Annotated in this window: 55 protein-coding genes, 2 other RNA genes and 1 pseudogene (1 of these 58 running past the window's edge); 18 read left to right on the top strand and 40 right to left on the bottom strand. The window is 33.7% G+C overall.

Annotated features, from left to right (window positions below):
- The 4 genes from NQ499_RS00285 to NQ499_RS00270 all read right to left on the bottom strand — a co-directional run.
- Positions 1-1,282, bottom strand: partial view of a 6-phospho-alpha-glucosidase gene (locus NQ499_RS00285; protein ID WP_006504854.1) — the 5' portion only. 50 nt of this gene lie to the left of the window's left edge; 1,282 of the gene's 1,332 nt are visible here — the first part of the coding sequence; the start codon lies at positions 1,280-1,282; its stop codon lies off the left edge, out of view.
- A gap of 20 nt (positions 1,283-1,302) precedes the next feature.
- Positions 1,303-1,770, bottom strand: coding sequence for a hypothetical protein (locus NQ499_RS00280; RefSeq protein WP_006504855.1), 468 nt, complete (start codon positions 1,768-1,770; stop codon positions 1,303-1,305).
- Between the two features lie 24 nt (positions 1,771-1,794).
- Positions 1,795-3,363, bottom strand: coding sequence for an alpha-glucoside-specific PTS transporter subunit IIBC (locus NQ499_RS00275; RefSeq protein ID WP_006504856.1), 1,569 nt, complete (start codon positions 3,361-3,363; stop codon positions 1,795-1,797).
- A gap of 236 nt (positions 3,364-3,599) precedes the next feature.
- A complete protein-coding gene (locus tag NQ499_RS00270; protein WP_006504857.1) occupies positions 3,600-4,691 on the bottom strand; it encodes a DUF871 domain-containing protein in 1,092 nt (363 codons plus the stop codon).
- Positions 4,692-4,879: 188 nt separating this feature from the next.
- On the opposite strand from NQ499_RS00270, the gene NQ499_RS00265 reads away from it, so the two are divergent.
- The 6 genes from NQ499_RS00265 (at position 4,880) to NQ499_RS00240 (ending at position 11,231) form a co-directional block, all read left to right on the top strand.
- Positions 4,880-6,589, top strand: a complete 1,710-nt coding sequence (locus NQ499_RS00265; RefSeq protein WP_040389656.1) for an MraY family glycosyltransferase — start codon at positions 4,880-4,882, stop codon at positions 6,587-6,589.
- Positions 6,590-6,670: 81 nt separating this feature from the next.
- The gene (secG, locus tag NQ499_RS00260) at positions 6,671-6,892 is read left to right on the top strand and encodes a preprotein translocase subunit SecG (RefSeq protein WP_006504859.1); all 222 of its coding nucleotides are present in this window, start codon (positions 6,671-6,673) and stop codon (positions 6,890-6,892) included.
- A 51-nt stretch (positions 6,893-6,943) separates the two neighbouring features.
- Entirely contained in the window at positions 6,944-9,073 is a 2,130-nt protein-coding gene (gene rnr, locus NQ499_RS00255; RefSeq protein ID WP_006504860.1) for a ribonuclease R, read from the top strand.
- A 5-nt stretch (positions 9,074-9,078) separates the two neighbouring features.
- Positions 9,079-9,525 carry an SsrA-binding protein SmpB gene (smpB, locus tag NQ499_RS00250; RefSeq protein ID WP_006504861.1) on the top strand — a complete coding sequence of 149 codons (447 nt, stop codon included), beginning with the start codon at positions 9,079-9,081 and terminating at the stop codon, positions 9,523-9,525.
- Position 9,526: 1 nt separating this feature from the next.
- Positions 9,527-9,879: a transfer-messenger RNA gene (ssrA, locus tag NQ499_RS00245) on the top strand.
- Positions 9,880-10,106: 227 nt separating this feature from the next.
- The gene (locus tag NQ499_RS00240; RefSeq protein WP_040389657.1) at positions 10,107-11,231 is read left to right on the top strand and encodes a HipA domain-containing protein; all 1,125 of its coding nucleotides are present in this window, start codon (positions 10,107-10,109) and stop codon (positions 11,229-11,231) included.
- A 75-nt stretch (positions 11,232-11,306) separates the two neighbouring features.
- Here NQ499_RS00240 and NQ499_RS13630 read toward each other — a convergent pair whose 3' ends face one another.
- Positions 11,307-11,462, bottom strand: coding sequence for a Mu transposase domain-containing protein (locus NQ499_RS13630; RefSeq protein ID WP_456301142.1), 156 nt, complete (start codon positions 11,460-11,462; stop codon positions 11,307-11,309).
- Between the two features lie 463 nt (positions 11,463-11,925).
- Here NQ499_RS13630 and NQ499_RS00235 point away from each other — a divergent pair, with 463 nt between their 5' ends.
- Positions 11,926-12,300 (top strand): hypothetical protein, encoded by a 375-nt coding sequence (locus tag NQ499_RS00235; protein ID WP_040389658.1) that lies wholly within the window; start codon positions 11,926-11,928, stop codon positions 12,298-12,300.
- 4 nt (positions 12,301-12,304) lie between these two features.
- Here the strand turns inward: NQ499_RS00235 and NQ499_RS00230 are convergent, their stop codons facing one another.
- Both NQ499_RS00230 and NQ499_RS00225 read right to left on the bottom strand, forming a co-directional pair.
- Positions 12,305-13,471: a hypothetical protein gene (locus tag NQ499_RS00230; RefSeq protein WP_006504865.1), complete on the bottom strand. Its 1,167-nt coding sequence runs from the start codon at positions 13,469-13,471 to the stop codon at positions 12,305-12,307.
- Positions 13,468-13,788, bottom strand: coding sequence for a PadR family transcriptional regulator (locus tag NQ499_RS00225; RefSeq protein WP_006504866.1), 321 nt, complete (start codon positions 13,786-13,788; stop codon positions 13,468-13,470). Before NQ499_RS00225 ends, NQ499_RS00230 begins: the two co-directional genes overlap by 4 nt.
- Positions 13,789-13,957: 169 nt before the next feature.
- Between NQ499_RS00225 and NQ499_RS00220 the strand changes: the two genes are divergently transcribed.
- The 8 genes from NQ499_RS00220 to NQ499_RS00185 all read left to right on the top strand — a co-directional run bounded on the left by NQ499_RS00220 (position 13,958) and on the right by NQ499_RS00185 (position 22,050).
- Positions 13,958-15,370: a polysaccharide deacetylase family protein gene (locus NQ499_RS00220; protein ID WP_006504867.1), complete on the top strand. Its 1,413-nt coding sequence runs from the start codon at positions 13,958-13,960 to the stop codon at positions 15,368-15,370.
- 98 nt (positions 15,371-15,468) lie between these two features.
- Entirely contained in the window at positions 15,469-16,179 is a 711-nt protein-coding gene (locus NQ499_RS00215) for a metallophosphoesterase family protein (RefSeq protein ID WP_040389659.1), read from the top strand.
- A gap of 5 nt (positions 16,180-16,184) precedes the next feature.
- Positions 16,185-16,829, top strand: a complete 645-nt coding sequence (locus tag NQ499_RS00210) for a hypothetical protein (RefSeq protein WP_006504869.1) — start codon at positions 16,185-16,187, stop codon at positions 16,827-16,829.
- A 117-nt stretch (positions 16,830-16,946) separates the two neighbouring features.
- Positions 16,947-17,939, top strand: a complete 993-nt coding sequence (locus NQ499_RS00205; protein ID WP_006504870.1) for an ABC transporter substrate-binding protein — start codon at positions 16,947-16,949, stop codon at positions 17,937-17,939.
- 15 nt (positions 17,940-17,954) lie between these two features.
- Positions 17,955-18,728 (top strand): FAD binding domain-containing protein, encoded by a 774-nt coding sequence (locus NQ499_RS00200; RefSeq protein ID WP_006504871.1) that lies wholly within the window; start codon positions 17,955-17,957, stop codon positions 18,726-18,728.
- 1 nt (position 18,729) lies between these two features.
- Positions 18,730-19,206 (top strand): (2Fe-2S)-binding protein, encoded by a 477-nt coding sequence (locus NQ499_RS00195; RefSeq protein ID WP_006504872.1) that lies wholly within the window; start codon positions 18,730-18,732, stop codon positions 19,204-19,206.
- The gene (locus NQ499_RS00190; protein ID WP_006504873.1) at positions 19,203-21,491 is read left to right on the top strand and encodes a xanthine dehydrogenase family protein molybdopterin-binding subunit; all 2,289 of its coding nucleotides are present in this window, start codon (positions 19,203-19,205) and stop codon (positions 21,489-21,491) included. The genes NQ499_RS00195 and NQ499_RS00190 overlap by 4 nt, the downstream gene beginning before the upstream one ends.
- Positions 21,484-22,050 (top strand): nucleotidyltransferase family protein, encoded by a 567-nt coding sequence (locus tag NQ499_RS00185; protein ID WP_006504874.1) that lies wholly within the window; start codon positions 21,484-21,486, stop codon positions 22,048-22,050. The genes NQ499_RS00190 and NQ499_RS00185 overlap by 8 nt, the downstream gene beginning before the upstream one ends.
- Before the next feature lie 49 nt (positions 22,051-22,099).
- Here NQ499_RS00185 and galE read toward each other — a convergent pair whose 3' ends face one another.
- From galE to NQ499_RS00155, 6 genes are read right to left on the bottom strand one after another with little or no spacing between them, the layout of a single operon-like run.
- On the bottom strand, positions 22,100-23,098 hold the full coding sequence (gene galE, locus NQ499_RS00180) for a UDP-glucose 4-epimerase GalE (protein WP_259848561.1): 999 nt from the start codon (positions 23,096-23,098) through the stop codon (positions 22,100-22,102).
- 2 nt (positions 23,099-23,100) lie between these two features.
- Positions 23,101-24,384: a galactokinase gene (locus tag NQ499_RS00175; protein ID WP_006504443.1), complete on the bottom strand. Its 1,284-nt coding sequence runs from the start codon at positions 24,382-24,384 to the stop codon at positions 23,101-23,103.
- 46 nt (positions 24,385-24,430) lie between these two features.
- The gene (locus NQ499_RS00170) at positions 24,431-25,084 is read right to left on the bottom strand and encodes an HAD family hydrolase (RefSeq protein WP_006504442.1); all 654 of its coding nucleotides are present in this window, start codon (positions 25,082-25,084) and stop codon (positions 24,431-24,433) included.
- 2 nt (positions 25,085-25,086) lie between these two features.
- Positions 25,087-26,487, bottom strand: a complete 1,401-nt coding sequence (gene lacG / locus NQ499_RS00165; protein WP_006504441.1) for a 6-phospho-beta-galactosidase — start codon at positions 26,485-26,487, stop codon at positions 25,087-25,089.
- 4 nt (positions 26,488-26,491) lie between these two features.
- Positions 26,492-28,153, bottom strand: coding sequence for a PTS transporter subunit EIIC (locus NQ499_RS00160; protein ID WP_006504440.1), 1,662 nt, complete (start codon positions 28,151-28,153; stop codon positions 26,492-26,494).
- Complete coding sequence (locus tag NQ499_RS00155) at positions 28,153-28,473, bottom strand: PTS lactose/cellobiose transporter subunit IIA (protein WP_006504439.1); 321 nt, start codon at positions 28,471-28,473, stop codon at positions 28,153-28,155. The genes NQ499_RS00160 and NQ499_RS00155 overlap by 1 nt, the downstream gene beginning before the upstream one ends.
- Before the next feature lie 230 nt (positions 28,474-28,703).
- On the opposite strand from NQ499_RS00155, the gene NQ499_RS00150 reads away from it, so the two are divergent.
- Positions 28,704-29,459 carry a DeoR/GlpR family DNA-binding transcription regulator gene (locus NQ499_RS00150; protein ID WP_006504438.1) on the top strand — a complete coding sequence of 252 codons (756 nt, stop codon included), beginning with the start codon at positions 28,704-28,706 and terminating at the stop codon, positions 29,457-29,459.
- Between the two features lie 190 nt (positions 29,460-29,649).
- On the opposite strand, the gene NQ499_RS00145 is transcribed toward NQ499_RS00150, so the two are convergent.
- The 7 genes from NQ499_RS00145 to NQ499_RS00115 form a co-directional block, all read right to left on the bottom strand.
- Positions 29,650-31,275, bottom strand: coding sequence for an IS1182 family transposase (locus NQ499_RS00145; protein WP_259848560.1), 1,626 nt, complete (start codon positions 31,273-31,275; stop codon positions 29,650-29,652).
- A 138-nt stretch (positions 31,276-31,413) separates the two neighbouring features.
- Positions 31,414-32,319 carry an SPFH domain-containing protein gene (locus tag NQ499_RS00140; protein WP_006504996.1) on the bottom strand — a complete coding sequence of 302 codons (906 nt, stop codon included), beginning with the start codon at positions 32,317-32,319 and terminating at the stop codon, positions 31,414-31,416.
- Between the two features lies 1 nt (position 32,320).
- Positions 32,321-32,752: an NfeD family protein gene (locus NQ499_RS00135; protein WP_006504997.1), complete on the bottom strand. Its 432-nt coding sequence runs from the start codon at positions 32,750-32,752 to the stop codon at positions 32,321-32,323.
- Positions 32,745-33,131 (bottom strand): hypothetical protein, encoded by a 387-nt coding sequence (locus NQ499_RS00130; RefSeq protein WP_040389697.1) that lies wholly within the window; start codon positions 33,129-33,131, stop codon positions 32,745-32,747. Before NQ499_RS00130 ends, NQ499_RS00135 begins: the two co-directional genes overlap by 8 nt.
- 533 nt (positions 33,132-33,664) lie before the next feature.
- Positions 33,665-34,438 carry an HAD family hydrolase gene (locus tag NQ499_RS00125; RefSeq protein ID WP_006505000.1) on the bottom strand — a complete coding sequence of 258 codons (774 nt, stop codon included), beginning with the start codon at positions 34,436-34,438 and terminating at the stop codon, positions 33,665-33,667.
- Positions 34,439-34,477: 39 nt separating this feature from the next.
- Positions 34,478-35,467, bottom strand: a complete 990-nt coding sequence (mreB, locus tag NQ499_RS00120) for a rod shape-determining protein (protein ID WP_006505001.1) — start codon at positions 35,465-35,467, stop codon at positions 34,478-34,480.
- 85 nt (positions 35,468-35,552) lie between these two features.
- Positions 35,553-35,756, bottom strand: coding sequence for a DUF1146 domain-containing protein (locus tag NQ499_RS00115; protein ID WP_040389699.1), 204 nt, complete (start codon positions 35,754-35,756; stop codon positions 35,553-35,555).
- A 100-nt stretch (positions 35,757-35,856) separates the two neighbouring features.
- Between NQ499_RS00115 and NQ499_RS00110 the strand changes: the two genes are divergently transcribed.
- Positions 35,857-36,363, top strand: coding sequence for a GNAT family N-acetyltransferase (locus NQ499_RS00110; RefSeq protein WP_006505003.1), 507 nt, complete (start codon positions 35,857-35,859; stop codon positions 36,361-36,363).
- 488 nt (positions 36,364-36,851) lie between these two features.
- Here the strand turns inward: NQ499_RS00110 and rsmI are convergent, their stop codons facing one another.
- The 14 genes from rsmI to NQ499_RS00040 form a co-directional block, all read right to left on the bottom strand.
- The gene (gene rsmI / locus NQ499_RS00105; RefSeq protein ID WP_006505004.1) at positions 36,852-37,703 is read right to left on the bottom strand and encodes a 16S rRNA (cytidine(1402)-2'-O)-methyltransferase; all 852 of its coding nucleotides are present in this window, start codon (positions 37,701-37,703) and stop codon (positions 36,852-36,854) included.
- Positions 37,693-38,526 carry a tRNA1(Val) (adenine(37)-N6)-methyltransferase gene (locus NQ499_RS00100; protein WP_155812598.1) on the bottom strand — a complete coding sequence of 278 codons (834 nt, stop codon included), beginning with the start codon at positions 38,524-38,526 and terminating at the stop codon, positions 37,693-37,695. Before NQ499_RS00100 ends, rsmI begins: the two co-directional genes overlap by 11 nt.
- Positions 38,408-39,376, bottom strand: coding sequence for a PSP1 domain-containing protein (locus tag NQ499_RS00095; RefSeq protein WP_006505006.1), 969 nt, complete (start codon positions 39,374-39,376; stop codon positions 38,408-38,410). The genes NQ499_RS00100 and NQ499_RS00095 overlap by 119 nt, the downstream gene beginning before the upstream one ends.
- A gap of 4 nt (positions 39,377-39,380) precedes the next feature.
- On the bottom strand, positions 39,381-40,340 hold the full coding sequence (locus tag NQ499_RS00090) for a hypothetical protein (protein ID WP_006505007.1): 960 nt from the start codon (positions 40,338-40,340) through the stop codon (positions 39,381-39,383).
- Entirely contained in the window at positions 40,337-40,951 is a 615-nt protein-coding gene (gene tmk, locus NQ499_RS00085) for a dTMP kinase (protein WP_040389700.1), read from the bottom strand. Before tmk ends, NQ499_RS00090 begins: the two co-directional genes overlap by 4 nt.
- A 72-nt stretch (positions 40,952-41,023) precedes the next feature.
- Positions 41,024-41,617 carry a recombination mediator RecR gene (gene recR / locus NQ499_RS00080; protein WP_006505009.1) on the bottom strand — a complete coding sequence of 198 codons (594 nt, stop codon included), beginning with the start codon at positions 41,615-41,617 and terminating at the stop codon, positions 41,024-41,026.
- 1 nt (position 41,618) lies between these two features.
- Positions 41,619-41,921, bottom strand: a complete 303-nt coding sequence (locus NQ499_RS00075; RefSeq protein WP_006505010.1) for a YbaB/EbfC family nucleoid-associated protein — start codon at positions 41,919-41,921, stop codon at positions 41,619-41,621.
- 2 nt (positions 41,922-41,923) lie between these two features.
- Positions 41,924-43,720 (bottom strand): DNA polymerase III subunit gamma/tau, encoded by a 1,797-nt coding sequence (gene dnaX / locus NQ499_RS00070; protein WP_040389701.1) that lies wholly within the window; start codon positions 43,718-43,720, stop codon positions 41,924-41,926.
- A gap of 50 nt (positions 43,721-43,770) precedes the next feature.
- On the bottom strand, positions 43,771-44,448 hold the full coding sequence (locus NQ499_RS00065; RefSeq protein WP_006505012.1) for a Bax inhibitor-1 family protein: 678 nt from the start codon (positions 44,446-44,448) through the stop codon (positions 43,771-43,773).
- Positions 44,449-44,450: 2 nt separating this feature from the next.
- The gene (locus tag NQ499_RS00060; protein WP_006505013.1) at positions 44,451-44,894 is read right to left on the bottom strand and encodes a nucleoside deaminase; all 444 of its coding nucleotides are present in this window, start codon (positions 44,892-44,894) and stop codon (positions 44,451-44,453) included.
- A 22-nt stretch (positions 44,895-44,916) separates the two neighbouring features.
- Positions 44,917-45,006: signal recognition particle sRNA small type (ffs, locus tag NQ499_RS00055), an RNA gene on the bottom strand.
- Positions 45,007-45,067: 61 nt separating this feature from the next.
- Positions 45,068-46,354, bottom strand: coding sequence for a serine--tRNA ligase (gene serS / locus NQ499_RS00050; RefSeq protein WP_006505014.1), 1,287 nt, complete (start codon positions 46,352-46,354; stop codon positions 45,068-45,070).
- Between the two features lie 52 nt (positions 46,355-46,406).
- Positions 46,407-47,312: an AEC family transporter gene (locus NQ499_RS00045; RefSeq protein WP_006505015.1), complete on the bottom strand. Its 906-nt coding sequence runs from the start codon at positions 47,310-47,312 to the stop codon at positions 46,407-46,409.
- A gap of 179 nt (positions 47,313-47,491) precedes the next feature.
- On the bottom strand, positions 47,492-48,631 hold the full coding sequence (locus tag NQ499_RS00040; RefSeq protein WP_259848559.1) for a transposase: 1,140 nt from the start codon (positions 48,629-48,631) through the stop codon (positions 47,492-47,494).
- Between the two features lie 78 nt (positions 48,632-48,709).
- Here NQ499_RS00040 and tnpA point away from each other — a divergent pair.
- Positions 48,710-49,028: pseudogene (gene tnpA, locus NQ499_RS00035) on the top strand (IS200/IS605 family transposase).
- A gap of 166 nt (positions 49,029-49,194) precedes the next feature.
- On the opposite strand, the gene gyrA reads toward tnpA, so the two are convergent.
- From gyrA to dnaA, 6 genes are all read right to left on the bottom strand, one after another.
- The gene (gene gyrA, locus NQ499_RS00030) at positions 49,195-51,642 is read right to left on the bottom strand and encodes a DNA gyrase subunit A (RefSeq protein WP_006504678.1); all 2,448 of its coding nucleotides are present in this window, start codon (positions 51,640-51,642) and stop codon (positions 49,195-49,197) included.
- A gap of 14 nt (positions 51,643-51,656) precedes the next feature.
- Positions 51,657-53,582, bottom strand: a complete 1,926-nt coding sequence (gyrB, locus tag NQ499_RS00025) for a DNA topoisomerase (ATP-hydrolyzing) subunit B (protein WP_006504677.1) — start codon at positions 53,580-53,582, stop codon at positions 51,657-51,659.
- A complete protein-coding gene (gene recF / locus NQ499_RS00020) occupies positions 53,583-54,677 on the bottom strand; it encodes a DNA replication/repair protein RecF (RefSeq protein ID WP_006504676.1) in 1,095 nt (364 codons plus the stop codon).
- Positions 54,658-54,879: an RNA-binding S4 domain-containing protein gene (locus tag NQ499_RS00015; protein ID WP_022424781.1), complete on the bottom strand. Its 222-nt coding sequence runs from the start codon at positions 54,877-54,879 to the stop codon at positions 54,658-54,660. Before NQ499_RS00015 ends, recF begins: the two co-directional genes overlap by 20 nt.
- Positions 54,880-55,049: 170 nt before the next feature.
- On the bottom strand, positions 55,050-56,153 hold the full coding sequence (gene dnaN, locus NQ499_RS00010) for a DNA polymerase III subunit beta (protein ID WP_006504674.1): 1,104 nt from the start codon (positions 56,151-56,153) through the stop codon (positions 55,050-55,052).
- Positions 56,154-56,291: 138 nt separating this feature from the next.
- Entirely contained in the window at positions 56,292-57,644 is a 1,353-nt protein-coding gene (gene dnaA / locus NQ499_RS00005) for a chromosomal replication initiator protein DnaA (RefSeq protein ID WP_040389612.1), read from the bottom strand.
- Positions 57,645-57,671: the final 27 nt, after the last annotated feature.

The raw sequence follows: 57,671 nt of genomic DNA, 5'->3' as shown, positions 1-57,671 counted from the left end.
GAATTAATTTAGCAACTCTAGCACTTGGTACTGTCTTAGATAGAGTGATTGCCTGCCATAATTTCTGATAGCTTCCTGTAATCCATGCATCAACAACAAGTTTTTCTACTGATACCTGCTGTTCCATTAAGCCCTTCTGGAATTGTGGGATAGAACCCTGACAGATCTTTTCGTAACCATTCTTACCTACGATACAAGGAATTTCTACCATTGCAGTACTGTCGAAGTTTTCAATTGCACCTCCGTTAGGAACAATTAATAACATCTTTTCTTTAGTATTCTTAGCAATAGCGCAAGCTAAGTCAACGATGTATTCTGCATGTGCATCTGGTTCAAATCCACCATTAACTGCTGTACCCTTTTCAATAATATTTCTACAAGCTGTGAAGACATGTTTTTCACGATGTTCCATAACTTCGTTTGCACGAGTATGGTTAGGGTCTGTATGTTCTACTACATAGTCTGGGAATAAGTAGTATTTTAAATAAGTATTTGGAATAGTGTCTGGATCTAGTGCATATACATCTTTCGCTTTTGCGAATGTTTCAATCCAGCTCTGTTCTACATGCTGATTTGTGTTAGATAAAGCATCTGCGAAACCATTTGCAGCCATATGCTTCTTGATTTCAGGCATTAAATCATTACCTTCTTTATCTTCAATCTTATGCCACCAGCCAAAGTGGTTTAATCCATAGTATCCAACATTCATTTCTTTACGAGATTTTAATCCTACCATGTTAGCCATCTTTTCTTCAAGGTCAACTGGCATATCACAGATATTTAGGATTTTAGAGTTAGGACGTAATCTTCTAGTTGCTTCAGCAACGATAGCAGCTGGATTTGAATAGTTTAACATCCAAGCATTTGGTGAATATTTTTCCATATAGTCAAGAATTTCGATAACACCACCAATTGAACGCATACCATAAGCAATACCACCAGGGCCACAAGTTTCCTGACCAACAACATTGTATTTCATTGGGATCTTTTCATCTTTTTCACGCATTGCATATAAACCTACACGAATATGACACATTACGAAATCAACATCTGTGAAAGCTTCTTCTGGATCTGTTGTATATGAGAATTCGATTTCTGGAGCATTCTCTTTTACATAGATTTCACAAGCCTTTGCGACTGTTTCCTGACGTTCTGCAAAGTTATCATAGAATTTGATCTTTCTGATTGGGAAACGATCCATATGATCTAATAACAATAAACAAATACCTGGTGTGAAAGTACTACCTCCACCTGCAATAACTACTGAATATTTCTTTTCCATTTTCTTTTTCTCCTTTTATTTTACATTAATCTAATCGTTACAAATAAGCATAGAGCTGAGAAGGCAATCACGATCAAGCTTCCACCACCACTATAGAAAAAGTGTTTTACAGTGAATTCCTTGAGTGTTTGAATGACCTTGATATTGTATGTTTTCACAGTCACATAGAACAGGTAACCAACAATCATGAAATAAAGACTATTTAAGGTAAGTGCCTGTGCCAACATCAATAACACAAAGTTCATACACACATATGCCATATCCCCTTCTTTTAGTTTCTTCTGGGCAATGTTTAATAGATATGCAATATATGGATTAACCATTGCGATTAAGAAGATTAGTGCAGCCTTAGGTTCCCTGCTTAATAGTTCCGGTAAAGCAAGCGACCCCATTCCTGCAGAAAGTGATAGATACAAATATGCAATAAATGGTGTGATCATTAAGAATACTTTGACAATCATGTAATATCTATCTAATTTTCTTGTCATTGTATTCAACCTCCTCTCTCTTGTTTATAGTAATGACTCAAATTCTTCTCTTACACTTGGTACTGATAATCCAACAATAACCTGGATATTCTTTTTAGTTGCCTTTAAGCCATGAGCACCAACAGACTTAAAGTATGCATCAGATTGAACTAAAGTTTCATCTTTAACATTTACTCTTAAACGTGTAGCACAGTTAGTCACATCAATGACATTATCCTTGCCACCTAATCCTTCTAATATTGCAGCAGCTAAACTTGGCTTTTCTGCACTATTAGTAGTCTGTCCACCAGACTGTTTTTCTCTAAACTCTTTCTTGCTGTGGAATGTGATTTCTTCATCATCTTCACGGCCTGGAGTTTTAAAGTCAAATTTTAATATTAAGAATCTAAATACAACGAAGTAAATACCTGTAAATGCAAGACCAACGATTAATAATGTTAAGTATGTTGGCCAATGTGCAGCCATTAATGGAATATAGTTAAGTGCTGACATTTCAATTAAGCCACCAGATAATACCCCAACTACACCTAATGCATAAGCTGTAGTAGCGAGTGTTGCAGCAAGTACTGCATGTACAACAAATAGTACTGGTGCAACGAATAAGAATGTAAATTCAATTGGTTCTGTAATACCACAGAAGATTGCAGTTAAAGTAATTGGAATTAATAAACCGGCAATCTTTGTTTTCTTTTCTTTCTTCGCTGTTGCATAGAATGCAAGAGCGATACCTGGACAACCAAAGATCTTAGATAAACCTGTAAGAGTTGGCCATGCCCAAGGTGCCATTGATTTTAATGAAGCAGTTGATGCTGCCATGTGAGGCAATAGCTTTGCCCATGCTGAGAGAACACCACCATTGACGATTGCTGAATCATAGAAGAATGGGAAGTATAGTAAGTGATGTAATCCAAATGGAATAAGCACACGTTCCATAAAGATGAAGATCCATACCCCAATTGATCCTGCGCTAATAACGAATACCTGGAATGCACGCATACCATTCTGAATCATTGGCCATAACCAAGCAGATAGGAATGCAACTGGTAATAAAGCAAAGAACCCAACAATAACAACAAATGATGAACCACTGAATGTTCCTAACCATTCAGGTAGTTTAGTATCGAAGAACTTATTGTGTAAATAAACAACGATACATGAGATTAACAACGCTCCAATCATCCCCATATCTAAAGTCTTGATACTAGCGATTGTTGTAAGACCACTTGTACCACCAATCTTGGCAGCGAAGTTTACACCAAACGCTGGTCCCCACTGACTTAAGATAGTATTTAGGAAGTACTGGAATGTTAAGTAAAGTACTAGAGCTTCCATACAGCATCTAGCCTGCTGTTTTTTGGCAAGTCCGATTGGTAAGCCAACTACAAAGAGTAATGGTAACTGATTGAATACTGTCCATCCTCCCTGAAGAATAACGTTCCAAATCTGATACCACAATGAACTTGGATCAGCCAGACCTCCCATGATGGCTTCAGTAGTAAACAATGTACCGATTCCAATTGTTACCCCCGCAAAGGCAAATAACATAACTGGTGTGAACATTGCACCACCGAAACGCTGGATTTTTTGTAACATATCTTTTCCTCCGTTTCTTTTGTTACCTACATACTACTCGTGAGAAAGCGATTTCACAATACTTTGGCTTCTGTTAGGGACGGGGCTCCATAGGTTATGATTTATAACCTTGCCCGTGAATTTTCACACACGCATTTTATACCGATATATTCAACATAATTTTAATCCAAGAAGATAATTATGAATTATTTTCACGCAAAAAAAGGCTATATGCATCATGCATATAGCCTTAACTATTATTTAATAATCTTGAAATAGTGACCTGGTTCAATCATGTCTAAGAACATCATTTCTTCTTCTTTTACATGACCACAAAGGTTTCTTTCACCATCATTTGGAATATCTCTTAATGCGATTTCTAATTCACCACGATAATGAGCTAAATTATCATTAACGATTAATACATCACCACGATGGAACATCTTCTGTTCTGTTTCACGATGTGGGATACTTTCATTCTTATACTTTACTCTGCTTCCAGATGAACGTAAGAAGAATGAAGAATGATCATAACGGTCCCAATGTGGATAGTAATCATAAATGATTTCCTTTTCTACATCTGATAAACCTTCTACTTCATCAATCTTGAAGCAGATGTTCTGGTAATCAACTTCTGATAAAGCTTTTAACTCTTCTTCTGAAGCATAAGCATTACCAATAATAATATCATCAACGTCTCCAGTTGCAAGCATTAAACGAGCCTGTAAGTCAATTGGAAGACCTCTTAAGATTTCTACTGTTGGTAATCCACAGAATACATTCCAAGGACCATGTGTATGTGGCTGGTTACTTGATACGAATGCAGCTGTATGAAGATTTAATGATTTCCAATAAGCATTGAAGTTAACGAAATAGTTCCAGTCTAAACCAGAATATCTTTCTGGGAAGAAGTTATGACAGATAATAACCTGATCCTTGTTTCCACCCTGTTCTAATAATAATTCAACACCCTGGTCCATAGAACCGTTGAATTCAATCTGAATATTATAAGGGTTTCTAGTAACCTGGATATCTCCTGTAGTACCAAATGAACCATCTAAACGGATGATATCTACACCCATATCATGGAATGGTTTTAAATCACTATAAGTAGCTCCTAAATGTTTAAATACTTCTGGGTTAGTGTCTACTGCAACTACATAACCTAAAGAATGTGCCTTATCCATGAATTCTCCAAAGTCCTTCATGATCTTTTCTTTCGGATCATTCACTGATAATAAACAAGTAAAGATTCTTGAGAAGCCATACTTAGCAGCAAGTTCTAAGTAATCATAAACTTCTTTCTGAGTTGATTTTTCAGGATAAACTGAAATTCCTAAGCGATGCATAATAAATCCTCCTATTTTTATTTTCCGATAGTATTATATCATTTATACCAATAAAAACAATATGTATTTTATGCAGTATAAATATGTTCTCTCTATATTATACAGTAATTGATTTGAATTGCGTTAGATTTCATTATTTTGCACATACTTTCTATTTGATATATAATGAACATAATATGGAGGTACCTATGACACTCAATAATATATTAGCATTCTGTGTGACATTCATTATATCGGTCATCCTAACCCCTTTTATCGGTAAAATCACAAAAGAAATGGGTATAATAGCCCATACTAATAATAGAACTGTACATCACGGTATTATTCCTCGTACAGGTGGATATGCCATCTATGTGGCATTCCTTATAGGGGCAATGGTATTCCTTAAAACAGATAATCAGATCAACTCTATATTAATAGGTGGTTTGATTGTTTTCTTGTTTGGCTTATATGATGATATTCATGACCTTCCTCCAAAGATGAAGGTTCTTGGACAGGTCGCTGCAGCACTTATAGTCATATTTTATGGTGGTATATCTTTAAAAGGATTTACTATTCCTTATATTCCTACTATTCTTTCTTATTCTATTGCCTTAATAGTCACTCTAGGATGGATTGTAGGTATTACCAATGCAGTAAACCTTATTGATGGATTAGATGGTTTATGTGGTGGTATATCCATGATTGTGTTGATCACTACAGGACTCATCTCTATCCATTATGGACGTACAGATATCACTTCATTAACACTCTTACTTGCAGGATCCATTGGAGGCTTTTTAGTATTTAATTTCCATCCCGCAAAAATATTTATGGGTGACTGTGGGGCTTTATTTATTGGCTTCATGTTATCTGTGATTTCTTTATTAGGATTTGGATTTAAGACCTCTACATTCTTTACTTTAGGGGCACCTATTGTCGTACTCGCAGTACCTATTATGGATACGCTCATTGCGATTATTAGACGTAAAGTACATCATCAGCGCTTTGATGAAGCAGATAAAGGACATTTACATCATAAATTGATGTTCTCTCTAGAACTAGGTCAAACTAAGAGTGTTCTTATTCTATATATTGCGACCGCATTATTCTCTATCTGTTCATTTATCCATATATATAGTGTGACTGCATCTATTTTATTATTCGCATTATTACTCTTTGTATTTGAAATATTCGTGGAATATACCAATATGATTTCACGTAAATATAAACCAATTCTTACAATTCTCAATATATTCTTAAAAAGAGATGATTTACCAAAGATCAAAGAATCTAAGACATATTTAATGATAGCAGAAAGACATCATGTGAAATATATTCTTATTGGATTCTTATGTGCTGTGATTGCAGTAAGTGGCGTCCTTGTTTATCATAGTCATAATGATAAGAAGCCAATTGTGAATACTCCAGTCATTACTTATGATATGCCAAGTCATCCTACTTCTTTAATGAAATCAGTGCATGAAGATATTAATGCATCTCATACTAAGAGAAATACATGTCAGAATGTCGCTGCATTATTTGCGATTGATTTCTTTACTATCTCTAATAAGAAGAAAAATGAAATTGGTGGTGCGCAGTATTTCTATAGTGATCGTTTAAATAACTTTGAAGAGTTTGCGAAGTCTAGCTATTATGCAAATGTGAATGATATGATTGCGAATAAAACAAATCTTGATGAAGTCACAACATATGAAGTGAACTATACAAGAGCATCCGATGTTACATTAAGTGGTTTAGAAGATTATGAATATACGGATGTTGGATTAGAAATTACATTTAATAAAAAGAATTTCTATTACAACTATCAAACTATTAACGTAAAAGTAACACTTATAGAAAAGAATAATCGTTTTAGTATTGTATCCCTTGACTTCAACAATGGTGTGAGCGAATAAAGGTGTTGTAATCAATATATTTTTATGATATTATTTATTCGCTAATGTAGAAAAAGTCTAAAAGAGAAGGAGGCAGGAAAAATGTTAGAAGTACTTTTGATCATTGTTTCTATAGCCCTAATTATTGTGTGTCTTTTACAAACGGGAAAAACTGATGGTATTGTTAATGCATTAACTGGTCAGAGCTCTAATCTTTTTGCACAGCAAAAAGAAAGAGGTGTGGATTTAGTTCTTACACGTATTACTGTGGGACTAGGTATTGCATTCTTTGTTATCGCAATTCTTATTAAAATGGCAGGATAATAATAAAGGGGCACTTATGAGTGCCTCTTTTCTTTTGTTGGAGGTGAATATATGAAAGAAGATGTTTTAGAATTATTAAAGAATAAAGACTTAAAGGATAGAAAAATAGATGCTCTTGCAAGTGCACTACATTATGATTCTACTGAAGAATATATCGCATTTGTAAAGCTTATGAATAGATTAGAAGAAGATGGTGAAGTGATTAGAGATAATCAGAATAACTATCATTTGATTGATGATTTCCATTATTTAAAAGGTGTTTTGAGTTTAAATAAAAAGGGATTTGGTTTTGTAAAAGTTGATGAAGAGACTGAATACTATATTAATAGCAAGAACCTCAATGGTGCTTTTGATCAGGATGAGGTTATGATTGAAACAACTGTCTATAGAGGAAAACCTGAAGGACGTGTTGTAAAGATCATTAAGCGTGGTATGACTCGACTTGTTGGATTAGTCAGAAAAGGTAGAAGAGAACTCATCATCATGCCTGATGATCCTAAGTTTACTGATTGGATTTATGTAGATGAAGCTCATGCACATGGGGCTATGCCTGGACATAAGGTTGTTGTAGAGATTAAGAAGTACGAGCCTTATTTAAAGGGTGATATTGTTAAGATTATTGGTCATAAGAATGATCCTGGTGTAGATATCTTATCTGTTGTGAATAAGTATGATGTAGATATTGATTTTCCACAGGCAGTCTATGATGAGATTGAGTCTATTCCTCAGTCTATTGATCCAAGTGATATTCCTAATCGTTTAGATATTAGAGATTGGCAGATTGTGACTATTGATGGTGATGATGCCAAGGACTTGGATGATGCGATTTCTTTAAAGAAATTAGATAATGGGAATTATCAGTTAGGTGTTCATATTGCGGATGTTTCGTTCTATGTGAATGAAGGAACTGAATTAAATAAGGAAGCGATTCGAAGAGGGACTTCTATTTATCTTGTAGATAGAGTGATTCCTATGCTGCCTCATAAGTTATCTAACGGGATCTGTTCACTTAATGAAGGTGTGGACCGTTATGCAATTAGCTGCATTATGGAAATCAATGATAAGGGGCAGGTTGTAGATCATAATATCTACCCTACTGTTATTAGAAGTTCTCATCGTATGACATACAATAATGTGAATGCGATTCTTGCAGGTCATAAAGGACTAAAGAAGAAATACAGTGATGCTGTTGAATTATTCTTTAATATGAAAGAATTAGCTGCTATCTTAAGAAAGAAGAGAGATCGTCGTGGTGCGATTGACTTTGATGTAGATGAAGCAAAGGTTCTTGTAGATGATAAAGGACGTGCTGTAGATGTTGTCTTAAGAAATCGTGGTGAGAGTGATCATATTATTGAAGAATTCATGTTATGTGCTAATGAAACAGTGGCTGAACACTTTAAATGGATGGATGTACCTTTCATCTATCGTATACATGAGTATCCTAAGAAAGAGAAGTTACAACAATTTGTTTCCATTGCGAAGCCTTTGGGTTATACTATTCATGGGTCTCTTGAAAAGGTCAACCCTCATGAATTAGCACGTATGATTGAAGAATCTAAGGGAACACCTGAGCATGATATTATTTCTACATTATTATTAAGATCAATGCAGAAAGCACGTTATGATGCACAATGTCTTGGACACTTCGGTCTTGCGGATGAATTCTATACACACTTCACATCACCTATTAGACGTTATCCAGACTTATTGGTACATCGTTTGATTAGAACTTACTTATTTAAGAATGATTATTCTAGAATGAATGAGTTTGAAGAAATGATTCCAGTACTTGCTGAACAGTCTTCTAATCGTGAAAGAATTGCGATTGATATTGAACGTGAAGTCGAAGATATGAAGAAAGCTGAATTTATGTCTCATCATGTTGGTGAGGTATTTGATGGTTATATTTCTTCTATTACAAGTTTTGGATTCTTTGTATCACTTCCTAATACCATCGAAGGTCTTGTTCATATGACTTCCTTAACAGATGATTATTATGCTTATGATGAAAAGAATCTTATTCTTATCGGTGAACATACAGGACGTATGTTCAAGATGAGTGATCCAGTAAAGGTCAGAGTAACTGAAGCAAATAAGCTAGAAAAGACAATTGACTTCGAGCTTGTAAAAGCTGGAAGTCATAGAAAGAAGAAAAGAAAATTCCGTACAAGAAGGTAATATATATGAAAATCATCTCAAATAACAAAAAAGCATATCATGATTATTTTATCCTAGAAACTTTTGAAGCAGGTATTGAATTAAAAGGTACTGAAATCAAGTCTATTCGCAAAGGCAGTGCTAACCTTAAGGACTGTTTTGTAAGAATTAAAGACCATGAAGCTTTTATTGAGAATATGTATATTGCCCCTTATGAAAATGGAAATATCTTTAATCATGAACCTAGACGTATTAGAAAACTATTGCTTCATAAGAAAGAAATTAGTAAACTAGAGAAGAAGGTTCGTGAGGATGGTTTAACAATCGTTCCTACAAAGCTTTACTTCAATACCTCAAAAGCAAAGCTAGAAATTGCTCTTGCAAAAGGTAAGAAGCTTTATGACAAGCGTAATGATTTAAAAGAAAAAGATGCTAAGCGCGATATTGAGAAAGCTCTCAAACGCGCTTATTAATGGGGGCGTCTTGGATTCGACAGGGGTCAGTTTGAATCAGGCAGCAGTCGTTGGCAAACGTTACATGCACAAACAAATATCTGGAAACAGAACAAATTACGCTTTCGCTTAATAGTCGACATAGACTTGCGAATGCAGACCTATCTGCGCTTACACCTTTAGAGTCTGTAACATAACCTGTAAGATAAGGGATATAGGATGTTCTGACTATATTCATGAAAATCAATCAGAAATCGGTATGCGAAAGATTGCTTATTGATCGTAACATACTTAAATTGATTCAATAAGATAAACTGTAGACACCTGATATGGAACGGCTTTTGGACGGGGGTTCGATTCCCCCCGCCTCCACCAAATTTAAGAGTTAAAATGGATGTCATCAAAAAAACTGATGAAATCAACATTTTTTAAGATATTTTAAAAAATCAAGAAATAGCGATTTATGTGGGTGTCACTACCTAGAAATCGCTATTTTTTACTTTAAAGATAAGGTAAAATGGATGTAATAAAAGTAAAGATTGCAGATTACTTATGTTTGATGGAAATTATTAGATAATTATTTTTGAAAGGATGTGTTTTTCGTGAATTATATTTTAAAACAGTATGATAATGATTTATTGTATTTTTCTATGAAAAATACAAATGATGGATTAGAAGTTTTGATTAATACTATTAATCAAAATTTACAATATCTTTTACCATTAGACTTAGAATTGAGCAATGAAGGATTAAAAAAATGGCTTCAAAAAAGGACGATTCCTAGAAATAGAGCCTATGTTTCTAATTTTTTATCTCGATTAGGATTAAATGAAAAAGATACAAAAGGTATTATTGATATATGTCAAGGCTTATCATTGAATGATAGTTATTGGGTTGTGCAAGAAAATTGTAAAGACTTATTTAAAGATAAAAATCTTTATCATAATTCTTTTAATACAAATATTGCTTCCATTGCTTTTACAGGATATGGAAGTTATACAAGAACTTCATTTAGATCATCGCCTGAATTTACAACAAATGGGATGCTAGCAAAATCATGGAGAAGAATAAAAAATAATATTCTTCTTTATAAATCAGGAACAGAAGGATTTGCGAATAGTGGCTTAGAACCTTATAGTGAATATTATGCTTCACAAATTGCCAAAACAATGGATTTACATTATGTAGATTATGGACTTTCTAAATGGAAAGGGAAGCTTTGTTCAACATGTTTACTTTTCACAAATGAAAATGTATCTTATATTCCAGTTGGAAGAATTATTAAAACAGGTGGAATAGAGTCAGTTATTGATTATTATAAAAAGCTAGGTGAAAGCTATTATCAAGAATTATTAGATATGCTTGTTTTTGATGCAGTGATTTTAAATGAAGATCGTCATTTTGGTAACTTTGGTTTTTTAATTGATAATAAATCAAATAAAATTGTGGGATGTGCGCCTATTTTTGATAATGGATTATCACTTCTTTGTTATGCCATGGATGATGATTTTAAAAATATTAATCAATACATCCAAACAAGACTACCTGCAACATATCAAGATTTTATTGCTTTTGTAAAACCACGTATGACAAAAAGACAAAAGGAAAAACTAAGAAAATTAATAGGTTTCAAGTTTGAAAGTCATTATAAATATCGATTACCTAGAAAAAGACTCAAATATTTGGAAGAAATTATTCAAATAAGAGTTTTAGAATTATTAGAATAGTAGAGTATATCTACTATTTTCTTTATGCGCTCATCATCCTATTCTGTTACTTTGACAGACTCTGGCATATCATGATTATTTGTGGAATTTATTTATAACGTAATTTGGAAACACCTTATATACATTAATACGCTTATTCTGATAACAGGTAGTCAATGTGGTCTCAGTCACCTTAATATCTACCATCTTGCCTATATATTCATATGGAACTGAATACCAGTTCTTTCTCATAGGTTTTTTATTTCTTCTAATACTTAATAACTTCCTACAGTTATATGCTTGTATGATATAATTTTTATGTGGAACAACCGTATACGGTAAGTGGTTATCCTTGGTCGTAAAGACGAAGGTACGCAAACCTTCGAAATTCACATTCCTAGAAGTTTTGGGAAAATCTAAAAAACGGAGGTGATGCGCAATGACAGCATATGAAACAGTCATGGTAGTGTTAACATCGTTAGCATTTATTGTGTCTATTATAGGAATCATTGTAAAGTTACTTCTTATCATTATAGATAAAAGTGCAAAAAAATAACTACCTCAGCCTCGGGAAAAGTTTGAGATAGTTATTTCAATCATATAAAATCCAAGGACAACCGCTTACTGGTTGTTCCTTCTTCGTCTTTATTATAGTTTATGCTCAAATTAAAGTCAACATATGCGAATTATGGCTTATAGAAAGAAGGTTTGGATTGTGAAAAAGATATGCTTGATTATTATTTCTCTTATTCTTTGTACCTGTTACACTACACCACAATTAGAAGGTACATGGAGATGTGAGAAATCTCCATTAGAAAACAAAGATATCTATACTGCATATCTCACATTAGAAATAGATAAAGATTTATCTTTTAATATGTATGATGCAGAAGCCGGTAATCCTGTAATAAGAGGAAAAATGATCAAGAAAGATGATACACTTACTCTCCAATGTGATCATCTTGATGATTTTGATCCACCTGCTTCATGGGAATCTATGAAGGCAACTGAAACAATTCACTATTACTTTAAGAATAATAAACTGTATCTAAAGTATAATAACTCTACATTAGTGTTCTACAAGAAATAGAAGATTATATCTTCTGTTTTTTTATGCTTTTAACTAAAGCTCCAAACAATACAATAAGTATAATGGCTGAAAGCCAGAACTCTACTTTCATTTCTACAAGTATAAAACCAACTGAAAAGAGACTGATTAATTGATCAAAGTATTCAGAGATGTTATTAAAGACAGAAATCATCATCATAGCACCTGTTTCTATCATGATGATCATTAAGCATAATACAGTAATTACTATATGATTGATATGACATACCTGAATAAAGAAATAAAGGTTAATCACTGCAATAATATTTAATATATGAATCAACTGCCCTTTTGGATTCACAAGATAAGAGAGATATCTTGTACTGAATATAATATAAACAGGAAGATAATAAGACAACATTGTCATACTTTCTTTATAGTCCCCTATTCTATAGGCAAGATAGAAGATGAGTATTCCTACAATGATATCAATGATTAATCCAATCTTACGATTTCTTCTTTTCTTATACAGTTTCATCTCTTCTAGAGTAAGAGGTGGAAGATGATGTTTTTCTCTTTTACGATTGAATTCTTCATTCTGCTTCTTAAGTATATCATTCACATAATCATTCGATTGTGATTGTGCTTCTTCACTATAGTAGCTGATTGTATTTTGATGTGTATATGTATAATACACTTGATAGAGAGTACCGATAATAAGAAGAACTATACTAATAATAAGAGGAATCATATAAGGAACTGAAATAGACGGTAATATGAATACAAGAGCCAATACAATATAATCTAGTAGAATATTATATCGCTTGTTTTTCATAATAAGATCAATAAGAATAATCAGGATCATTGCTTCTACAACCTTTCCGCCTGCATGAGATGTTGGGTTAAGAATCAAATAGAATACATAGTTCCACAAGAAGATGGTGTATCTAAAGAAACTGTTGATCCATGTGGTTTTCTTTCCTTGATCATGAAAATAATTCTTAATAAATGTATCATGATTTTCCTTAATAAGTGTATCTAATTCTTTATGGTTCATCTGTGCTGTGATTAATAGATCTAACAAGCTCATAAGTATATCATTCGCATAGAATCCTGGGTAATGTCTCTCTTGTGCATATTGATATGCCTTGTCATAGAATGCCTGATAATCTCCTGTCAATTGATTTCTTAATGTGTTATATTGTGCAATCATTCTTTATCCTCCAAAACCTTTTCTACAATACCTGTTATCTTATAATATGCATGCTTAAATTCTTCCAAATAGACTAATCCTTCATCTGTAATCTTATAGTATTTTCTATAGGGTCCAGCTTCTGATTTCACCTGTCTGCATGACAAATATCCCTTCTTAGACAAACGTGTTAATATCGGATAGAAGGTTCCTTCTCCTACATTCTCAAAGCCATACTTCTCTAGTTCTACTAATAGTTCATAACCGTATGTTTCCTTATGACTAATAAGAGTAAGAATACATCCTTCCAACATTCCTTTCATCAATTGTGTATCCATTATGTCACCTACTTTGCAATGCAAAGTATACACTACTTTGTTATGCAAAGTAAAGAAATAATATGTAATTAAAAAAAGTTCTTAAGTGTTTCTTAATTTCCACACAAATTACACATATTAGATATATAATACAAAATTGTTGAAGATATAAAGTTGAGGGAGAAAAGAAATGAAAAAACGTCATTTAAGAAAGAGGGCATATGTCCTATTAGGCTGTATTGTCGTTTTAGTGCTTGGTCTAGGCATTTATTTCATGACACGTCCAGCTGTTAGCTTTAATGAAAGTACACAGGATATTGAAATCAATAGTACTTACAATCCTATGTCTTTTATTAAAAAAGTAAGAGGTAATAAGAGTGATGTGACTGTAGATAATTCTAAAGTTAACGTCAAAAAACTTGGAAAGTATAAGATTACTTATACACTAAACAAGAAGAACTATGTATTAAATGTAGAAGTTGTAGATACTAAGAAGCCTACATTTAAAGTAGTGAATAAAGCAGTAGAAGTAGGTACTAAAGTTAAAGCAAGTGAATTTGTGACTGATATTAAAGATGAAACAAAGACTAAGACTTACTTTAAGAAAGATGTGTCTTTTGATAAAGAAGGTACACAAAAGGTTACTGTTGTTGTAGAAGATCAGGGTGGTAATAAGACTGAAAAAGAAGTCAATGTGAAAGCAGTAAAGGATACTAAAGCACCATTACTTGCAGGTCTTCAGAATTATGATACGACTGTAGGTTCTAATATTGATTTCATGAAAGGTATTACTGTAGAAGATGATTTTGATAAGAATCCTAAGGTATCTGTAGATAGCAGCAAAGTAGATTTTGGAAAAGCAGGTACTTATAAAGTCATCTATACAACTAAAGATAAGTCTGGTAATAAAAGAAAGTATACACAGACTGTTATTGTGAATAATCCACGTCCTGCCAATGCAATTGCACCAAGTGGTGAAAAGGTTGTTTATCTTACATTTGATGATGGACCTTCTCAGAATACTCAGCGTGTATTAGATATTCTTGATAGATATCATGCGAAAGCGACATTCTTTGTGACTGGTAATGGTCAGAAATATAATTACTTAATTCAGGAAGCACATAAGAGAGGTAATACTATAGCACTTCATACTTATTGTCATGATTATCGTACTGTTTATGCTTCTACTGATGCTTACTTTAATGATTTAAATAAAGTAGGTAATATGGTTAAGGGTCTTATTGGATTTACTCCTCGTTATATTAGATTCCCTGGAGGAAGTTCTAATACAGTTTCTAGACATTATTCTGCAGGTATTATGAGTCGTCTTACTAGAATGGTACAGGAAAAAGGTTATCAGTATTATGACTGGAATGTCAGCAGTGGAGATGCATCAGGTAATAATGTGCCTACTGCAAGACTTATTGCGAATGCGACAGCTTCTCGTAATAATCAGATTATGATCTTATTCCATGATACAGCTGCAAAGAATACAACTGTAGAAGCATTACCTAAAGTTATTGAACATTATCAGAGCCTTGGTTATACATTCAAGGGTATTGATGATACAACATTTACACCTCATCAAAGAGTATTAAACTAAAGCCTCATTCGAGGCTTTTTTCTTTACTTAAATTTTACATAGACTTAAGAAGAACTTTTTATTGGTATGATAGACTAAAGACAAAAGAGAGGATGTCTATGATTTATATTACCGGTGATACACATTGTCCTTTTGATATCTCTAAATTAAAGCCTCATCATTTTCCTGAGGGACAGATACTTACAAAAGAAGATTATGTCATTATATGTGGTGATTTTGGAGCTGTATGGGATGATATGTTACCAGATTTATTCTGGCGTGACTGGTTGGATTCACAGCCATGGACTACATTATTTGTGGATGGCAATCATGAGAACTTTGAATTATTGGATGATTATCCTGTATCTCGCTGGCATGGTGGAAAGGTGCATTTTATTAAGGAATCTGTGATTCATTTGATGAGAGGACAGATTTATACAATTGATGGAAAGACATTCTTTACTTTTGGTGGTGGCTATTCATGTGATATAGAAACACGTGTAGAACATCGTTCATGGTGGCAGCAGGAATTACCTACAACACAAGAATGGAATGAAGCATTGAATAACTTACTTCAATATAACTTTCATGTTGACTATATTATTACGCATGATTGTCCATTCCATATTAAAGAACTTTTACATACACGTACTATTCCTTGTAACCTTAACGACTATACTCTTCCTCATCTTAGAAACATAGATGAAGTCATGGATGACATAGAACAACAAGTTACATATAAGTTATGGTTTTCTGGACATCTCCATATTGATCAAACCATTTATAAACATGTTATTCTCTTTAATACGATTTATTGCTTAGAAAGGTGATATATATGAATCAACGTAAAACTGATTTTCTTAATTACTTAAAACATTTAAGTGTAACTACCCTTGTACATCAACAGAATTTTATCAACAAATGGTATGATCTTTTTAGTATGTTGGATGAAAATCAATATAATTCTATTTCTATAGATCATTTAACTGATGCTGAATATTATGTGATGAACTATTCTATTCCTCATGTAGGAAGCTATAAGGTTTATTTTAATATTGATCATGTGATTCAATCAGATGCTTATCAGACATCTTCTATTCAATCTATGACTGAAGATGAACTAGATAGAAATAGAATCAACCATCCTATTCCTTTTGATATGAACATCTACTTGTTAAATCAATTCCAATGTTCACAAAAGAATATAAAAAGCATTAAATATTATCCCGTTATTACTGATTCCTATATGAGTAATGGACTCTATACTGTCATTGATGGAAACCATCAACTAGAGATGTCATTAAGAGAACAAGACTTAGTTGAATTAAAGTACACTCCTTTCTATAAGTTAAAGAAGGAATGTTATGACAATACGTTCAGCTATTTATTACATCATTTCATGAATGAAATGCATATAATTAGCTCTGATTCACAATACTTACTCAACCAATATCCATTACAAGAAACAATTCGTATTTAAAGCCTACTCAATGTAGGCTTTTTCTTTTGGTATCCTATATTTTTTGTTTATTATTCACATTTTCATGATATAATTTTTTCGGAAAATATACTGAATAATATCGTAAGGAGATTTGTTTTGAAGAAAAGAATTATTTCAATTGTTTGTCTATTTTTACTCATCTCATTATTACCTGGATGTTCTTCAGATAAAGAAGAAGAATCTGATGCGATTATTGTGAATGATCAGATAGGACGTCAGATTACAATTAAAGACCAAGTAAAACGTGTAGTAAGCACTTCATATATAACAACTTCTACATGCCTCGCATTAGGAGTAAATGATCAGTTAGTTGGTATAGAAAAGAATGCTTCATCTAGAAGCATTTATCAAAAGACTGATCCTGATTTATTAGAACTACCTCAGGTAGGATGTAATGTCAGTCTTATCGCAAAGACAGCACCTGATGTAGTATTTATGATGAAAGAGAATAAGGATCTTATTGAGGATTTTGAAGAAAGACATATAAAAGTTATTGTGGTTGATCCTTCTAGTGAAAAGAAGTATGAGGCCATGGTTTCACTTATTGCGAAAGTTTGTGGTAAACAAAACAATGCGAAGAAGTTAAAGAACTATTATAGTACTAAAAAGAGTAAGATGAATAGTTTAGGTACTTCTAATAAGCATGTTTATATTGCTTCAAAAGAGTCTATTTATAGACCTGTCACACCTTCTATGTTTCAAAGTACTATACTAACTACAGCACATGTGAAAAATGCTGCAGCGAGTATTAAAGGTGTAGACTACCCTACTATTGCGTTAGAAACATTATTAACTTTAAACCCAGATATGGTGATCATGCCTCGTAATGCTTCTTATTCAAAAGATTCTATTTATAACTATGAATTCTTCTCATCACTTGATATAGTGAAGAACAAGAAGATTTATATTATGCCTGATGTGGTTGAATCATGGATGGATCCTGTTCCTTCTCATATTCTTGCATCACTCTGGCTATCATATGTACTTCATCCTCATGATTATACATATGAGAATTATAAAAAGGATGTTATAGATTTTTATAAAGAGTTTTATGGTTTTAGTCTTGATGAAACACTTATCACAAAATAGAAAGGATAGAAAAAGATGTTAAATATTCAGGAATATGTAAGACCTCAGTCGCTTGAGGAAGCTTATGAACTCGTTCAGAACAGAAAAAACATTATTGTAGGTGGTATGTTATGGTTGAAGATGATGAATAGATCAGTTGAAAAGGCAATTGATTTATGTGATCTTCATTTAGATACTATCGAAGAAGATGATGAACAGTTTACTATTGGCGCAATGGTGACATTACGTCAGTTAGAAACTCATGCAGGATTAAATGCTTATACACATGATGCAATGAAGCATAGTGTAGAACATATTATTGGTGTGCAGTTTAGAAACTGTGCAACTGTAGGAGGTTCTATTTTTGGTCGTTATGGTTTCTCTGATGTATTATCTATGTTTATGGGATTAGATGCTTATGTAGAATTATATAACGGTGGTATTGTACCTATAAGAGAGTTTGCTTGGATGCGTCCTTCTCTTGATATTCTTGTACGTGTTATTGTAAAGAAGACACCTATTAAGGTTTGTTATAAGTCACAGAGAAATGTAAGTACTGATTTCCCTGTTCTTACTTGTTGTGCAAGTTATATGAATGATACTTATTCTGTAGTAATTGGTGGTCGTCCTTTAAAGGCAATTGCTTATGAGAAACAGATGGAATTAAATGATGCGTCTATTGAAGCGTTTATTGAAGAAGTATCTTCTGAAATCAAACTTGGAAGCAATAACTTAGGTAGTGCAGAATATCGTCAGAAGCTTGTAAAGGTTCTTATGAGACGTTCATTAAAGGAATTGGAGGCACAGTAAGATGGAAATTACAATTACATTAAATGGAAAAACAATGACTCGTAGTATTTCACCAGATACTCTTCTTATTGATTTTGTAAGAAGTGAACATTGTCTTAGTGTTAAACGAGGCTGTGATACAAGTAACTGTGGATTATGTACAGTATTATTAGACAACAAACCAGTTCTTTCTTGTAGTGTTCTTGCAGCAAGAGCTGCAGGTCATGAAGTGACAACTCTAGAAGGTTTACAGGAAAAAGCAAGACCTCTTGCTGAATTTATTGCTGATCAGGGGGCTGAACAGTGTGGTTTCTGTAATCCTGGATTTATGATGAATACAATCGCATTACTAGAAGAAAATAAAGATCCAAGTGATGATGAAATCAGAGCATTCTTATCTGGTAACCTTTGTCGTTGTTCCGGTTATGAAGGACAATTAAGAGGTATTAGAAACTATATTAATTACTGCAAGGAAAATGGAAAGGAAGTGTTAGGATGAGTCAGGAATTAAAACAGGTCAATAAACCTATAAGAAAAAAAGATGCAATGAACCTATTATTAGGTAAACCTGTCTATGTGGATGATGTAACACCTCATGACTGTTTAATTGTAAAGCTTGTTCATTCTCCTCATGCTAATGCATTAATTGAGAGTATTGATACAGAAGCAGCTAAGGCAGTAGATACAATTGAAGCTGTTTATACTTATAAAGATGTGCCTCAGAAACGTTTTACTATGGCTGGTCAGACTTATCCAGAACCTAGTCCTTATGATCGTTTGATCTTAGATCAGAGAGTAAGATTTGTAGGTGACCCAGTTGCGATTGTTGCTGGTTATGATGAAAAGAAAGTAGATGAAGCATTGAAGCTAATTAAAGTAAAATATCAGGTAGAAGAAGCGGTATTAGACTTTAGAACAGCTAAGGATAATCCTATTCTTGTACATCCTGAAGATAACTGGAAAGCATTATGTCCTGTAGGTGCAGATAATAAGCGTAACTTAGTAGCATCTGCGGATGAAACACATGGTGATCTAGAAGAAGTATTTAAATCATGTGATCATGTGATTGAACGTACTTATCATGTTCCTGCAGTCAATCAGGCGATGATGGAAACATTCAGAACTTATTGTGAAATTGATACTTATGGTCGTTTACATGTCATTAGTTCTACACAGATTGTCTTCCATGCACGTCGTATTCTTGCGAATGCTTTAGATATTCCTAAATCTCAGATTCGTGTTGAAAAGCCTCGTATTGGTGGTGGCTTTGGTGCAAAGCAGTCACTTGTGACTGAAATTTATCCTGCATTTGTTACATGGATGACTAAGAAACCATCTAAGCTTATTTATACTCGTACTGAATCTCAGATTGCGGGTAGTCCACGTCATGAAATGGAAGTCACTACTAAAGTTGGTGCTATGAATGATGGTACTATTCGTGCCATCGATATATATACATTATCTAACTCTGGGGCCTTTGGTGAACATGGTCCTACAACTGTAGGTTTATCAGGTCATAAGTCTATTCCTCTTTATACAAATAATCTAGAAGCGTTCCGCTTCCATTATGATGTTGTTTATACAAATAGATTATCTTCTGGTGCATATCGTGGATATGGTGCGACTCAGGGTATTTATGCATTAGAAACATGTGTCAATGAATTAGCTGATATTTTACATATGGATCCAGTAGAAATCAGAGAAAAGAACATGGTACGTCAGGGTCAGAAGATGGATGCCTACTATGGTGAAATTGCGGATAGCTGTGCATTAGATAAATGTATGGAACGTGCTAAGAAAGAATTTGACTGGGAAAACCGTAAGACTCCTACTGTAATGCCTGATGGTCGTATTAAGGCAGCGGGTGTTGCAATGGCAATGCAGGGATCAGGTATCTCTGGTGTCGATGTTGGGTCTGCTACATTAAAGTTAAATGATGATGGTTCTTATATGTTAAGCATTGGTGCTGCAGATATGGGTACTGGATGTGATACTATTCTTGCCCAGATGGCTGCAGAAGAATTAGAATGTGATGTAGACAATATTGTTGTCTTTGGTGCAGACACTGATGCTTCTCCATATGATTCTGGTTCTTATGCTTCTAGTACAACTTATGTTACTGGTATGGCTGTAAGAAAAGCAAGTGAAGAGCTCAAAGAGAACATGATGAAGATTGCTGCCAATAAGTGGGAATGTGATCCTGAATCATTAGTATTTACTGGCAATACAATTGATAATCCAGCTACAAATGAATCATTTACACATATGGATATTGCAACATTCTCTCAGTGTGGAAATACTGTCCCTATCCAGGTAACATGCACTCATTCATCTAAAATTTCTCCACCACCATATATGGTAGGTATGGCAGAAATTGCGTTAGATAAAGAAACTGGTTCTGTAGAAATATTAGATTATGTGGCCGTTGTAGACTGTGGTACTGTCGTAAATACAAATTTAGCCACTGTACAGACTGAAGGTGGTCTTGTTCAGGGTATTGGTATGGCATTATCTGAAAGTATTACTTATTCACCTAAAGGTGCCTTAACAGAAAATAACTTCATGACATATAAGATTCCTACAAGACTTGATATGGGTCATTTACGTGTTTATTTTGAAAGCAGTTATGAAAAGACAGGTCCATTTGGTGCAAAGTCTATTGGTGAATGTGTCATCAATACACCAGCCCCAGCCTTATGTGCTGCCATCCACAGTGCATGTGGTGCATGGATCAGAGACCTTCCAATGACACCTGAAAAGATTGTCATGGCTATCGATGAATAAAACATATATTATATATCTTGCATCAGGAAACAGCAGACGTTTTAAAGGGAACAAACTGCTGTTTCCTTTTCAAAATAAACCACTCTATCAACATGCATTAGATCTCATATTAAAGGAACATGATCATGTGATTGTCGTATCACAATATGATGAGATTCTACAATATGCGGCTCAAAGAGGCGCTCTCAGCATTTTATGTTTAGAGAGTATTCATGGTCTCTCTTATTCTATTAAGGCGGCTGTGAACTATTTAAATACGTTAGAGAAGCCATTTAGAATGATCTTCATGGTTGCTGATCAGCCTTATATTTCTATGAATACTATAGATAAACTGATGCATACAAAGCATAAACTTGCCAGTTGTGCTTATAAAGAAAAAGCAGGTAACCCTACTCTATTTGATAGTTCTTATATTCCTGAGTTACTTCTATTAAAAGAAGACCAAGGTGGAAGAAAGGTATTAAATAAGCATCCTGATGAAGTAGAATATATACAAGTAGAGAATGTAAAAGAACTCTATGATATAGATTATCAAGAAGACCTGAAGCAACTACAATAGTTGCTTTTTTATTGCATCAAAAAAGCCCCTCTTTCGAGAGACTTAAGTGTTACATATGTTTCTTTGCAAAGTTCCAAGTATCTCTGCACATATCATCAAGTGTTTTTTCAGCTACCCATCCTAACTGTTCTTTTGCACGAGTAGGATCTGCATAACATGTTGCGATATCACCGGCACGTCTTGGCTTGATTTCATAAGGTACTTTTACACCATTTACCTTTTCAAAAGCCTTAACGATTTCTAATACGCTATATCCTTTACCTGTTCCTAGGTTACAGATATGAACACCTGGTGTTGCATATTTTTCAATTGCAAGAACATGACCCTTAGCTAAGTCTACAACATGGATGTAGTCACGTACACCTGTTCCATCTGGTGTATCATAATCATCACCAAATACACCTAAGCAAGGAAGTTCACCTGCTGCCACCTTCATGATATAAGGCATAAGGTTGTTTGGAATTCCCTTTGGATCTTCTCCTAATAATCCTGATTCATGGGCACCAATTGGGTTGAAGTAACGAAGAAGTGTAACAGACATTTCTGGTACAGCATGCTGTACATCTGTTAGGATTCTTTCCATCATAGCCTTTGTAGAACCATATGGGTTTGTAGTCTGTCCTAATTCACAGTCTTCAGTTAATGGGACAACCTTTGGATCACCATATACTGTAGCACTTGAAGAGAATACAATTGAAGGGACATGATACTTCTTCATAAGCTTAGCAACAATAAGAGTTGTCATTAAGTTATTTGTATAATATTCAATAGGCTTTACTACTGATTCACCTACTGCCTTGAAGGCTGCACAGTGAATGACTGCATCCAATTTATTTTCCTTGAATACTGCTTCTGTCTTATCTTCATCTAAAACGTTAAATTCATAGAACTTTACTTTCTTACCAGTAATTTCATGAATGGCATCTAAGGCTTCTGGTTTTGAATTTGAGAAGTCATCGATGACTACAACATCATGTCCGCTCTGTAGTAATTCTACACAGACATGACTGCCAATATAACCTGCACCACCTGTAACTAATACGTTCATATTTATTCCTCCATAACTTTGCAGCCACCTAATTTTCTTACCTTAAGTACATGGCAGCTGCCTTCGCCAAATAATTTCTCTATCTGACTCTTATATTCTACAACGAAATCATTCTCAACGAAAGCCTGAATTGTACCTGCGAAGCCTCCACCGTGCACTCTAGCAACCCCATGGTCGCCTAATATGATTTCACTTAATGCTAGACCTGCAGAAACTGCCTGATGCTTATAATCAAAGTCTGCATAAACATTCTGTAAGAACTTATAGCTTGAGTTACCAGATTCCTTGATTAGCTTCTTGAATAAGTCAAAGTCATCATTGTTTAATGCTTCAACAATTTGAGGTACTCTAGCATTTTCCTTGAAGAAATGAATAGCTCTTAGAATTTCTCTATCATTCTTAACGGCCGCTCTGACATCAGCAAGATGATCAAAGAATTCCTTTTCATCTACTTCTCTTAAGAATTCCTTACCAAAGTAATGAGCGACATCCTTCATTTCAGTTGGGATAGCACCATAAGCATCTGTTAAGTCTGCATGGCTTCCCTTTGTATCAACGATACATAAGCTATGATCATATTTAGAGAAGTCTACATCTACATGATTTACAACAGGATGTTCTGTATCCTTGAAATCGATAGAGATCAATCCACCAACAGCACATGCACACTGGTCCATTAATCCACAAGGCTTACCAAAATAAACATTTTCAGCATACTGACCTACTTTTGCGATAGTGACCATATCGATGCTCATATCATTATATAAACCATCAATGATTGTACCAATGATTGTTTCAAAAGCAGCTGAGCTAGATAAACCAGCCCCTACTAATACATCACTTGTAATGAATGCTTTGAAACCACCGATATTGTAGCCAAGTTCTTTAAGTTTAGAGACAACACCTCTGATTAACGCTTCACTTGTACCTTCTTCTTCATCCTTCTTATCTAAATCATTTAAATAGATTGGCTTAATATTAAAGCTGTCAGATACAACATTGATTACATCATCCTGTCTAGCCACTACACCAATCGCATCTAAGTTAATAGAACCAGCTAATACACAGCCATGCTGATGGTCTGTATGGTTACCTGAGATTTCACTTCTACCTGCAGCACTATAGATGCTGACATTTTCATCACCATAAAGTTCAACGAACTTATCTAATGCATTGGCATATCTATCTTTCTGATAATTGACTAAGCTACTATCTTCATATAAGTCTTCTAATAATTGATTATGTTTATTTGATTTAAATTCTTCTCTTACTACACTTGCCTTCATGTTTTATCCTCCATAATAAAAGCCATCCCTGGTGGATGGCTCTTTCTTAAATCTCTTTAAAAGTATCAATCACTTTTGTTACGCCAGGTAACTTCTGATATTCATCTTTTTTATTTGCAGAATCGATTACGATTATATTTCTACATCCTGCTTTATAGGCATTTTCAATACCACTTAGGGAGTCTTCGATGATTAAGCAATCACTTACCTCTAATCCTAAAATATGTGCTGCTTTCTTGAACATCATGATCTTATTCTCATAAGTTCCATCATCATATACAATATCATCAGGATTGATCCAATGATCAAGATGAAATGATTCTACAAAGAAATCAATATTTGGTTTAATGGATGCACTTGCGATAGTAAATGGAATGTTGTTGTTTTTAAGTTTATCAAAGAATTCTGTTGCTCCAGCAACTAAATGGAATGTTTCTTTATCTTCCTTACAAAATTCACGATAATACTGTTCCTTAAGTAAAGAGTATTTCTGTTTCTGTTCATCTGTACACTGTCCTTCAAATAAGTATTCAATGATCTTATTATTAGGAACACCATTGAAATGTTCATGTAGTTCTTCTTCGCTGATTCCATGATGTCTTATTTCCTCGGAAATCTTTCCCCAGGCTAATACATGCTTTGGGTTGTCAAAGAACAATGTTCCATTAAAATCAAATATAACTCCTTTATAAGAATTCATAATTATACCTCTTTCGTTTCTGATACGCTCTTATACCAATAAGCACTTGCTTTTGGATAACGTTTCTGTGTTTCATAGTCTACATAGAATAAACCATAACGTTTATTATAACCATTAGTCCATGAGAACATATCCATGAGAGACCATACAAAATAGCCTTTTACATTTACACCTGCTTCAACTGCTTTAAGTGCATACTGTAGATGTTTCTTGATGTAATCAATTCTTGGAGCATCATCAATGACACCATCTACAAATTCGTCTTTATAACCCATACCATTTTCTGTAATATAGATACACTTGTAGTTTGGATACTGCTGACGAATACGCACTAACATATCAAACATACTTTCTGGATGAATTAACCAGTCCCAGTCAGTTCTAGGAATACCTTCTTTTTCCATTCTACGTCCTACATTCTTTAAACAGAAACGTGAAGTACCCTTTTCACCAGTTCCATTATGATGGATATCATTCTCACCATCATAGTACTGAATGAAACGTGACTGGTAATAGTTCATACCCATATAGTCAATTAAGATTGCTGCTTTCTTCATGACTTCAAAGTCTTCATCTCTTAAATCTAGTTGACCATTATTGATTGCCACTAAACGATCTACAATTTCCATTGTTTCAGTAGAGTAATATCCTTTGAATGTTGCATCTAATAAGAACTGGTTCTGTAATACATCTTCGTTCTTTGCAGCCTGGATATCATCTAAACTATTTTCATCATAAGGATACTTATATTCTAATGACTGTACGCAGCCAATCTGTCCTTTATATCCTGCTTCTTTATAAGCAACAACAGCTTTCGCATGAGCAAGCATCATATTATGCATGATCTGGAATGCTTTTGTCATATTATATTTTTCACCATTAGGGAATGTTCCTTCAATATAAGTGTTTGTAGCTACTGCCCAGATTTCATTGAAAGTAAACCAATATTTAACTTCATCCTTATATTCTTCAAAACAGAATTTTGCATAGTCTACAAATGCATCCACTGTTTCTCTATTTAAGAAATCACCCTTCTGATATAAAGTATCCGGTGTATCAAAGTGATGTAAAGTGATAAATGGTTCTACATTATTCTTATGACATTCCTGGAATACTCTATGATAGAAATCAATACCTTCCTGATTGATTTTTCTTATACCATCAGGGAAGATACGTGCCCATGAAATAGAGATACGAATTCCATTAATACCAAACATTTTACATAGCTTTAAATCTTGTCCATACTGGTGGTAGAAATCACTGGCAGGATCTGCCTTGAAGCGACCCTGCTTTGCAAGAAAGTCGTCCCAAGACACTTTACCTTTACCATATTCTAATGTACTACCTTCACACTGATAAGCAGCTGTAGCGCCACCAAAGATAAAATCATCAGAGAATTTCATGTACTTAACCTTCCTTTTCCTGTTCAACGATAAATTCAACAGCACCCTTAGGATCACGAGTTAACTGAATATATTGAGCACCCTTAGTTGCAATGACTTTAGTACCTTCTTTCGCATCCTGTTTTACTTCTTCTAAATGAGCCTGTACCTGTGGAGATAAGACAACAACATCATAGTTCTTTAAGATATCATAGTGATTACCATAAGCACTTGCAGTGGCATCTACTGGTAAACCAGTTTCTTTAGCCCCTTCTTTAACAGCATTCGCAAACATAGCACTTGTACCAGCACCTACACATAATACTAATACATTGATTTTCTTATCTAATTGAAGAGGTTCATTTGTTTCAGTTTCTTCTTCTTTAACCTGTTCTTCTAATGCTTCTAAAGCTTCTTTCTGTTTTTCTTCTTCTAATAATGAAGCATCATATGCTTTAACGAATGGTAAGTAAATAATACCATCTACTACGATTAATAATACAGCAAGTAATACAGCTAAGAAACTAATACCTGTACCTAAAATCAAACCAATTGGAGCAGGAGTAGCCCAAGGTAATACATAAATGAATGAGTTCATCTTTAATACATCAACGAAGAACTTGAATAATGATACGTTCACCATTGGTGCAAGTAAGAATGGAACAAAGAAATATGGGTTTAATACGATTGGAGTCGCAAATAATAATGGTTCATTAACTGCGAAACATACTGGAATGAAAGTTGTTTTACCAACAGCTTTTAACTGTTTAGATCTAGCAAATAACATAAATAAGAATGGAACAACTAGAGTAGCACCTGTACCACCCATTGTACCTACGAAGTTACCTAAACCTACTGTTAATACATTTGCAGCCTGATGTCCTGCTTTAAATAATACTAAGTTTGCATCTACGTTTGCGTAGATGATTGCAGCGATAGCTGGTTCAACAATACTTGGACCATGTACACCAACGAACCAGAACATTGCCATTGCACCCCAGATAATACAGATTCCTAAATAACCATCTGCAGCTGTGAATAATGGCTGTAATAATGTGATGATTGCTTCTGCAAAAGTATAACCAAATAAATTACGAACAATTAAATCAATAATAACACATACCAATACTGAGAAAGAGAATGGGAACACATCTCTGAACATCTGAGAGATTGTACCTGGCACTTCTTTTGGCATATGAATAGTGACATCTTTTTCAACACAGAACTTATACATCTTAACTGTGATGAATGCAGCGATGAATGAAGCAAGTAAACCTTTAGTACCTAAATAAGTAGTAGAGATACCAAGCTTTACATCACTGACTGCTAACATAAAGAAACCACAAATACTTGCAAGCATAACTGAAGTTGTGTTGATTACTTTACCTTCTGGTAAACGACGATTCATGCTTTCAGCTAAGCACTTTGCAGTTGTTGCTGATACTAGTAAACCAACAATACCCATTGAATAGTTATAGACTTTCCATAACCATGTTGAGACATCTGCTGGTAACTTAATTCCAAAGATTTCTGGAATTGAAGCAGCTAAGATAAATACACTTGAGAATAAGATGGCTGGCATTGCTGTTAAGAAGCCATCACGTACAGCACCTAAATAAATATTTTGAGCAATTTTATCGAAAAATGGTTTACCCTTTTCGATTTTCTTAATGACAGCGTCTAACATTATTTTGTTCCTCTCTCTCTATATAAAGTAATAAAGTCCTCAATAACATCTCTTAATAATATTGTTGTCATTAAATGATCCTGACCATGAATGAAGATAAATCCCATTTCCATATCCTCACCACGTGCTTCCTGTTGAAGAATAGTTGTCTGAGACTGATGTGCTAAATTAATGTTTGCATCTGCATCCTTTAACTTTTCTTCTACATTATCAAAATTACCTGCACGCATTTCTTTTAATAATTCTAATAAAGTACTTCTTGCATCTCCTGAGTAAGCTACGATTTCAAAGCCTACCATACTTAATTCATCTTTAGTCATTTTGTTTTCTCTCCTCTTCTTGTTTCCTTTTGTTTTCTACACCTACAGTGTAATCGCTCACACATCAATTGTCAACAAAAATAAACATTATAAAACATTTAATTAAACAATTACAAACAATCATGTTAAAATATATACGTAATTAATTTATAAATGTTCGTTTTTGTTTGATTTGTGTTGATTAGGAAAATCTTGAATGATATACTGACACTGACAAGGAGAGTGAAAACATGTTAAAGAAGGAACGTCTTGTAAGAATTACACAGATGGTCAATCAAAAAGGAATCATATCAATCAATGAAATCATGGAACAATTAGAAGTCTCTGATATGACTGCAAGAAGAGATTTAGATGAATTAGAGAAATCTGGTAAGTTATTAAGAGTACATGGTGGAGCACAGAGTTTATCTTTTAGTATGGATCATGAACGTTCTCATTTAGAAAAGTCTTCTGTACAGATAGAAGAAAAAACAAGAATTGCGCATAAAGCAGCAAGTCTTATTCAAGAAGGAGAAACTATATTCTTAGGTCCTGGTACTACTATTCAGTTATTAGCTGAGCAGTTATGTGGTCGTAATATTAGAGTAGTTACGAATTCTCTTGCCGTATTTAATATCTTGAGTGGTCATACTCCTACTGATGTAATGTTAACAGGTGGAGAATATCGTAGTAATACAAATACCTTTGTAGGGCCTATCACTAATATGGTATTAAGTAAACTAAGATATACAAAAGCCTTTATTGGGTGTAATGGTATCTTTAATAGTGGTATTACAACTTATTCATTAGAAGAAGGAGAATCACAGGGAATACCTTTAGATAATGCGAAGAATAGATATTTACTTGTAGATTCTACTAAGTTTAATCGTTCTGACTTTTATATCTTCTATGATCTATTTAACTTTGATGCAGTCATTACTGATAATGAAATTGATCCTGATGTATTAAAACATTATAAAGAATATACAACTATTGTAACGGTATAAAACAAAAGATTTTTTAAATGATTATAATAGAGGCTGTAACGAATAGATAGTATTTACTACTACCTTGAGCGTTACAGCTCTTTTTCGTATATTCAAACCCAAAAAGGTTATTCACTATTGCATGGTGAATAACCTTTTCATATTTCAGACGTACTTAAAAAGAACCTGCCCATTTCCTAAAAAAATTTTATCAGCAGATAAACAATCTGAGCATCTCCTTGACCTGTTTCATCTGGTTTTCTTCTGTTTCCTTGATTCTTTTCTTCAGTTTCTGATATTTCCTGATATTATGCCCCATTGAAACAAGGTAGATCTCCATCTGAACATTGTCATGTCCTCTTCTGTAGAGTCTGTCATAACCCATATTCTCCTTAAGATCACCAAAAGTTCCTTCTGCTTCATTATCTCTCTTGAACATGAGTTTCTTTCCTTCTTCACTTGTGACATTTTTTCTTACTTCCTTATGAAATTCATCAAGTTCCTTGCAGTAGTTTATGCTTCTTCCAATTCTGGATTTAGTGCATCTTGATCTGAATGGACAACCATCACAGTAATGATTTATTAGTTTTATATTATTACGTGCATATACGCCCCTTGTATCAGTAGTTACCTTATCCACCTCAAACTCATGACCAGCAGGGCATATATACCCGCCATCTTCTGTTCTCTCAAAATGAGAGGCTCTGAATCTATTCTTATCATTTGTCTTCTTCGATTCTTCATAATATCCTGGATACTTCATAAACAGCTCAATACCGTTTTCCCTGCAGTACATATAGTTATCATAGCTACCATAACCTGCATCAGCAGGTGTCTTTAAAGGAAGCTTGCCATACATAAGCTTATACTTCTCCATGAAGGGAATATATGTCTGAATATCAGAACAGTCACTGCTTACGTAAATGTTTCTGATGAAGCCATCACTCACGCCTACCTGGACATTGTATCCAGGCTTGAAAACGTTAGTATGATTATAATAGTCATACTTCATGTGCATGAATGTTGCATCAGGGTCTGTCTTGGAACAACTGTTTCTGTCACCAAGCATATCAAAATGCAGTGCATATTCAAAAAGTTTCATCGCTTCTTTCGCTAGCTCATCATAAAGCTTCTGAATCTCGCTCTTTCTGCATCCTTTTCCATGAACGAACTCTATTCCATTGTCCTTCATGTAAATCTCTATTTTATCTGTAACTCTCAATAGATAATCAATATTAGGCTCTCTAAGAATGGAGTATCTGCAGTTGATATTCTGTTCCTTAAAGAACTTATTGATTCTCTTGATAGTATCATTACACTTCTTCCACTGTCTTTCCCTATGTCTGACAGTATTTTTTCTCCATATGAATGTGTTCTTGTTGGCATTGGCTTCATACTTAGTACCGTCAATGCATAATATATCTGTATCGATAGGAAGTTCATCCTCCATGATTCTATTCATTTCATAGAATATCTCTTCAACGGACATAATGAGATCATCATGGATGAATCTCTGAAATGCCTGATGAGAAGGCTTCTGATTCTGTGCGATGAACATATATCTGATGTCAGTTCTGCATAGTTCTGCAAGCTTTCTTGTAGATGCATAACCATTATCCGCAAAAGCAAGCAGAAGCAGTCTGAGCATCATGAGACCATCATACCCATGAGAATTTCTATGAGTGAAGTCAACAAACTTGTTTATATCTATCCTTTCCGTAACTTCAATCACAGTTCTTGAAATATCATCAGCAGGTATATCTTTTTCAAAAGAAATATTAAAATCTAGTAGCGCATATGTCTGATATGCCGTATAATCTTGTTGGTATGTTTTCATGGTAGAATTAATGTACCATAAAAGGCGGACTTCGGTCCGCCTTTTACTGTTTATGAAACTATAATGAGTTATTTACCCGTTACAGCCTCTTTTTAGATATAAAAAAATCAGAAGACAGCATCTGTCTTCTGACTGTTGTTACTCAGGCTTTTTAGGATCCTTAAGTGATTCTGATAAAGTTGTAAGTGTACCAGCTAATCCTGCCAAGTCATTAGGTACAATAATCTTTGTAGCTTGTCCATCAGCTAAGTTCTTTAATGCTTTTAATCCTTCTAACTGGATATAAGCAGATTCAGGATTTGCTTCATTAATATACTGAATAGCTTTAGCTTGTGCTTCATAAACAAGTCTTAATGCTTCAGCCTGACCTTCTGCTTTCGCAATCTGTGCTTCTTTTTCAGCTGTTGCACGTAATACAAGAGATTCCTTATCCCCTTCTGCATTTAAGATTGCAGCCTGTTTTTTACCTTCAGCAACTAAGATAGATTCACGTCTTTCACGTTCTGCACGCATCTGTTTTTCCATTGCTTCCTGAATATCTTTTGGTGGAAGAATGTTTTTAACTTCTACTCTAGTTACCTTGATACCCCATGGATCAGTGGCATCATCAAGAATAGATCTCATCTTAGAGTTAATGATATCTCTTGATGTTAATGTATCATCTAATTCAAGTTCCCCAATGATATTTCTTAATGTAGTTGCAGTTAATGTTTCAATCGCATTAATTGGTCTTACTACACCATAAGTAAATAACTTAGGATCTGTGATAGAGAAATAGACAACTGTATCAATCTGCATTGTAACGTTATCTTTAGTAATAACTGGCTGTGGAGCGAAGTCCATAACCTGTTCCTTTAATGATACACGATTAGATACACGATCAATTAAAGGAATAAGAATATGTAAACCTACATTTAATGTACGGTCATATGCACCGATTCTTTCTACTACATAAGCATATGACTGTGGAACAATCTTTACTGTACTGAAAATAAGAATAACAACAATTGCGATTAATAAAATCATTAAAATAAATCCTAACATCTTAGTTCTCCTCCTTTTTAACAACTAGATGTGCACCTTCAATTGCGACAACTTCCCCATATTCTCCTTCTTCTAAAGTTAAATTATGAAGTGAGGATGCTGACCAAATCTGATTTTTAATTCTTACTTCACCCATATGATCTGCATCGATTCTCTTAATAACGAGAGCATGAGTTCCTATGAGTGCATCATTATTCGTATGTATTATATTGCCCTTCAGACTTTTTACAGCCATAGGACGTGCTACTATTGCGCATATAACTGATACCACAAGAAATATAGCGACCTGTATTGGAACCGATACATTTAATAAGCAGGCAATTAATGCCGCAAAAGCACCAATCACAAACCAGACACTCACTAACGATACTGTGAGTATTTCTACTACAATACACGCAACCATAACACCTGACCACACTACCAAACTATCCATTTAGTTTTCCCTCCTTGTAGTCAACAATGAGAACTTCATGAACAATGTCATATGTTCCTTTAAACTTAAAGACATTCTTTTCATTGAAATCGAGAGGAATCAAATCGGCAAGTTCTTTAATAAATGGTTTATTTGTGATTCTTCCATAGGACTTACCTCTTGATATCTTATGAAGCTGGTCCTGTGGATAGATTCCGTCATTGATAGCTTGCTTTCCCACGGGTTTGATACCGATACAATGATTGTCATAATCAATACCTAATAGAACATAATTCACATTTTCAAAATGCATACATGCTGTCGTATTCAATGTAATATTTGTTTCATAAATGGAGACGACAGATGCATTCAGTTCGTTTGTATTCCAGACAAAGTTCATGTTTATCACCTCCAATATCATTATATTATTTTTATTATTTTTATTCAACAAAAACCGTATAACAAAAAAACTCTAACAATAAGATAATATTTCTACCATCTTGAATGTTAGAGTTTCAAAAGTATTATTTCTTATTTATGTAAATGAGTTTATCTATTATTCTTAGCATATATAGCATACATAGAATCAATAGATACTGTTTCTTTATGACGAAATAAATAAAGAAAGCCACAAATAAAACAAGTATTGGATATCTTAATCTACCTTTATTTATACATAGAAATACATATCCTTTTTTATTAATCTTCTTCTGAAGGTAAAAATCAATCACTGCTAATAATAAGATAAAAAAAATGCCTAACAAGTATCCTTGCATAGTCTATACTTCTCCTATTCTTTAATAATAACTAACATTTTCTTATAGCTAACGTTAAGAACAAAATCGTAAAACTATTTACTAATAATAGTATAATCTATTATGTTATTTATAAACAAGATATCTGTGTAAAAAAACTTCTGTTTTTATACAGAAGTTAAAAGAGTCTCTTTAATTCTTTTGCCACACCATCATGCAATACATCTTCACAGATGATTGATGCATGATGATAAATCATAGGGATTGCATTCTTCATAGCGATTGGATGCCCCACTGTTTTAAACATTTCTAAATCATTGGCTCCATCACCAAAACAATAGCTGTCATCAACATCTAATCCATAATAGTGAAGCATTGTTTCAATACCATGACCTTTAGAAGTATCTATATTAGATACTTCAATGTTTAAGCTATCATCATGTTTTTCATAGAAGAAAGCCCCTAGTCTTTCAATAAGTCCTACACTGTCTTCTTTTTTATTATATCTGATTTCTAATTTAATTGTTTTCTTTAGTACTTCATCTAAATCATAATCATTGCATAAAGAATCCATATCAATATTACACCAGGCATAGAATTCATACATATGTGGTGATTCCTTTTTCAAATAACAGCGATCAGTTGTAAGAAGTATATATTCATATCCCTGCGATTCTACATATTCAATAAGTTTCTTTGTTTCTTCATAAGGTAAAGTCAAAGAATCAATTGTTTTTCCTTCAGTCATAATATGTGCTCCATTCGCTAATACGTAGCCATCAAAACCAATGGATTTCACTTCTTTAGAAATAAATCCAGTTGGTCTACCACTTGCGATAAAGCATTTATGGCCTAATTTCTGTACTCTATGAATTTCATCAATTGTATTCTGACTAATACCAATCTCTGGATGGTAAATTGTACCATCAATATCAAAAAATATCGCTTTCATTATTTCCTCCAAAAAAAGAGATAGCGCGAACGCTATCTCTTACTGTAAGTATGTAGTGTTTTCTAACATGACACCGCAGCCTTCAGCAACACAATCAAGTGGTGTATCAGCTACGAATACAGGAACCTTTAATCCCTGTTCAAGGAACTTGTCTAAATTCTTTAATAAAGCTCCTCCACCTGTTAAGAAGATACCCTTGTTTACGATATCTGCAGATAATTCAGGTGGTGTCTGTTCAAGAACCTGCTTAGCAGCAATTAAGATTGTTTCACAAACTTCACCTAAAGCAGAAACTGTTTCAGATTCATTCATCTGGATAGTCTTTGGAAGACCAGTAACTAAGTCTCTACCACGAACATCCATAACTGTTTCTTCATCAGGTTCAAATGCACAGCCGATTTGTTTCTTAACTTCTTCAGCTGTAGCATCACCAATTAATAACTTATATTTATCTTTAACGTACTTAATGATTTCCTGATCCATCTTGTCACCAGCAATCTTTAATGACTGAGATGTAACGATATCACCTAATGAAAGTACAGCAACATCTGTAGTTCCACCACCGATATCAATAACCATATTTCCAGATGGTTTAGAAATATCAAGACCAGCACCAATAGCAGCTACTTTTGGTTCTTCTTCGATATATACCTTCTTAGCACCACATCTTAAAGCAACATCCTGGATGGCACTCTTTTCGATTGAAGTGATGTTAGATGGACAACAAATTAAGATTGTTGGTCTAGCAAAAATTCCTTTTAAGTTAAGTTTATTGATAAAGTGTGTTAGTAAGATTTCAGTAGTCTGGAAATCAGCAATAACACCATCTTTTAAAGGACGGATTGCTTTTAATTTTCCAGGAGTCTTTCCAAGCATTTCTCTTGCTTCTTCACCAACAGCAACAGGTCTATTTGTTTCTACATTAATAGTAACAACACTCGGTTCATTTACTACAATTCCTTCTCCTTTAGCATAGATAAGGATATTTGCAGTACCAAGGTCAATACCAATTTCTTTTGATAAGCTCATACCTTTTTCCTCCTTGTAAGCATTTCTATTTTATCATTTTATTCATATTATTCAAGTCAATTAATTAAAAAATATTGGCTTTAAATCAATAAAAACTTAATGTCCCAAAATTAAGTATAAATTGTGCAAATAAGTATCCGAGCGCTACGCTCGCAACAATATAGATGACATAAAACTGACCGATTCTACCCTTTCTTAAGAAGCGTTCAAAATCAAAAGCCTGCAAGCCATACATAGCTAATAAGACTGAAATTATATAGATTAAAACATTAACAGTACGATATAACATAACATCCTCCTTTGATACCATTTAACCATTTCAACAATTAAAATACAACTATTTGATATTTCAAATAATTTCTTGTACAATTTTAAATGAGGTGATTGGTATGCATGTACGCGCATCAGAAATTAAAGATCTAAGTCGTGTGATGGATCTTATTAATCAGGCAAAAGAATATTTCAAAGATAATGATATTAAACAATGGCAAAAAGGATATCCTGATATAAATACAATTCTAGACGACATTTTGTCAGGTAACAGTTACGTTCTTTCTGAACACTCCCATATATATGGCACTATGCATTTTATTATAGGAATAGAACCTAGCTATGTAAGAATCTACAATGGTCATTGGCTTACTGATACGAGACAATATGGTATAATTCATCGTTTTGCGATTGATAATAATCATAAAGGAAATGGCTATGCAAAAGAATTATTGGATTATGCAGTCAACATATGTAAGCAAAGTGGTACCCCTTCTATTCGTTTAGATATTGAAAAGAATAATAAACCAATGAAAGAATTTGTATTAAAGAATGGATTTAAATATTGTGGTATTATTCGTTTGAAAAATGGTGAAGAAAGAGAAGCTTACGAAAGATTGATTTGAAACTGTGTGTAAACACAGTTTTTTAATTTTACTTTTACATTTTCTTAATACATATAATAAACAAATATACTCTAATTCATTGAGGTGGACTCTTATGAAAAATTTAAAATTGTCTATATCATATTTTTATCTCTTTCTATTCTGTTCTTACTATTTGATTGGTATTATTCAAGAAAACTCAATCTAGATTATATTATGATTATCATTTTATCTTTTAAAGTTGTATTTGCTTATCAATTACTTAGAAATAAATTTTAGTCTTATACAGTCACTTATAACTGTCCCTTTAATATGATTTGTATTTTTAGTTCATATCATAGATGCTTTTCTTAAATATCCATTTGAATTAAAATTTACCTTATGTTAAACTGTCATTGTCATTTTTTAAGAATGACTTTACTTTTTTCTTCTTGTATTTATAGTTATTAACTAGAAATATGAGGTCTTCCAAGCAAAAAGGGTAATGTTTCACGTGAAACATTACCCTTTTACTTTTTGTGATATTCTTCATACACAAGATTCTTATTTAATTTACGAATCTTTGCAACTTCTTTAATAGCATCCTTCTTAGACATGCCTTTTTCTACAAACTCATCAACATGTTCTGTGATTGTCTGGTCAAAAGTCTCTTCCTCAGTTACTTCAGTACCACCTTCAACCACAATGACCATTTCACCCTTCAATTCATCTACTACTTCCAATACTTCAGAAATAGTACCTCTTAGAATTTCTTCATGCTTCTTAGTGATTTCTCTACATAACGCAATTTTTCTATCACCTAATACCTTCATCATACAGTCTAATGTTGCCTTAATTCTATGTGGAGCTTCATAGAATACGATCGTATAAGTGATATTTTTTAATTTTTCTAATTCTTTAGTCTTATTTTTATTTGAATGGCTTAAGAAACCATAAAACATGAATGGCTGTGGCGCAATCCCAGAGACAACTAAAGCATCTAAACAGGCATTACATCCTGATAAAGGAACGACGTTATATCCTGCATCAATAGTTGCTAGCACCATTTCATACCCCGGATCACTAATAGCTGGATACCCCGCATCACTTACTAATGCAACTGACTCTCCTTCTTCTAATAATGATAGAAGTTTAGGAATCGCAACATGCAGATTATGTTCATGATGAGAAATAAGCTTAGCTTCTATATTAAAATGATTTAATAGTTTTACTGTATTACGTGTATCTTCTGCCGCAATATAGTTAACACTCTTCATCACATCAATACATCTTGGTGTCATTTCACTTAAATTACCAATTGGTGTTGGTACAAGGTAAAGTGTCGCTTTTCCATTTTCAAAACTTTTTTGTCTATTTAACATTCATCTCACCTACTAACTGTTTAACTTCATCGGAATAGCTTCCATCTTCATTATGTGTATATAAAGGTGGTTCAATCTTTAGTCCGGTTTTGCCTAAGAATGCACCTTCAATTAAGAATGTATTGCATTCCTTTCCTTCTTTAGGATAGACAAAACGGATACGTTTAGGTTCTATTCTATATTTTTTAAATAATTCAATTGTTTCAATAAAACGGTCTGGACGATAGACCATTGAGAAACGACCATTCTGATCTAGAATCTTTGCAGCTGATGCAATAATACCTTCTAGATCTATTTTAATTTCATGACGTGCAATAGTCATATAAGGACTTTCATTAATATGAGACTTCTCTCCTAATTTAAAGAAAGGTGGATTGCAGACAATTGCTTTGGTACGAGGAGCATACTTCACATACTCTTTAATATCATCATGAATAATTTCTACCTGATCTTCTACATGATTTAATTTTACGTTTCTTTCTGCAATCTCTACAGCTTCCTTTTGAATTTCAACACCAATAATCTTCTTATGAGTGCGTTGCGTTAAGATTAATGGTATGGCTGCATTATTTGTTCCAAAATCTACGATTGTCTTCATATCCTTTGTGATTGCACAAAAATTTGCCAATAAAACAGTATCCAGAGAAAAGGTAAACATATCTCTTCTCTGGATGATTTTCATATCATTATAACCAAGGAGATGATTAATTTCTTCGTTCATCTTTCTTTCCTTTTGGATTATTACCTTTGATATTTCTTGGCTTCTGATTATTCTGTTTTGGTTTATGCTGTTGTCTTGGCTTCTTTTGTTTTGGCTTTTCATGTTTCTTTTCTTTTTTAGGTGCTAATTCTTCTAAGATATGTTTTTCCCTTTTAGGTGCAGGCTTCTTATCTACATCAGATAAAGGTATAAATAAGATACTGCCCTCATTATCAATCTTTACTAAGTCAGAAATAACGTTTAAACCAACAACCTTACACTGTTTATCTTCATAACGAATAAATGAGCCAATCTTAGGGAATTTCTTTTTAACTTCCTTATACGCTTCATCTTCATACTTTAAACAACATAATAAACGTCCACAAACACCTGAAATTTTATCAATATTAATCGCAAGCAACTGATTCTTAGCCATATTGATAGATACACCATCAAACTCACCTAAGAATGAGTTACAACATAGTGGTAAGCCACAGTTTCCAATACCACCTACAATTTTAGCTTTATCTCTAGGTCCTACCTGTCTTAATTCAATACGACATTTAAAAACACTAGCAAGTTTCTTTAATAAATCTCTGAAATCTACACGTTCATCAGATGTATACATAAAGATAACTTTAGATGCATCCAATGTATATTCACAATTGATCAAATGCATATCAAGGTTTGTTTCCGTAATGATTTCTTTACAGATTTCATATGATTTCTTTGCTTTAATCTTATTGATATTATATACTTCAATGTCTGCTCTATTCGCAACACGTTTAATTCTCTTTAATTCGTTATCTAATTTAAATTCTGATAAGTCTGCAAGATCTGTAATGATTTCACCTAATTCTAATCCTCTTACAGTTTCTACTACTACTTTATCTCCCTTTTTAACATCTAAATCTGTGGAGAAGTAATAATATTTACCAGCGCTATTAAATCTAACAGCCGCTAATCTATCCATTTCATCAAACTCCCTTCAATACTTTATATACCATACCATCTAATAATAATGCAAGATTGACATTATTGTTGAGTCTTTCAGCATATTCTAATATGATTTCTATTTTCTGTAATATTTTACCATCTTCTGGCATCTTCTCAAAGAAATCTTTATGTTTCACAAATAATACAGGTATAGAATGTTTCACGTGAAACATATCCCTCATGCCTAACACCAGAAGATTTAAGAATAATGCATAGGCTTCTTTATTCTTTTTATACTTCTTACCAAGATTAATCTGTAAATTGATCAATAAATCCGATGGTCTCATATATAAATCTTCAATAAAGTAGAATACATAATTCTTAATATCAAAATACAACTCACTATCCTTATACTCATTACATTCTTCAATCGAATCAAACAGATGAGGAAGAACCATAGCATCTTCTTCATCCACCCCTTCATTCTTTAGTTTTAATTCTAAAGAATGCTTAGATTCAGGAAGCAATTTAATCACCTGACATCTAGATTGAATAGTAGGTAGTACTTTATTAATATTCTTTGTTGTAAGGATTGCATATACTTCTTCTACAGGTTCTTCTAAAAACTTTAATAAGCTGTTCATTGCCTGAGTTGTCGCATTATCAATATTTTTAAGAATATATACCTTTCCATTATTCTCTACACTTGATTTCACAAACTCTTCTTGAATATGATCAATATCAGATTTCTTAATAGAAGTCTCTTTACCATCACATACAATCATATCAGGATAAAGACCTTCTTTAATTCGTATACAGTCATCACAAGTTTCACACGCTAGTGTATCTTCATGGCATATATAAGACTGGGCAATAAATGTCGCAATATCATCCGTATGATCCCCTACTAGAAGAAATGCATGAGTCTTTTTATTCTCTTTAAAACTCTTCTCTAAGATACGATAGAAAATAGGTTGTGTTTCTTTTAAGAATTCTTTCATAGTCTATCCTTTACAATTTCATAAACCTGACGATATACTTCTTCAACTGGTAAAGAAGCATCTACCTTCACAATTCTATCTGGGAACTTATCACAAATCATCTGATATCCTTCATACACTTTATGATGGAAATCCAATGATTCTAAATCTAATCTATTGACTTCTCTATCCCCTGTAATACGCTTTAAAGCGACTTCAGGTTTTACATCAAAGAAAATAGTTAAATCAGGAAGAATACCATCTGTCGCAAAAAGATTCATGTTGTAGATATTATCTACGCCAATACCTCTTCCAATTCCCTGATAAACTAGAGAACTATCGATAAAACGATCGCATATCACAATACCATCTTCCTTTAATACAGGAAGTACTTTTTCTACTAGATGCTGTCTTCTGCTTGCTGCATAAAGTAATGCTTCAGTTCTTGCATCCATCTTCGTATTGTTAACATCAGTAATCACATCTCTGATCTGTTCTGCAATATCTACACCACCAGGTTCTCTACTAAAAGTGATATTATATCCTTCTTCAATAAACTGTTTATGTAACATCTTTGCAATAGTCGTTTTACCACTGCCTTCTCCACCTTCAAAAGTAATAAATAAACTCATATCATACGCTCCTTCAAACATTAATATTATATGTGATTTACAATGTTTTTTCCATAATTAAAAAGAAGGTTCTTAGACCTTCTTTCTACCTTCAAATGATTTTAATAATGTAAGTTCATCTGCATAGTCAAGAGAACTTCCAATTGGTAAACCATGCGCAATACGTGTTGTATTAACACCTTTTTTATCTAATAGCTTTGCAAGGAAGAGTGCAGTTGTTTCCCCTTCTCTTGTCGCATTTGTCGCAATAATCACTTCTTTTGTATCAGGAGTAATACGATCAAATAAACTCATGATGTTCAAATCATCCATAGTCTTGCCATCCATAATAGAAATTGTACCACCTAATACATGATATAAACCATGGTACTCTTTCATCTTTTCCATCGCAAAGACATCCTTAGGAGATTCTACAACACATATTGTCGATTGATCTCTTTCGTGATCAGCACATATCTCACACTTATCACCTTCACTTAAATTACCACATATAGGACAAGTATGGACATTTTCTTTAAATGAAGTCAGTGCCTGTGAGAATCTTTTTACATCTTCTTCTGACATATCATAAATCGCATAAGCCATTCTTTCAGCACCTTTATTTCCAATACCTGGCAACATTTTAAAACATGTCATTAACTCTTCAAAACTCTTTGGATATTCCATATTACATAAAAGAAGATAAATCTAATCCACCAGTGAGGGATTTCATATTGTCTTCCTTCTCCTTTTCTACCTGACTGATTCCCTGATTAATCGCAATCATCATCAAGTCTTCTAACATATCTTTATCATCCATAAGATCCTGACTGATATGTAATTCGGTGATCTGATACTTACCATTGATTTTACCTGTAATCAAATTATTCTGACAAGAAAAACTAAAACTCTTGTTTTCTAATTCTTTTTGTTGATTTGAGGCTGTTTCACCCATTTTCTTTGCGGTTTCTAAAAGCGAATTGAAATCCATTTTTAATCCTCCTTAAATTCTACAATATCTTCGCCAAACATATCTAAAGCATACTTCTGTGCATCATTCAAATCGACTCTTTTTAAATCATATCCATCAATATGTTTTAATGTGATTGGTCTCGCCTGAGGAATCTGTTTGCTTCTTGCAAGCTGAATATAATGTTGTCTCATCTCTAACCATGCATCATGCTGCATACCAATGAATTTATATTCATGTCCTAATACATCCTTAATTAAAGATGATAACTGTTTATAATTCTTATAATAGTTTGCCGCATTCACATCAGGCATTAATTCAAACTCAATAATTAAACCATCTCTACAAGCAGCTACAGGATGTCCCTGTGATAACATACTTGCTGCTTTAGCTGTATTCATATTAGCCATATAACGTCTAATCACTGGCCACTTCTCCTGTACTTCATTTAAGATCTTACGATCTGCCTGTACAAGAATATTTAATATATCACTTTGATCTACTTCGATATTATCATCAGATTCATATGTTTCTGGTTCTTCTTTCTTTTCATAATTGAATTGAGGTACTGGTTGTTCAGCCTTCTTTTCAATAGCTGGTTCTACTATCTCTTCTTCAATTGGTTCAAAGACAGGTTCTTCCATGATTTCTTCGATTGGTTCTTCCTTGACTTCAACCTTCTTTACTTCTACAGGTTTTACAGGTTCTTCTTTAATAGGTGTATATTCAATCTTCTGACTTGGTGCGTGTTCTTGATTACATAATCTTAATAATGCAAGTTCAAAATAAATATGTGGATCAGTCGCTCTAATATACTTCTCACTTGCATCCATCAAAATATCAATAAAACTAAAACATTCATCACTTGTAATATAAGGCACAATGTTTTCTAAGTCTTTCTGTGTCATGACTGACATAATAGAAGCATCTTTTGTGTTCCTATAAACAACTATGTCTTTTAATATATCAATTAAGTCAAATGTTAATCTCTTAATATCGATACCACTCTTATCCATCTTATCTAATATCTTTAAAGACTCAGACATATTCTTAGATAATAAAACCTTCAATAAGTTTGTCTTATCATCCATGGATACAATACCATAAATAGTATGAATATCATTAATGCTTAAATGATCATCATTATAGGCAAGACATTGTTCAAGGATAGATAAGGCATCTCTCATCCCACCATTCGCAAGTCGAGCAATTAATTCTAAGGATCCATCATCATATGTCTTGCCTTCCTCTTTTAAGACATACTGCATTCTTTGTACCATTTCCTGGTCAGTAAGTCGTGTAAAATCAAATCTCTGACATCTAGAAATAATAGTAGGTAAGATCTTATGTGGTTCTGTCGTCGCAAGAATAAAGATGACATGTGCAGGTGGTTCTTCTAATGTCTTTAATAGTGCATTAAAAGCCCCAGGTGACATCATATGTACTTCATCGATGATATAGACTTTATATTGTCCTTGTGTCGGTGCATATTTCACCTTATCAATCAGACTTCTTACTTCTTCTACCCCATTATTGCTGGCAGCATCTATTTCAATGACATCTGGATGTGTTCCATTTTCAATTTGTTTACAATTCTCACATTCGCCACATGGTTTAGGATTACCTGTACAATTAACTGCCTTAGCTAATAACTTTGCGACAGTTGTCTTCCCTGTTCCACGTGGACCACAAAATAAATATGCATGAGCAATCTTCTTTTCATCTATTGCATGCTTTAATGTAGTAATAATTGCTTCCTGTCCAGCTACATCTTTAAATGTCTGTGGACGGTATGTTCTATATAATGATTTATATGCCATCTTCATCAACTCCTTTCCTTATTATACATAAAAAAAGGTGCCTTAGCACCTTAATTATTATCACTTACTAACATCAATATATCGATAAGAATGTTGATGAAATCCATATAGAGCTGTAATGCACAAAGTAATGCCATACCTTGTAATGCTTCCTGAGGTACAATTTCATAAGCATATTCAATATTTTTAAAGTCATGTAATGTAAGTCCAGTAAAGACTGCAAGATCAAGGAATACGACTAGATAATAAAGACCTGGCGCTGAAATGAAGATCAATAAGATATACGCAATCATAAGAACTGGTAAAGCCATTAAACAGACTTTTCCTATACCGATGAAATTATTATTAGTATGCTGTGTTACTGTATAGAGTAAACCAAAATAAACAGCTGTCACTGCAAAGGCAAGTACCGCTACACCTGGTACAACATAATTCAACCACATAGAAAGCACAATCCCATTAATTACTGAATAAGCAACATAATACGTCTTAGCCTTCTCTATAGCCATATCTTTGACTGTTTTACTAAGCATTAGTACTAATCCTATTTCTATAATCGAACATACAATCATAAAGATGAAATAAGATGCACCCAACATCAGTTCAAGATGTAAGAATGAGAATAGAAATGAAGTGATTGTAGTGATTCCTAATGCGACAGCCATCCATTTCATGATTGAACCAAAGAACTCACCATAACTCATCTTATTACTATAATAAGAATCCATAATTACTTCCTCCTTTTACGTTTAAAGAACTCTGATACTATTGTAGCACACTGTTCCTTTAAAATCCCCTGTTGTACATCAGGATGATGATTTACAGGATTATTCTCTATTAACTCTATAAAACCAGGCCATTTACTCACATTTGCACCTATTACTAAACGACTCATACGACTTTGTATAATAGCCCCTGTACACATCATACATGGTTCTAATGTTACATACATTGTACAGCCATCTAAATGCCATAAATCAAGATACTCACTTGCTTGATTAATAGCTAATATTTCAGCATGTCCTGTAGCCTTCTTTAAGGTTTCCTTCTGGTTATGTGTACGTGCAATAATTTGTCCTTCATAGACAATAATACATCCAATAGGTACTTCATCTTCACTCATTGCGATTTCTGCTTCTTTTAATGCTTCAGCCATATATTCTTCATCGCTCATACTATGACTCCTTTTTATATAAAAAAAGTGCCATTACACACAAACAGAGGCCCTTAATGCTGCTACCTTCCGGTCCTGACATGGTTCAGACATGTTTATTGTAATGGCAAAATTGATTATAACATAATTATTATAAAATGCAAGAAAAAGGAGATTTTACATCTCCTTTCACATTATTTTTTAGGAACTAGTTTTTCAGTACCACCCATGTATGGTCTTAATGCTTTTGGAATAGAAACAGTACCATCTTCATTTAAGTTATTTTCTAAGAACGCAATCAACATTCTAGGTGGTGCAACAACAGTATTATTTAAAGTATGTGCGTAATACTTACCATCTTTACCATTGATTCTGATATTTAATCTTCTAGCCTGTGCATCAGTTAAGTTAGAACAACTTCCTACTTCAAAATACTTCTTCTGTCTTGGAGACCAAGCTTCAACGTCTAATGACTTAGACTTTAAGTCTGCTAAGTCACCAGAACAACATTCAAGTGTTCTTACTGGAATATCTAAAGATCTAAATAAATCTACAGTATTATTCCATAACTTATCAAACCACATCTTAGATTCTTCTGGTTTACATACAACAATCATTTCCTGTTTTTCGAACTGATGAATTCTATAAACACCACGTTCTTCAATACCATGGGCACCCTTTTCTTTTCTGAAACATGGTGAATATGAAGTATAAGTATATGGTAATTTGTCTTCATCTAATAATTCGCCAATGAACTTACCAATCATTGAATGTTCAGAAGTACCAATTAAGTATAGGTCTTCTCCTTCAATCTTATACATCATGGCATCCATTTCTTCAAATGACATAACACCATTAACAACATTACTTCTAATCATATATGGTGGTACACAATAAGTGAATCCACGGTTGATCATGAAGTCTCTTGCATAAGCTAATACTGCAGAATGTAATCTCGCAATATCACCCATTAAATAATAGAAACCATTACCTGCAACTCTACCTGCTGCATCTAGATCAATACCATCAAATGATTCCATAATATCTGTATGATATGGAACTTCATAATCAGGTACTACTGGATCACCATACTTAGTGATTTCTACGTTTTCGCTGTCATCTTTACCGATTGGTACAGTAGGATCTAAGAAGTTAGGAATCTTCATCATGACTTCTCTTAATTTATCTCCAGATTCTTTTTCAACTTCTTCTAATGACTTTAATTCTTCAGCCATTTCTCCAACTTTCTTCTTATTTTCAGCAGCTTCTTCTTTCTTACCTTCACGCATGAACTGTCCAATTTCTTTAGACAATTTATTTCTCATACTACGAAGTTCAGATGCTCTTGTAATAGCAGCTCTATACTGTTTGTCTAATTCTAATGCTTCATCAACTAAAGGAAGCTTATGATCTTGAAACTTCTTTTTAATATTCTCCCTAACAGCTTCAGGATCTTCTCTTAATCTTGCGATATCAATCATATACAATCTCCTTGTTCATAGATTATTGTCATTATATACCATAATTCACTATTTATAAAGTTATGATGAAAGAAATAAACGGCAATGTGACTAAAGAAAATGCAGTAGATACAAAAATAAGCTTAGAAGCGAATTCTGGGTTCTTATCATACTTATTTGCCAGCATTGCACATGTACTTGGTGCAGGCATCGCAGCCAATACAACAGAGACACCAATACCAATATGATCAAGTGATGTCCATCTTAAACATAGATAAGTAATCACTGGAATCATAATCAAACGAATAAAAGAATAATAAATACATTCCTTATCCAATATCTCTCTAGGTTCTACATCACTTAATATACTTCCTATCACAATCATACTTAATGCGGTATTACATCCTCCTATAGAACTCATAGTTGTTGTCACAAAAGAAGGTAGCGTATACCCTAATGAATACATGATCATAAATACTATACCAAAATAAATCCCAATAAGACATGGATGTAAAGCAACTTTCTTCACCATCGTCTTAAAATCAGCTTTTGTATAATGGGACAAACCATAACTCCACATAAATATTCTTTGTGGAATTAAATAAATACAGGCATAAAGTAATCCCATATCACCATATAACCCCTGCGCAAATGGCATACCCATAAAACCTGCATTAGATACCATAGTTGCATACTGTAAGTTGATCTTCTTTGTCTCGTCCTGATTATTATAAGCTGTCTTATTAATAATAAAATAAAGACCCTGTATACCAATAGATACTAAAAAGACCACAAGAGTTGTCTTCATAATACTTGGTGTGAGTTTAATTAAGAAACTCTTGGCAGTAGCCACAGGTAATACAATATTTAATACTAAATCAGTGACCTGTTTACGTGTCTGTTTATTAAATAATCCTAGTTTAGAAATAAGATAGCCTATTCCTACTAAAATAAATATTTCTACCTGTAAATCTAACATACTTATCTCCCCTTTGAGGACTTATTATAGTGTCAACTACCCACGACCTAAAGGTCATGGGCTTGTAACTGCCCAGTCGTACTAATGGTTTACACCTCCGACCTTTAACCCCGATAGATATTGCTATCTAAAGTGGCGTTACATCATAGGGTGGTTGACAGCACCCTTTGTAGCAGAGTTTACTCTGTTACAACTGTATTAGGTACTTGGCTATCTGCAAGATAGTTTATTCCCATACGATACAGATTCATAGCTCCAATGCGGTCATCATTAGATTTATAGCCACATTTTTTGCAAGTAAACAGATGTATCTTCTTATTGCGGTTAGACTTTTCAACATGTCCACAGCAAGGGCAGCACTGACTTGTATTGCGAGGGTCTACCTTAATAACAGAAGACTGATTCTGTTTTGCTTTGTAGATTAGTTTCTGCTCAAGGTCATAGAAAGACCATGATACAGAAACATAACGATATTTTGTTTTGACACGTTCTGTAGCATTACGAATACCTGATAAATCTTCCAATACAAAGAGAGTGTGCTTTGGGTTGTTTTCAACGAGTGCCTTCGATACCTGATGGTTAATATCCTGCATCCAACGGTTTTCTCGCTGACCGATAGCTTTCAGTCTTCGTCTTGAGGATGGCGTATGTCGCATTTGAAGTTCCTTACGAAGCTTGGAATAGTTAGCACGTTTCTGCTTAATAGCTTTACCACTAACAAATCCAGACTTATGTTTGCTGTCATAAGTTGCAACAACAAAGTTAATACCTCTGTCAATACCTACAACATTACAGATGTCAGAAATATTACTTTCTTCAATCTCATAGGTAACTGGTATATGCAGATAGTATTTACCATGTTTATTTACAAGTTTGGCAGTACCAAACTTATAAATCGTATGATCGAAATACTTAGACATTCCATCTGAAAAATAAGATAACTTCACACGACCATTAAGCGTATTGATTGAAAAACGGTTTTGTGTCAAGGAATAATCTCTGTTCCAAACCAGGTCGTACTGAGGCTTTTTGAACGATGGTTTAATCCACTCATTCTGATTTTCAAGAATGGTCTTATATCTGGCGATAACAGTCTTCAAAACAGACTGAGCCATCTGCGATTTAAGGTTAAACTTTTCTCGTAAAGTAGAATACAAAGCTTTATTAAGTGAAAACTGCTTTAAGTCATGAGTGCGGAATACATAGTCTGAAACATAATTACAGGCATTACGATAAACAGACATAGTTTCATCAAGCAAAATCTTATCTGTTTCAGCTGCGATTATTTGAATTTTGGCTGTAATAGTCATCTGTTCCATAGATGTACTCCTTTCATAGATATTTCGCTATATATTATATATAATTTATAGCGAAATATCTATATTTTGAGGTGAACTGTGGATATTAGATACAATCGTCATAACAGACAAAAATACAGCCTTAAAGTACATATAATTCTAGTAACCAAATACCGTAAACAATTACTCAAAGATTCTATCGAAGATGATATAGCTAATACTCGTGACTGCGAAAATATTGCGATAGAAACCGACAAAGACCATATACATTTTTACGATACAGCAGATAGAGTTTGCGATATTGTCAAAATTGCAAAGCAGGAAACAACATACTACTTATGGCAAAAGTATAGTTCGGTCTTATCAAAAACAGTATTGGAACGAAAAAACATTTTGGTCAGATGGTTATTTTGCTTGAAGCATTGGAGAAGTGTCATCAGCAACTATACAAAAATATATTGAAAGTCAGGTATAATAGATAACGATTTACGAGGCTCCTCCCACCGCCTAAAGGCAGTGGGTTTCCGCCTATGACAAGCGAAAGGATTTATTTATGAAAAAAAGAAGTTGTCATGTGACAACTTCTATTCTTCAGTTGTTTCTTCTTCCGATTCTTTATCTACTACTGTAATACTTGAAACAGAAGCACCTTCACCTACTTTAATAAGTCTTACACCCTGTGTAGCTCTTCCAGCACTCTTTACCTGTTCCATTGGTAATCTGATAATAATACCTTCATTCGTAATGATCATTAAGTCTTCATTGCCTTCTACGGCTTTAATGCTGACTAATTCACCATTCTTCTCAGTAATATTAACAGTCTTAACACCTTTACCACCACGTTTAGATAAACGATATTCTTCTAGTGGTGACATCTTACCATAACCCTTTTCAGTAATGATTAAGATATTTTGTCCTTCGGTATTTGTAGTCACACCAATAATATGACTATCATCTACATTCATACCCTTAACACCACTTGCAGAACGTCCCATTGGTCTCACATCATTTTCATCAAAACGAATAGCCTTACCATTAGCTGCTGCAAGAAGAATTTCACTCTTACCATTAGTTAACTTAACATCAACTAATTCATCACCTTCACGTAATGTGAGTGCAAGTTTACCAGACTGTCTGATATTTTCAAATTCAGGTAATCCAGTTCTCTTTACTAAACCATCCTTAGTCACAAAGAATAAGAAATGTGATTCATCTACTTCAGAAGGTGTAATAGAGATCATAGTCTTTACCTGTTCATCCTTATCCATATTCAATAAGTTGATAATAGGAAGACCCTTTGCCTGTCTACCAAATTCAGGAATATTATATCCCTTCATTCGGTATACCTTACCAAAGTTAGTAAAAATCAATAAATCATCATGAGTAGACATATTCATTAATGAGTCTACAACATCATCATTATTTGTACTCATACCCTTGATACCTTTACCACCTCTATTTTGAGCTTTATAAGTATCAATAGGCATACGTTTTACATAACCATTATTCGTTAAAGAAATAACGACATCTTCTTCAGGAATTAAATCTTCATCTTCAATATCAAATGAACCCTGAATGATTTCAGTTCTTCTCTTATCACCATACTTCGCTTTGATTTCAAGAAGTTCCTGATCAATAATCGCAATAATTCTTTCTTTATTCGCAAGAATATCTTTTAAATCTGCAATTGTTTCTAATAATGTATTTAATTCATTCTCAATCTTTTCTCTTTCCAATCCAGCTAGTCTTTGTAACTGCATTTCACGGATAGCCTTTGCCTGTCTTTCAGACATATCAAATTCATCCATTAATCTCTGCTGAATGATTTCTGTTGTACGAGAACTTCTAATTAAATTAATAATCGCATCAATCTGATCAATAGCACGCTTTAAACCATCTAAGATATGAGCACGATCTTCTGCCTTCTTTAAATCAAATAATGTTCTTCTACGAATCACATCTTCCTGATGTTCTAAGTAAACATTAATCATTTCTTTTAAAGACAATGTCTTAGGTTCACCATTCACTAAGGCAATATTGTTGACACCAAAAGTAGTCTGTAATGCAGTTAACTTGTATAACTGATTTAAAATAACTTCTGGCTGTACATCTCTTCTTAACTCAATCACAATACGAATACCTTCACGGTCAGATTCATCTCTTAATTCTGTAATACCATCGATATTCTTTTCTTTGACATGAGCTGCAATCTTTTCAATTAAACGTGCCTTATTGACCATATATGGTAACTCAGTTACGATAATTGCTTTCTTATTACTACCGATATCTTCAATATCAGTCTTTGCTCTCATGACAATAAGACCATTCCCTGTCTCATAAGCTTTCTTAATAGCCCCACGGCCTAAAATATAAGCGCCTGTAGGGAAATCAGGACCAGGGATATAATTATCCATCAACTCTGTAATTGTAATATCAGGGTTCTTAGAAACAGCAAGAATTGCATCAACCACTTCACCTAAGTTATGTGAAGGAATATTTGTTGCCATACCTACCGCAATACCAGTAGACCCATTAATCAATAAATTTGGAATACGAGAAGGAAGCACATTAGGTTCCTTTTCTTCACCATCATAGTTAGGGACAAAATCAACAGTATCCTTGTTGATATCTCTTACCATTTCCATCGCAATCTTAGACATTCTTGATTCTGTATAACGCATTGCGGCAGCGCCATCACCATCAATAGAACCAAAGTTACCATGTCCATCTACCAACATATATCTATATGAGAAACCCTGTGCCATACGTACAAGAGCTTCATAAATAGAACTATCACCATGTGGGTGATATTTCCCCATGACTTCCCCAACAATACGGGCAGACTTCTTATAAGGCTTATCACTATAACAGCCTAATTCATTCATACCATGAATAATACGTCTCTGTACTGGCTTTAAACCATCTTTCGCATCAGGAAGAGCTCTAGCCACAATAACACTCATCGCATATTCCATGAATGATTTCTTCATTTCACCTGTTAACTGTATATCTTTAATACCTCTTTGTTCCATGACTATCTCCTTCCTTAAATATCAAGATTTTCTACATACTTCGCATTTTCTCTAATGAAATCTCTTCTAGGTTCAACACGTTCACCCATCAACATATCAAATAGCTGATCAGCCTGCATTGCATCATCTAACTGAATTCTATTTAATACACGATTTTCAGGATTCATAGTGGTTTCCCATAGCTGTTCTGGATTCATTTCACCTAGCCCTTTATAACGCTGAATTGTATATTTCGCATTAGGACCAAGTTCTTCTTTTAGTTTATCTAACTCATAATCACTATATAAATAATGATCATCCTTACCATGTCTTAATAAATAAAGAGGTGGCTGAGCGGCATAAACATAACCATTCTCAATTAAAGGTTTTAAATAACGATATAAGAAAGTAAGCATTAAGATTCTAATATGACCACCATCGACATCGGCATCGGTCATGATGACAATCTTATGATAACGTAGTTTATTGATATCAAACTCATCACCAATACCAGTACCAAATGCGGTAATCATAGATCTAATTTCCGCATTACCAAGAATTCTTTCTAAACGCGCTTTTTCAACATTCAAGATCTTACCTCTTAAAGGAAGAATAGCCTGAATCTTTCTATCTCTACCAGATTTCGCACTACCTCCGGCAGAGTCCCCTTCGACGATGAAGATTTCACATTCACTTGGATCCTTAGAAGAACAGTCTGCAAGCTTACCAGGAAGATTAGAGACGTCTAGTGCTGTCTTTCTTCGAGTCATTTCTCTTGCACGCTTCGCTGCCATTCTCGCCTTAGAAGCCAATGTGACTTTATCCATGATAATCTTTGCAGTATCAGGATTTTCTAATAAGAATTTATCTAATGCATTCGCAAGAATAGTAGATACAATCTTTCTTACTTCTGCATTACCTAATTTAGTCTTTGTCTGTCCTTCATACTGAGGATCAGGGTGCTTAACTGATACAATCGCAGTTAAACCTTCACGACAGTCATCACCACTTAAAGACTCATCTTTATCCTTTAAGAAGTTATGACTCTTTGCATAGTTATTAATAACACGTGTTAAAGCTAAACGGAACCCTTCTTCATGTGTTCCACCTTCGTGTGTATTGATATTATTACAGAATGAATAAATATTTGGCTGATAACCATCATTGTACTGCATAGCTATTTCCACGGAAATATCATTCATTGTATCTTCACAATCAATAATATGATCATGTAATGGTGTCTTATTCTTATTTAAGAAAGCCACATACTCTCTTAAACCACCTTCATAATGATACTCATCTACTTTTGCAGGATCTAATCTTTCATCCTCTAATACAAGCTTTAAGCCTTTATTTAAGAAAGCAAGTTCTCTTAATCTCTGACTTAATACACCATAATCATAAACTGTTGTTTCAGTAAAGATTTCAGGATCAGCCTTAAATACAACAGTTGTTCCTGTTTCTTCCTGTTCACAATCTCCTACAACCTTTAAAGAACCAACAGGTGTTCCACCATTTTCAAAACGTTGATAGTAAATATGTCCTTCACGGTGAACATAAACTTCTAGCCATTCACTCAAGGCATTTACAACAGAGGCACCTACACCATGTAGACCACCAGAGACCTTATAGCCTCCTCCTCCGAATTTACCACCGGCATGTAATACAGTAAAAATAGTTTCAATTGTATTCTTACCTGTCTTCACATTCATACCAGTAGGCATACCACGACCATTATCAATGACCTTTACAACATCACCTGGTAATAATACAACTCTGATCTTATTACAGAAGCCTGCGAGTGCTTCATCGATAGAGTTATCCACTATTTCCCATACAAGATGATGTAAACCTCTTGCAGACGTTGTCCCGATATACATACCAGGTCTCTTTCTAACGGCTTCTAGACCTTCTAAGACTTGAATATCGGATTCATCATAATGTTCTACTTTTTGTTCCATTTACTTATCCTCCTTCAACGTTCCTTTCTCTATTCTTAAAACCAAAGCATCATCGAGTGAATGATGATAACCTAAATCAAAATGCGTTGTTGTAATAAATGTCTGTACTTTATGATCAATCAGATTCAAAAGCTTCATCTTTCTCTCTTCATCTAATTCACTCAATACATCATCTAACAACAAGACAGGATACTCACCTATCTGCATCTTCACAATCTCCACTAATGCAATCTTCATCGATAAGATGATAGAACGCTGCTGTCCCTGGGATGCAAACATACCTGCATCATTCTCATCTAAAAAGATTTTTAAATCATCCTTATGAATACCATCTACGGTAGTTCCTTGGAATATATCTCGCTTATAATTCTTTTTATATTTATCAAGAATACCCTCTTTTGAAATATCCTTGAACTGCGTATGATATCTCAAAACAAGCTTTTCTTTACCAGAAATATAGGCATACATCTGTCCACTGATCTCATTCAATAACTCTATGAACTTCATACGTCTTTGAATCAGATCTTCTTCTAATTCTGCCATCTCCTCACTCAGTACCTCTAGATACATATCTGGTTCCTTATGTCCATCATAAAGCATCTTTAAGTACTTATTTCTTTCCTTCATCAACTTATTATATTTATTCAAGTTAAACATATAGATTGGTGAAATCTTAGAAATCTCAGTATCTATCAAAGTACGTCTCATCTTAGGAGATCCTTTAATCAATTGCAGATCCTGAGGAGTAAATAAGATCACATTAAAATAACCCAGATAATCACTTGTCTTACTCACAGCCTTATCATTAATAAAAGCCTTCTTGCCTTCTTTAGACACAACAACCTTTAAATCATAAGGACGTGTACCATTCACAATATGACCTGACACACGTGTATAAGACTGATCAAACATGATCATTTCATCAAGCATACGGGACTTAAAGCTTCTTGTTGTTGACAAGAGATAAATTGCTTCAAGTATATTCGTTTTACCCTGTGCATTATCCCCAATGATAATATTAACCAGTGGATGAAAATGAAAGGTCTGCTTTTCATAATTACGAAATTGAATCAGATTAAGCGTTTTGATTTCCATGGATTACATACTGGCGACGATCTACTTCAAAAACGTCACCATCTCTTAATTTCTTACCACGTCTACGGTCTACTTCTCCATTTACAAGAACATGACCTTCCTGAATCATAATCTTTGCTTCAATGCCACTCTGTGCTTCACCACATAACTTCATAGCCTGACCTAAAGTAATATATTCAGTATGTATTAAGACTTCTTTCATTTCATCACACATCCTTTGCGCTAATTTTGCTTTCTACATTATACCACAAAAACATAAAAAAAAGAAGTTTATAGCCCCTTTTTTCAAGGGAGAGATAAACTTCATTTTCTTAGTAATTTCAATTACAGGCGAAATTTTAACCAAATAAGAGAATAGTCCCTTTAATTTACCTAGTAAGTTCTCACTGGAAGAACAACTTGGATGTTATCACTCTCATCTAATCCTGTGATCTGGAATGGTCTCATCTTTTCAGTAAAGCGTAACTGAATTGTTTCAGTTCCAATAGAACGAATCGCATCAGCTAAATACTTTGCACTAAATGAGATAGTCATTGGTTCACCCTTATAGAAAGCTTTTGTTAAGTTTTCTTCTACTGAACCGATTTCCTGTGAATAAGAAGAAAGAATGTTTTCATCAGGAGACATCGTTAATTTTACAATATTACTCTGTTCATCAGAAAGTAAAGAAGCACGGCTGATTGCACCAAGTAATGCGGAACTATTGATAGACATAGTATAAGACCCCTGATCTTCTACTAAACGTGATGTATTAGGATAAGTACCATCAATTAAACGAGTTAATACAAGATACTGACCAATCACAAATAATACTTTACGATCAGATACATAAAGATCAATCATTTCATCTTTTTCAATAATGTGAATAATCTGATTTAAAGACTTCTTAGGAATAACGATGTTAAACTGAATATCATCATCAATTGGCTGACTAACTTGAGCTAAACGATAACTGTCAGTCGCAATACATACAAGCTTATGCTGGTCTACTTTGAAATTCACACCAGTAAGTACTGGTCTTGTTTCTTGTTCACTCGTCGCAAATAAAGTCTTTTCAATAATCTTCTTGAATTCATAAGACTTCATAGAGAAGTGCTTACCATTCTTATTTAAATCAATACGTGGGAAGTCAAAAGACTTAGAACCATTTAAATCAAATAAAGAACTTTCAGAAGTAATTCGAGTTAAAGTACCATCTACAACCTGAATATGAACTGTATCCCCATCAATCTTACGAATAATTTCTAAGATATACTTAGAAGATAAAACTACTGATCCAGTCTGGTTAATAATAATACCTTCATTAATTGTAGTCTGAATACTGATATCACTATCAGATGCAGTCAATACTAAACCATCTTCTAATAAGTCAAATTTAATACCTGTTAAGATAGGTAAAGGACTCTTTAAAGAAACAGCTCTAGAAACCTTAGTAAGTGCATCTAATAAGACAAGTCTATTAATATTAAAATCCATTTTTTTCTCCTTTATTTATTTTATTAATTAAAGAATAATTATAATAATACTGTGCATAATGTGCATAAGTTTCGTTTTTGTTGAGTATTCCAAAAGAATTCTCATTTTTCACGGTGCACAAGTTGTGCATACGTGTGCTTAACTTAAGCGTTCCATTAAATCATTGATCGCTGTTTTATAGTTAGGATCCTGTTTCATCTTCTTCTTAACTTTAGAACAAGCTTTCATGATTGTAGAATGATCTCTTCCCCCAAATTCCTGTCCAATCTGGATATAAGAAATATCAGGAACGAGCTCTCTGACAAGATACATCGCAATATGTCTTGCTGTAATAATATTGTTTGTACGTGATTTACTTGTTAATTGTGTGACGGATAGATTGTAGTAAGAGGCAACTGTTTCCTTAATGGTATCAGGAGTCGCTTCTTTTTTAGTCACAGTTGTTGTGTTATCTGGATTATCAAATGCTTCTAATGCGAAATCCAAGCTGATATGATCAAGATTTTGTCCACATACTACTTTATAGAATAGAAGTGTTGTCACAGCACCTTCTAAGTCTCTAACATCCTTATTGAAATGAGATGCAATAAAGTCTAGTACTTCTTCATCAATAGGATAATCAATCATACGTGATTCAATCTTTTTCTTTAAGATTGCCTTGGCTGTTTCAAATTCAGGATTATCAATAGTCACTGTTAAACCCTGTCTAAAACGAGAAACAAGGCGGTTTTCCATTCCTTTTAACTCAACAGGAGGTTTATCACTTGTAATAACAATCTGTTTTCCTGAATGTTGGAGCGTATTGAAGATATTGAAGAACATCTCCATACTTCCTTCTTTATTCGCAATAAACTGAATATCATCAATCAATAATACATCAACACTACGATAACGACGATTAAATGTCGCAATCGTATTATTACCAATTGCTTCTACGTAATCATTTACAAATGCTTCGGCATTTGTATAAAGAATACGTTTACCTGGAAATTTCTTTTTCACATAGTTTCCAATCGCATTCAACAAATGTGTCTTTCCAAGTCCGGAATTACTATGAAGGAATAAAGGATTATATGTACCAGGTTTTAAGGCGACTGCCAAAGCGGCGTTTTGAGCAATTCTATTACAATTACCCACAACGAAGTTATCAAAAGTGAGTTCAGCACTTAAATGATCATCAAAATCATCTATTTCTTCTTTCACTTCCACTACTGGGGCTTTTGCCTTATTCATATTCTCATATTCCTGGGTAGTCATAACCTTTATAGTGGCTTTAATACCAGATACTTCATAGAAGAAATCTTCAAGTTGTTCACTTGCATCCTCTATAAAGGTCTTATTAAAAACCGATTCTATAGTAATGATTAATTCATTGTTTTGCAGTTCTTTAGCCTCTGTCTGGGTGAATATTGAGTCGAATACGATCTTATCGTCACTGTTTTCTCCATAGCGATTGAGGGTTTCTGTCCAGAACTGCTTCAAGTTGTCCATATATTCACCTTCCTTTGCACCCTTCAT

The organism is Catenibacterium mitsuokai (genome assembly GCF_025148785.1).
GTDB classification, from domain to species: Bacteria; Bacillota_I; Bacilli_A; order Erysipelotrichales; family Coprobacillaceae; genus Catenibacterium; species Catenibacterium mitsuoka.
The sequence above is the reverse complement of the archived record's forward strand: the minus strand, read 5'-3'. Positions and strand labels throughout refer to the sequence as shown.

Excerpts from the sequence above, each read along its gene's own strand:
- dnaA (WP_040389612.1), bottom strand. The coding sequence starts at position 57,644 with ATGGACAACTTGAAGCAGTTCTGGACAGAAACCCTCAATCGCTATGGA.
- recR (WP_006505009.1), bottom strand. The coding sequence starts at position 41,617 with ATGGAATATCCAAAGAGTTTTGAAGAGTTAATGACATGTTTTAAAATG.
- NQ499_RS00230 (WP_006504865.1), bottom strand. The coding sequence starts at position 13,471 with ATGATTGCACAATATAACACATTAAGAAATCAATTGACAGGAGATTAT.
- NQ499_RS00150 (WP_006504438.1), top strand. The coding sequence starts at position 28,704 with ATGTTAAAGAAGGAACGTCTTGTAAGAATTACACAGATGGTCAATCAA.
- NQ499_RS00215 (WP_040389659.1), top strand. The coding sequence starts at position 15,469 with ATGATTTATATTACCGGTGATACACATTGTCCTTTTGATATCTCTAAA.
- NQ499_RS00170 (WP_006504442.1), bottom strand. The coding sequence starts at position 25,084 with ATGAATTCTTATAAAGGAGTTATATTTGATTTTAATGGAACATTGTTC.
- galE (WP_259848561.1), bottom strand. The coding sequence starts at position 23,098 with ATGAACGTATTAGTTACAGGTGGTGCAGGTTATATTGGCAGTCATGTC.
- tmk (WP_040389700.1), bottom strand. The coding sequence starts at position 40,951 with ATGAGTTTATTTATTACTTTTGAAGGTGGAGAAGGCAGTGGTAAAACG.
- NQ499_RS00045 (WP_006505015.1), bottom strand. The coding sequence starts at position 47,312 with ATGTTAGATTTACAGGTAGAAATATTTATTTTAGTAGGAATAGGCTAT.
- serS (WP_006505014.1), bottom strand. The coding sequence starts at position 46,354 with ATGATTGATATCGCAAGATTAAGAGAAGATCCTGAAGCTGTTAGGGAG.
- NQ499_RS00065 (WP_006505012.1), bottom strand. The coding sequence starts at position 44,448 with ATGGATTCTTATTATAGTAATAAGATGAGTTATGGTGAGTTCTTTGGT.
- secG (WP_006504859.1), top strand. The coding sequence starts at position 6,671 with ATGTTAGAAGTACTTTTGATCATTGTTTCTATAGCCCTAATTATTGTG.
- NQ499_RS00145 (WP_259848560.1), bottom strand. The coding sequence starts at position 31,275 with ATGAAAACATACCAACAAGATTATACGGCATATCAGACATATGCGCTA.
- NQ499_RS00200 (WP_006504871.1), top strand. The coding sequence starts at position 17,955 with ATGTTAAATATTCAGGAATATGTAAGACCTCAGTCGCTTGAGGAAGCT.
- NQ499_RS00155 (WP_006504439.1), bottom strand. The coding sequence starts at position 28,473 with ATGACTAAAGATGAATTAAGTATGGTAGGCTTTGAAATCGTAGCTTAC.
- NQ499_RS00280 (WP_006504855.1), bottom strand. The coding sequence starts at position 1,770 with ATGACAAGAAAATTAGATAGATATTACATGATTGTCAAAGTATTCTTA.
- rsmI (WP_006505004.1), bottom strand. The coding sequence starts at position 37,703 with ATGTTAAATAGACAAAAAAGTTTTGAAAATGGAAAAGCGACACTTTAC.
- NQ499_RS00095 (WP_006505006.1), bottom strand. The coding sequence starts at position 39,376 with ATGGATAGATTAGCGGCTGTTAGATTTAATAGCGCTGGTAAATATTAT.
- NQ499_RS00275 (WP_006504856.1), bottom strand. The coding sequence starts at position 3,363 with ATGTTACAAAAAATCCAGCGTTTCGGTGGTGCAATGTTCACACCAGTT.
- NQ499_RS00220 (WP_006504867.1), top strand. The coding sequence starts at position 13,958 with ATGAAAAAACGTCATTTAAGAAAGAGGGCATATGTCCTATTAGGCTGT.
- smpB (WP_006504861.1), top strand. The coding sequence starts at position 9,079 with ATGAAAATCATCTCAAATAACAAAAAAGCATATCATGATTATTTTATC.
- NQ499_RS00115 (WP_040389699.1), bottom strand. The coding sequence starts at position 35,756 with ATGTTATATCGTACTGTTAATGTTTTAATCTATATAATTTCAGTCTTA.
- NQ499_RS00185 (WP_006504874.1), top strand. The coding sequence starts at position 21,484 with ATGAATAAAACATATATTATATATCTTGCATCAGGAAACAGCAGACGT.
- rnr (WP_006504860.1), top strand. The coding sequence starts at position 6,944 with ATGAAAGAAGATGTTTTAGAATTATTAAAGAATAAAGACTTAAAGGAT.
- NQ499_RS00195 (WP_006504872.1), top strand. The coding sequence starts at position 18,730 with ATGGAAATTACAATTACATTAAATGGAAAAACAATGACTCGTAGTATT.
- gyrB (WP_006504677.1), bottom strand. The coding sequence starts at position 53,582 with ATGGAACAAAAAGTAGAACATTATGATGAATCCGATATTCAAGTCTTA.
- NQ499_RS00060 (WP_006505013.1), bottom strand. The coding sequence starts at position 44,894 with ATGAGCGATGAAGAATATATGGCTGAAGCATTAAAAGAAGCAGAAATC.
- NQ499_RS00075 (WP_006505010.1), bottom strand. The coding sequence starts at position 41,921 with ATGGATTTCAATTCGCTTTTAGAAACCGCAAAGAAAATGGGTGAAACA.
- NQ499_RS00210 (WP_006504869.1), top strand. The coding sequence starts at position 16,185 with ATGAATCAACGTAAAACTGATTTTCTTAATTACTTAAAACATTTAAGT.
- NQ499_RS00015 (WP_022424781.1), bottom strand. The coding sequence starts at position 54,879 with ATGAAAGAAGTCTTAATACATACTGAATATATTACTTTAGGTCAGGCT.
- NQ499_RS00125 (WP_006505000.1), bottom strand. The coding sequence starts at position 34,438 with ATGAAAGCGATATTTTTTGATATTGATGGTACAATTTACCATCCAGAG.
- NQ499_RS00265 (WP_040389656.1), top strand. The coding sequence starts at position 4,880 with ATGACACTCAATAATATATTAGCATTCTGTGTGACATTCATTATATCG.
- NQ499_RS00160 (WP_006504440.1), bottom strand. The coding sequence starts at position 28,153 with ATGTTAGACGCTGTCATTAAGAAAATCGAAAAGGGTAAACCATTTTTC.
- NQ499_RS00175 (WP_006504443.1), bottom strand. The coding sequence starts at position 24,384 with ATGAAGGCAAGTGTAGTAAGAGAAGAATTTAAATCAAATAAACATAAT.
- gyrA (WP_006504678.1), bottom strand. The coding sequence starts at position 51,642 with ATGGAACAAAGAGGTATTAAAGATATACAGTTAACAGGTGAAATGAAG.
- dnaN (WP_006504674.1), bottom strand. The coding sequence starts at position 56,153 with ATGGATTTTAATATTAATAGACTTGTCTTATTAGATGCACTTACTAAG.
- NQ499_RS00130 (WP_040389697.1), bottom strand. The coding sequence starts at position 33,131 with ATGAACTTTGTCTGGAATACAAACGAACTGAATGCATCTGTCGTCTCC.
- NQ499_RS00225 (WP_006504866.1), bottom strand. The coding sequence starts at position 13,788 with ATGGATACACAATTGATGAAAGGAATGTTGGAAGGATGTATTCTTACT.
- NQ499_RS00135 (WP_006504997.1), bottom strand. The coding sequence starts at position 32,752 with ATGGATAGTTTGGTAGTGTGGTCAGGTGTTATGGTTGCGTGTATTGTA.
- mreB (WP_006505001.1), bottom strand. The coding sequence starts at position 35,467 with ATGAGCTTATCAAAAGAAATTGGTATTGACCTTGGTACTGCAAATATC.
- NQ499_RS00090 (WP_006505007.1), bottom strand. The coding sequence starts at position 40,340 with ATGAAAGAATTCTTAAAAGAAACACAACCTATTTTCTATCGTATCTTA.
- NQ499_RS00140 (WP_006504996.1), bottom strand. The coding sequence starts at position 32,319 with ATGTTAGGATTTATTTTAATGATTTTATTAATCGCAATTGTTGTTATT.
- NQ499_RS00040 (WP_259848559.1), bottom strand. The coding sequence starts at position 48,631 with ATGGAACAGATGACTATTACAGCCAAAATTCAAATAATCGCAGCTGAA.
- recF (WP_006504676.1), bottom strand. The coding sequence starts at position 54,677 with ATGGAAATCAAAACGCTTAATCTGATTCAATTTCGTAATTATGAAAAG.
- dnaX (WP_040389701.1), bottom strand. The coding sequence starts at position 43,720 with ATGGCATATAAATCATTATATAGAACATACCGTCCACAGACATTTAAA.
- NQ499_RS00270 (WP_006504857.1), bottom strand. The coding sequence starts at position 4,691 with ATGCATCGCTTAGGAATTTCAGTTTATCCTGAAAAATCAACTCAGAAA.
- NQ499_RS00100 (WP_155812598.1), bottom strand. The coding sequence starts at position 38,526 with ATGAAAAGCCAAAACAAAAGAAGCCAAGACAACAGCATAAACCAAAAC.
- NQ499_RS00190 (WP_006504873.1), top strand. The coding sequence starts at position 19,203 with ATGAGTCAGGAATTAAAACAGGTCAATAAACCTATAAGAAAAAAAGAT.
- lacG (WP_006504441.1), bottom strand. The coding sequence starts at position 26,487 with ATGAAATTCTCTGATGATTTTATCTTTGGTGGCGCTACAGCTGCTTAT.
- NQ499_RS00110 (WP_006505003.1), top strand. The coding sequence starts at position 35,857 with ATGCATGTACGCGCATCAGAAATTAAAGATCTAAGTCGTGTGATGGAT.
- NQ499_RS13630 (WP_456301142.1), bottom strand. The coding sequence starts at position 11,462 with ATGAGAAAGAACTGGTATTCAGTTCCATATGAATATATAGGCAAGATG.